The sequence below is a fragment of the Pseudomonas sp. TWP3-1 genome (assembly GCF_049896625.1).
GTDB lineage: Bacteria > Pseudomonadota > Gammaproteobacteria > Pseudomonadales > Pseudomonadaceae > Aquipseudomonas.
The window spans coordinates 1-57671 of the sequence record NZ_JAFCUQ010000023.1; the positions used below are offsets into that span (position 1 = coordinate 1).

The 57671-nt window shown below is 61.5% G+C and carries 42 protein-coding genes (1 of these 42 running past the window's edge); 12 read left to right on the forward strand and 30 right to left on the reverse strand.

Going from position 1 to position 57671, the window contains the following annotated elements; translation table 11 throughout:
• Window positions 1–309: 309 nt before the first annotated feature.
• Window positions 310–543, reverse strand: a complete 234-nt coding sequence (locus ACP7BN_RS24455; protein WP_420649180.1) for a hypothetical protein — start codon at window positions 541–543, stop codon at window positions 310–312.
• Between the two features lie 206 nt (window positions 544–749).
• Here ACP7BN_RS24455 and ACP7BN_RS24460 point away from each other — a divergent pair, with 206 nt between their 5' ends.
• Window positions 750–1271: a DUF4142 domain-containing protein gene (locus ACP7BN_RS24460; RefSeq protein ID WP_426206423.1), complete on the forward strand. Its 522-nt coding sequence runs from the start codon at window positions 750–752 to the stop codon at window positions 1269–1271.
• A gap of 257 nt (window positions 1272–1528) precedes the next feature.
• On the opposite strand, the gene ACP7BN_RS24465 is transcribed toward ACP7BN_RS24460, so the two are convergent.
• Window positions 1529–1714 (reverse strand): hypothetical protein, encoded by a 186-nt coding sequence (locus tag ACP7BN_RS24465; RefSeq protein ID WP_420649182.1) that lies wholly within the window; start codon window positions 1712–1714, stop codon window positions 1529–1531.
• 252 nt (window positions 1715–1966) lie between these two features.
• Here ACP7BN_RS24465 and ACP7BN_RS24470 point away from each other — a divergent pair, with 252 nt between their 5' ends.
• The 6 genes from ACP7BN_RS24470 to ACP7BN_RS24495 are packed head-to-tail and all read left to right on the forward strand — an operon-like array spanning window position 1967 to window position 7378.
• A complete protein-coding gene (locus ACP7BN_RS24470) occupies window positions 1967–2818 on the forward strand; it encodes an STAS domain-containing protein (RefSeq protein WP_420651244.1) in 852 nt (283 codons plus the stop codon).
• A gap of 3 nt (window positions 2819–2821) precedes the next feature.
• Window positions 2822–3184 carry an STAS domain-containing protein gene (locus ACP7BN_RS24475; RefSeq protein ID WP_420649184.1) on the forward strand — a complete coding sequence of 121 codons (363 nt, stop codon included), beginning with the start codon at window positions 2822–2824 and terminating at the stop codon, window positions 3182–3184.
• The gene (locus ACP7BN_RS24480; protein ID WP_426206424.1) at window positions 3181–3591 is read left to right on the forward strand and encodes an anti-sigma regulatory factor; all 411 of its coding nucleotides are present in this window, start codon (window positions 3181–3183) and stop codon (window positions 3589–3591) included. Before ACP7BN_RS24475 ends, ACP7BN_RS24480 begins: the two co-directional genes overlap by 4 nt.
• Window positions 3588–4598 carry an ATP-binding protein gene (locus ACP7BN_RS24485; RefSeq protein ID WP_426206476.1) on the forward strand — a complete coding sequence of 337 codons (1011 nt, stop codon included), beginning with the start codon at window positions 3588–3590 and terminating at the stop codon, window positions 4596–4598. The genes ACP7BN_RS24480 and ACP7BN_RS24485 overlap by 4 nt, the downstream gene beginning before the upstream one ends.
• Complete coding sequence (locus ACP7BN_RS24490; protein ID WP_420649186.1) at window positions 4591–5466, forward strand: sensor histidine kinase; 876 nt, start codon at window positions 4591–4593, stop codon at window positions 5464–5466. The genes ACP7BN_RS24485 and ACP7BN_RS24490 overlap by 8 nt, the downstream gene beginning before the upstream one ends.
• A complete protein-coding gene (locus ACP7BN_RS24495) occupies window positions 5456–7378 on the forward strand; it encodes a response regulator (protein ID WP_426206425.1) in 1923 nt (640 codons plus the stop codon). Before ACP7BN_RS24490 ends, ACP7BN_RS24495 begins: the two co-directional genes overlap by 11 nt.
• 138 nt (window positions 7379–7516) lie before the next feature.
• On the opposite strand, the gene uvrA is transcribed toward ACP7BN_RS24495, so the two are convergent.
• From uvrA to ACP7BN_RS24545, 10 genes are all read right to left on the reverse strand, one after another.
• Complete coding sequence (gene uvrA, locus ACP7BN_RS24500) at window positions 7517–10147, reverse strand: excinuclease ABC subunit UvrA (RefSeq protein ID WP_426206426.1); 2631 nt, start codon at window positions 10145–10147, stop codon at window positions 7517–7519.
• 106 nt (window positions 10148–10253) lie between these two features.
• Complete coding sequence (locus ACP7BN_RS24505) at window positions 10254–12365, reverse strand: ATP-binding protein (RefSeq protein ID WP_426206427.1); 2112 nt, start codon at window positions 12363–12365, stop codon at window positions 10254–10256.
• Window positions 12366–12658: 293 nt separating this feature from the next.
• Window positions 12659–13318 carry a DUF799 domain-containing protein gene (locus tag ACP7BN_RS24510; RefSeq protein WP_420649190.1) on the reverse strand — a complete coding sequence of 220 codons (660 nt, stop codon included), beginning with the start codon at window positions 13316–13318 and terminating at the stop codon, window positions 12659–12661.
• Window positions 13315–13683: a DUF4810 domain-containing protein gene (locus ACP7BN_RS24515; protein ID WP_420649191.1), complete on the reverse strand. Its 369-nt coding sequence runs from the start codon at window positions 13681–13683 to the stop codon at window positions 13315–13317. The genes ACP7BN_RS24510 and ACP7BN_RS24515 overlap by 4 nt, the downstream gene beginning before the upstream one ends.
• A 29-nt stretch (window positions 13684–13712) precedes the next feature.
• On the reverse strand, window positions 13713–14399 hold the full coding sequence (locus ACP7BN_RS24520) for a CsgG/HfaB family protein (protein WP_420649217.1): 687 nt from the start codon (window positions 14397–14399) through the stop codon (window positions 13713–13715).
• A 632-nt stretch (window positions 14400–15031) separates the two neighbouring features.
• A complete protein-coding gene (locus tag ACP7BN_RS24525; protein ID WP_426206428.1) occupies window positions 15032–18109 on the reverse strand; it encodes an error-prone DNA polymerase in 3078 nt (1025 codons plus the stop codon).
• Window positions 18106–19521: a Y-family DNA polymerase gene (locus tag ACP7BN_RS24530; protein ID WP_426206429.1), complete on the reverse strand. Its 1416-nt coding sequence runs from the start codon at window positions 19519–19521 to the stop codon at window positions 18106–18108. Before ACP7BN_RS24530 ends, ACP7BN_RS24525 begins: the two co-directional genes overlap by 4 nt.
• Before the next feature lie 7 nt (window positions 19522–19528).
• Complete coding sequence (imuA, locus tag ACP7BN_RS24535) at window positions 19529–20146, reverse strand: translesion DNA synthesis-associated protein ImuA (protein WP_426206430.1); 618 nt, start codon at window positions 20144–20146, stop codon at window positions 19529–19531.
• Complete coding sequence (gene lexA / locus ACP7BN_RS24540; RefSeq protein WP_426206431.1) at window positions 20146–20763, reverse strand: transcriptional repressor LexA; 618 nt, start codon at window positions 20761–20763, stop codon at window positions 20146–20148. The genes imuA and lexA overlap by 1 nt, the downstream gene beginning before the upstream one ends.
• Before the next feature lie 140 nt (window positions 20764–20903).
• Window positions 20904–21827, reverse strand: a complete 924-nt coding sequence (locus ACP7BN_RS24545) for a LysR substrate-binding domain-containing protein (RefSeq protein ID WP_426206432.1) — start codon at window positions 21825–21827, stop codon at window positions 20904–20906.
• Window positions 21828–21930: 103 nt separating this feature from the next.
• On the opposite strand from ACP7BN_RS24545, the gene ACP7BN_RS24550 reads away from it, so the two are divergent.
• Together ACP7BN_RS24550 and ACP7BN_RS24555 are read left to right on the forward strand one after the other, a co-directional pair.
• On the forward strand, window positions 21931–23673 hold the full coding sequence (locus ACP7BN_RS24550) for an amidohydrolase (RefSeq protein ID WP_426206433.1): 1743 nt from the start codon (window positions 21931–21933) through the stop codon (window positions 23671–23673).
• An 85-nt stretch (window positions 23674–23758) separates the two neighbouring features.
• A complete protein-coding gene (locus ACP7BN_RS24555) occupies window positions 23759–24496 on the forward strand; it encodes a TorF family putative porin (protein ID WP_426206434.1) in 738 nt (245 codons plus the stop codon).
• Window positions 24497–24524: 28 nt separating this feature from the next.
• Here the strand turns inward: ACP7BN_RS24555 and ACP7BN_RS24560 are convergent, their stop codons facing one another.
• The 11 genes from ACP7BN_RS24560 to ACP7BN_RS24610 all read right to left on the reverse strand — a co-directional run bounded on the left by ACP7BN_RS24560 (window position 24525) and on the right by ACP7BN_RS24610 (window position 35304).
• Window positions 24525–24803 (reverse strand): DUF971 domain-containing protein, encoded by a 279-nt coding sequence (locus ACP7BN_RS24560; protein ID WP_426206435.1) that lies wholly within the window; start codon window positions 24801–24803, stop codon window positions 24525–24527.
• Window positions 24800–25771, reverse strand: coding sequence for a HEAT repeat domain-containing protein (locus tag ACP7BN_RS24565; protein ID WP_426206436.1), 972 nt, complete (start codon window positions 25769–25771; stop codon window positions 24800–24802). The genes ACP7BN_RS24560 and ACP7BN_RS24565 overlap by 4 nt, the downstream gene beginning before the upstream one ends.
• Window positions 25768–26616, reverse strand: a complete 849-nt coding sequence (locus tag ACP7BN_RS24570; RefSeq protein ID WP_426206437.1) for an ABC transporter ATP-binding protein — start codon at window positions 26614–26616, stop codon at window positions 25768–25770. Before ACP7BN_RS24570 ends, ACP7BN_RS24565 begins: the two co-directional genes overlap by 4 nt.
• Complete coding sequence (locus ACP7BN_RS24575) at window positions 26616–27398, reverse strand: ABC transporter permease (protein WP_426206438.1); 783 nt, start codon at window positions 27396–27398, stop codon at window positions 26616–26618. The genes ACP7BN_RS24570 and ACP7BN_RS24575 overlap by 1 nt, the downstream gene beginning before the upstream one ends.
• Before the next feature lie 224 nt (window positions 27399–27622).
• Window positions 27623–29026, reverse strand: a complete 1404-nt coding sequence (locus ACP7BN_RS24580; RefSeq protein WP_426206439.1) for an ABC transporter substrate-binding protein — start codon at window positions 29024–29026, stop codon at window positions 27623–27625.
• 256 nt (window positions 29027–29282) lie between these two features.
• Window positions 29283–29528: a 4Fe-4S dicluster domain-containing protein gene (locus tag ACP7BN_RS24585; RefSeq protein ID WP_007959413.1), complete on the reverse strand. Its 246-nt coding sequence runs from the start codon at window positions 29526–29528 to the stop codon at window positions 29283–29285.
• A 26-nt stretch (window positions 29529–29554) separates the two neighbouring features.
• Window positions 29555–31285 carry a fumarate reductase/succinate dehydrogenase flavoprotein subunit gene (locus ACP7BN_RS24590; protein ID WP_426206440.1) on the reverse strand — a complete coding sequence of 577 codons (1731 nt, stop codon included), beginning with the start codon at window positions 31283–31285 and terminating at the stop codon, window positions 29555–29557.
• Window positions 31282–32034 (reverse strand): GntR family transcriptional regulator, encoded by a 753-nt coding sequence (locus ACP7BN_RS24595; protein ID WP_426206441.1) that lies wholly within the window; start codon window positions 32032–32034, stop codon window positions 31282–31284. Before ACP7BN_RS24595 ends, ACP7BN_RS24590 begins: the two co-directional genes overlap by 4 nt.
• 83 nt (window positions 32035–32117) lie before the next feature.
• Window positions 32118–33116: a Gfo/Idh/MocA family protein gene (locus ACP7BN_RS24600; RefSeq protein WP_426206442.1), complete on the reverse strand. Its 999-nt coding sequence runs from the start codon at window positions 33114–33116 to the stop codon at window positions 32118–32120.
• Window positions 33117–33125: 9 nt separating this feature from the next.
• Window positions 33126–34013, reverse strand: coding sequence for a Dyp-type peroxidase (locus ACP7BN_RS24605; protein ID WP_426206443.1), 888 nt, complete (start codon window positions 34011–34013; stop codon window positions 33126–33128).
• Window positions 34014–34212: 199 nt separating this feature from the next.
• Entirely contained in the window at window positions 34213–35304 is a 1092-nt protein-coding gene (locus ACP7BN_RS24610) for an AraC family transcriptional regulator (protein ID WP_426206444.1), read from the reverse strand.
• Between the two features lie 211 nt (window positions 35305–35515).
• Here ACP7BN_RS24610 and ACP7BN_RS24615 point away from each other — a divergent pair, with 211 nt between their 5' ends.
• The 3 genes from ACP7BN_RS24615 (at window position 35516) to ACP7BN_RS24625 (ending at window position 37186) form a co-directional block, all read left to right on the forward strand.
• On the forward strand, window positions 35516–36463 hold the full coding sequence (locus tag ACP7BN_RS24615) for a SphA family protein (RefSeq protein ID WP_426206445.1): 948 nt from the start codon (window positions 35516–35518) through the stop codon (window positions 36461–36463).
• 254 nt (window positions 36464–36717) lie between these two features.
• Entirely contained in the window at window positions 36718–36912 is a 195-nt protein-coding gene (locus tag ACP7BN_RS24620; protein WP_426206446.1) for a stability determinant, read from the forward strand.
• Window positions 36913–36958: 46 nt separating this feature from the next.
• Window positions 36959–37186, forward strand: coding sequence for a type II toxin-antitoxin system RelE/ParE family toxin (locus tag ACP7BN_RS24625; protein WP_426206477.1), 228 nt, complete (start codon window positions 36959–36961; stop codon window positions 37184–37186).
• Between the two features lie 47 nt (window positions 37187–37233).
• Here the strand turns inward: ACP7BN_RS24625 and ACP7BN_RS24630 are convergent, their stop codons facing one another.
• The 7 genes from ACP7BN_RS24630 to gspL form a co-directional block, all read right to left on the reverse strand.
• Window positions 37234–49701 (reverse strand): filamentous haemagglutinin family protein, encoded by a 12468-nt coding sequence (locus ACP7BN_RS24630; RefSeq protein WP_426206447.1) that lies wholly within the window; start codon window positions 49699–49701, stop codon window positions 37234–37236.
• A gap of 189 nt (window positions 49702–49890) precedes the next feature.
• Entirely contained in the window at window positions 49891–51003 is a 1113-nt protein-coding gene (locus ACP7BN_RS24635) for a substrate-binding domain-containing protein (protein WP_426206448.1), read from the reverse strand.
• Window positions 51004–51444: 441 nt separating this feature from the next.
• Window positions 51445–52656 carry a type II secretion system inner membrane protein GspF gene (gspF, locus tag ACP7BN_RS24640; RefSeq protein WP_426206449.1) on the reverse strand — a complete coding sequence of 404 codons (1212 nt, stop codon included), beginning with the start codon at window positions 52654–52656 and terminating at the stop codon, window positions 51445–51447.
• Entirely contained in the window at window positions 52656–54062 is a 1407-nt protein-coding gene (gspE, locus tag ACP7BN_RS24645) for a type II secretion system ATPase GspE (RefSeq protein ID WP_426206450.1), read from the reverse strand. The genes gspF and gspE overlap by 1 nt, the downstream gene beginning before the upstream one ends.
• Before the next feature lie 184 nt (window positions 54063–54246).
• Window positions 54247–56598, reverse strand: coding sequence for a type II secretion system secretin GspD (gene gspD / locus ACP7BN_RS24650; RefSeq protein ID WP_426206451.1), 2352 nt, complete (start codon window positions 56596–56598; stop codon window positions 54247–54249).
• On the reverse strand, window positions 56595–57143 hold the full coding sequence (gene gspM, locus ACP7BN_RS24655) for a type II secretion system protein GspM (protein ID WP_426206452.1): 549 nt from the start codon (window positions 57141–57143) through the stop codon (window positions 56595–56597). The genes gspD and gspM overlap by 4 nt, the downstream gene beginning before the upstream one ends.
• On the reverse strand, window positions 57136–57671 hold the 3' end of the coding sequence (gene gspL / locus ACP7BN_RS24660) for a type II secretion system protein GspL (RefSeq protein ID WP_426206453.1). The gene runs 616 nt beyond the window's last position; only the last 536 of its 1152 coding nucleotides appear in the window; its start codon lies off the right edge, out of view; it ends in the stop codon at window positions 57136–57138. Before gspL ends, gspM begins: the two co-directional genes overlap by 8 nt.

Genomic DNA, 57671 nt, shown 5'->3' on the forward strand with positions numbered 1-57671 from the left:
ATGCTTTTGGCCATGTGTGAGACGTTGGAGCAACACACCCCAGAGGAGCTGGCGGCTTTTGCTAAAGAAGCCATCGGCTGGATGGCCAGCCGAAGAACTTAGATGTGTAGATACCAATGGTCATCGCGGGCAAGCCCGCTCCCACAGGTTCTTGTGGTGGATACAAAACTTGAGTTGTACCTCCACCACTGTGGAAGCATGAGGCACCTCGCAAGGAGTCGAGAATTTCGGACTCTGAACATTCGAGGTGCCGTTATTGCGGGCCGTTCCAATCAATTCGCCACCGATGGTCGGCGGATCAATCAGCGGTCAGGCCTGAGCCTGCAATCGCTCGACGATTTCGTTCTTCACCGTCAGGCGTTTCTCTTTGAGCTTTTTCAGCGCGTCATCATCGGATTTGGCGTTCTCGGCGTCGACGACGTTCTTGTCGGCCTCGGAATACTTGTTGAGCAATGAATCCAGTCGTGGATCCTGGGTGCGTTTTTGCTGGATCTCTTCCTTCGTGCAACTCAAGTCCTGAAACAGGTCATGGGGAACCGGCATGTGACACCTCCGTCAGTTGATCGGGCGGCCAACGCGCTCGATTGCGCCAGCCACCTATGAGAATGGCCTCGGTTGACCGGTTCTGTCGACCTCCTGTCAGACCGACGGTGGCCGTTCGTCGCCCTGTCGTAAATGCGATAAAACCTTTGTCGGTGGCGATCCCTCCATTGAATAACGCTCACAAAAACCTGTGTGGAGAAATACTAATGGACGGATTCAACCTGCGTCATCTCGCCCTTGCAGTAGCCATGAGCTGCAGCATGGGCAGTGCCTTCGCCGCCACCGACAATGACTTTGTCGACAACGCTGCCGCTGGTGGTATCGCTGAGATCGAAACCAGCAAACTGGCACTGGAAAAGAGTGCCTCGGCGGACATCAAAGCGTTCGCCAATCAGATGATCACCGACCACAAAAAGGCCAACGCTGAACTGGCAGCTATTGCCAAGGCGCACGACATTGAAGTGCCGGACGAAACGACTCTGGTAAAGCAGGCCAAGGAAAAGATCCTGGATATGCGCGACGAGTCCTTCGATGCGGCCTATGCCAACAACCAGGTCATGGCGCACGAAGAAACCATCAAGCTGTTCAAGGAACAAGCCAATACCGTGACGGATGACAAGGTCAAGGGCGCTCCCGAGTTGAAGGCGTTTGCGCAGAAAATGCTTCCGGCTCTGGAGAAGCATCTGGCGCATGCGAAAGAGTTGCAGGCAAAACATCCAAGCAAGTAATGAGACCTTTTGCCCTCACCCTAACCCTCTCCCAAAGGTAGAGGGGACTGACCGTGTTGTTCAGGCGAAATTCATCGACCTGCAATTGCGAGGCGAGCTTAGGCTTTGACAAACACACGAATCGGCTCCCTTTCTCCCTCTCCCATTGGGAGAGGTCTGGGGTGAGGGGCTGGATTTCAGGAACGCCAAAAAATCCCGAACCCTTCACCCACAAAAAAGCCGCCCCCAAACGAGCGGCCCTGCCCGATCAACCCGACTTAACCCCCATCCGTATCAATATCCGCATCCGTCTCCTCCCCAGGCTTGGCCCGATCAGGCTTCGGCTCGAATCCCGGACTGAACTCATTGTCATTGTCCGTATGCTTGTTTTTCTGGTCCACTGCCGGATCCGCGATTTGCGGCTCTTCAGTGTCAATCGGCTGTTGCGGCGTTTGTTCGTTCATGGCCACCTCAATTCGAAAAAACAGGCGCGACTGAAAGCTGCCGCACCGTTAAGATTCGAAGCCTGATACCGCTGAAACGTTCAAAAGATCATCACCGGCAGCCACGCCGACTAAAGTTACCGGGCGTTGCTTGCGGCAGATCGAAAATATCCTCGCGAGAACGAACAACTATTTCGAGCGGCAAATGTCATTCACTTCGCGCCGGTGATTTTTTACCGAACCGGCCCCCATTCGCTACGGAGCAACAGGCACATGGCAGCACTGCAGAACAGCACACTCGATGCGTTGAAAAACAAACAGACCCAACTCCTCAGCGAATGGACCAAAGGCCTTGGCGACAGCGGCGCCACGCGCAATCTGAAAGAACATGACATCCAGCTGCAAACCAGCGAATTCCTGCAGCTGGTGATCAGCGGACTGGAAAACGACAACGGCACCAACATCCATTCCCAAGGCTGGGAAGTGACGCGTCAGTTCCTCGAAAAACTGTCCCACAGCCGCGCCCTGCTCGGCCAGGATGCCAACCAGACCGCGAGCTTCATTTTTTCGTTGAAAGGCCCGCTGTTTGCGCTGCTGCAAGATCACTACAAAGATCAACCGGCCCTGCTCGGTGAACAATTGTGGGAGATGTCCGAGCTGCTCGACGCATTCGGCCTGCACACCATCCGCACTTTCCAGAAATCCCGTGAAGCGGTGATCAAGCGTCAGCAGGAAGAACTGCTGGAGCTGTCGACCCCGGTGGTCAAACTGTGGGACGGCGTGCTCGCGCTGCCAATGATCGGCACACTCGATTCGCAACGCACCCAAGTGGTCATGGAATCGTTGCTGCAACGCATCGTCGACACCGGTTCGGAAATCGCCATCATCGATATTACCGGCGTGCCGACCGTCGACACCCTGGTCGCACAGCACCTGCTGAAAACCGTGACCGCGATTCGTCTGATGGGTGCCGATTGCATCATCAGCGGCGTGCGTCCACAGATCGCGCAGACCATCGTGCACCTGGGTCTCGACCTGCAAGGCGTAGTAACCAAAGCCAACCTGGCTGACGCATTGAAACTGGCCCTGACCCGATTGGGTATCAGCGTCACCAAATCGGTTTAAACCATGGAACGTATCCCGATTCTTCAGATGGGCGAGTTCCTGCTGGTGACCATTCAGGTCGACATGCATGACCAACTCGCCCTCACGTTGCAGGACGATCTGTCCGAGCGCATCAGCCGCACATCGGCGCGCGGAGTGTTGATCGACATTTCGGCGCTGGACATGGTCGATTCATTCATCGGGCGGATGATCAGCACTATTTCTGGCCTGTCGCGCATCATGGACGCGCAAACCATGCTGGTCGGCATGCAGCCGGCGGTGGCGATCACGCTGGTCGAACTCGGCTTGACGTTACCAGGCGTGAGCACGGCGTTGAACGTCGAGCGTGGGATGAAGCTGCTGCGGGAACGAGTGAACCAGCAATGACCCTGCGCAGCAGCGGTACTCAGCCAATCAGCATTGAGCAAGACGTAGTACTGGCCCGCCAGACCGCACGCAAACTGGCGACCGAGTGCGGCATGCGTTTGATCGATCTGACCAAAATGGTCACCGCCGTCAGCGAGCTGGCGCGTAACACCATGGTCTACGGTGGCGGCGGCGATATGGATTGGGAGATTCATGATCGCGAGGAAGATCACAAGGTCGGCCTGCGTCTGACCTTTCGCGACGAAGGTCCGGGCATCGCCGACATCAAACTGGCAATGACCGACGGCTGGACCTCCGGCAGCGGCATGGGCCTCGGGTTGACCGGCGCCAAGCGGCTGGTCGATGAATTCGAACTGGAGACCGAGCCAGGCAAAGGCACACGGATAACGATTACCCGATGGACATGAATATCAGCGGCAGCCTGACGCAAGTCTTGCGCATAGAAGACAGCAGCCAGATTGGCTACGCCCGGCGCACCGCGCAGCAGCTTGCAGAGTTGCATGGCTTCGACGAACGCGATGCCGGCCGCGTGGCGCTGGTAGCAACGGAACTGGCGAGCAATCTGATCAAACACGCCGGCCATGGCGAAATTCACCTGCGGGCTTTAAAGCGCCTGGATGGATTCGGCATCGAAATGCTCGCCGTCGATCGCGCCCAGGGGTTCGATCTCGACGCGTGCCTTGCGGATGGTTTTTCCACGGGCGGCACGCAAGGAATCGGCCTTGGCGCCGTGTCGCGTCAGGCTGAAGTGTTTGACGTCTACGCCGACCAGCGTGGCGCGGTACTGCTGGCGCGTCTGTATCCGCGCAGCGATCGCCAACCGGATATGCCGTATGGTGTCAGTCAGCATTCGCTGCATGACGATCCGGCATGCGGTGATGTCTGGCATTTGGCGTATAACAACGGGAGCATCAGTGCTCTGGTGGTCGACGGTCTCGGTCATGGCGAAGACGCTGAACGCGCCGCGCGTGCCGGCGAGCGTGCCTTTGCCCTGACACCGTTCGCCGAACCGACGGTGCTGATGGAAGACATGCACCGCGAGATGATCGGCAGTCGCGGCGGCGCGGTGGCATTTGCCCAGTTCGATGGCGCGCGTGATCAGCTGATTTTCGCCGGTGTCGGCAACATTGGTGCAAGCCTGATCGCCGCTGACAAGTCCCGAGGATTAGCCTCGCACCCGGGGATCGTCGGCGGGCAATACCGCAAAGCGCGGCCTTTTGATTATGCTCACGTGAACGGACACTTATTGATCATGTACAGCGACGGTTTGCAGTCCCGCTGGAATCTTCAAGACTACCCCGGCCTGGTGCATCGCCACCCCGCCGTGATAGCCAGCGTTTTGCATCGCGACTTTTGTCGCGGGCGAGACGATGTGACGGTACTGGTGGTTGCTCTGGAGGCCGCCCATGGCTGAATCGCCGACTTTGAGCAATGCCGAGCAAACGGCACTGATCGCGCAGTTGCAGGCCGAGACGGCATCATTGCGCGAGGAACTCGATGAAACCAATCAGGGCGTACTGGCCTTGTATGCCGAACTCGATGCACAGGCTGATGAACTGCGTGAAGCCTCGGATCTGAAAAGCCGTTTCCTGTCGTACATGAGCCACGAATTCCGCACGCCGCTGGGCTCGATTCTGAGCATCAACAGCCTGCTCGCAGATGAAATAGACGGGCCGCTGAGTCCCGAGCAACACAAGCAGGTAGCGTTCGTCAGCACCGCTGCGCGCGAACTCAGCGACATGGTTGATGACTTGCTCGATCTGGCGAAAATCGAGGCGGGTCGCATCAGTATTTCCCCGGCATGGTTCGACATGTTCGACCTGTTCGCCGCATTGCGCGGGATGTTTCGCCCGATTGTCGACGCGACCGCTGTAGATCTGATTTTCGAAGAGCCGGTCGGCCTGCCGCGCCTCTATACCGATGACAAGAAGCTCGCGCAGATCCTGCGTAACTTCATTTCCAACTCGCTGAAATTCACCACGCGCGGCGAAGTGCGGGTTTCGGCGCGTCTGGAATGCGAGGGCAAGATTCGCTTTGCCGTCAGTGATACCGGCATCGGCATCGCTCCCGAGTTGCACGGTGCGTTGTTCGAGGACTTTTCCCAGGTCGACTCACCGTTGCAAAAACGCCTGCGCGGCACCGGCCTCGGTCTGTCGCTGTGCAAACGCTTTGCCGAGCTGCTCGGTGGCGAAGTCGGGCTGAACAGCCAGCCCGGCGTCGGCTCGACTTTCTTTGTGATCATTCCATTGGCCATCGCCAAGGAGTCCGACGATGAAACGTGACATTCGTCTGTTGATCGTCGACGACAACGTCGCCACCCGCTACGCCTTGCGCCGGCGCCTGGAAGGGCACAGCTATGTCGTGCTGGAAGCCGGCACCGGTGGCGAAGGCCTGGCTCAGATTGAAAGTGAACAGATCGACGCGCTGATCCTCGACGTCAATCTGCCGGACATGAGCGGTTTCGACATCGTGCGCAAGTTGCGCGCCGAACCGCGCACCGCCCTGCTCCCGGTGATTCATGTTTCTGCGGCGTCGATTCAGACCGGCGACATCATCACCGGCCTGGACGCGGGGGCCGATGCTTATCTGATTCATCCAATAGATCCTGAAGTGCTGTTGGCAACCCTGCGCACGCTGCTGCGGGTGCGTGACACCGAAAATGCCCTGCGCGAGAGTGAGGCACGGTTTCGCGAGATTTTCGCCAACATCTCCGCGCCGATTGCGGTGCTCGACGCCAGCCTCAAGGTGCACGAGTGCAACCATGCCTTCGCGCAACTTATTCAGGACAACCGTGATTCGCAAACCCTCAGCGAATGCTTTGCCGAGGATCAAGGGGCAATCCTCGACGAATTACGCTTGCGGCTGGTCGAAGGCGAGCGCTGGAAAGGCACGCTGAACATGCGCGTGCAGGGCGAGATCCGCGAAACCGAGTGGCAGATTTCACCTTACCGGACCCCGGAGCTGAGCCTGGTATTCGTCGAGGATGTCACCGAGCACCGCCATCGCGAACGTTCGCACCTGGCGCGGCTCGACGACACCACGTCACAACTGGCGCGCGCCGAATCACAGTTGCTGCAAGTGCAGAAAATGGACGCACTGGGCAAGCTCACCGGCGGCATCGCCCACGACTTCAACAACATGCTGACCGGGATCATCACCAGTCTGGAGCTGATCCAGAAGCGTGCAGCCGACGGGCGCACCGAGAAGATCGGGTTTTATGCCAAGGCTGCCCTGAGTTCAGCGACCAGCGCCGCTTCTCTGACTCACCGTTTGCTAGCGTTCGCCCGGCAACAACCGCTCGACACCCGCCCGGTGGACATCAACCAGCACGTCCGGTCGCTGGAAGAGTTGCTGGAACGCACGATTGGCGAACGCATCGCGCTGAAACTGGAGCTGACCAGTAAATCGGCGATTGCCCTCGTCGACCCGGTGCAACTGGAAAGTGCCGTGCTGAATCTGGTGATCAACGCCCGCGATGCATTGCCCCAGGGCGGCAATATCTGGCTCAGCACCTACGCCGCCTACTCCCACGGCGACCCGAATCTGGCAGATGGCGCTTATGTGGCGGTGTCTGTACGCGATGACGGCACCGGCATCGAACACAACGTGATCGACAAGGTATTCGACCCGTTTTTCACCACCAAACCGCTGGGCCAGGGCACTGGCCTGGGCTTGTCGACGATCTACGGTTTCGCCCGCCAGTCCGGCGGCGATGCGCATATCCGCAGCGTGGCCCGGCGTGGTACTGAAGTGACAATCATGTTGCCGGCGACCTCAGACCCGACTGCTGCAGACGTCACGCCAGCATCTGTCGATCCGCAAGGTGCGGGTGAACATGTTCTGATTGTCGAGGACATGCCGTCGGTGCGGCTGTTTGTAACGGAAGTGCTGGAGGATGCCGGTTATCGCTGCACTCAGGCGGGCGACATTGAAACTGCGCTGGAGCGCTTGCAGAACGATCCGTCGATCAACCTGCTACTGACTGACGTCGGCCTGCCGCGCATGAGCGGCCGCGAGCTGGCAGACGTGGCGCGTGGCTGGCGCGAGGCGTTGCCGATCCTGTTCATGACCGGGTATGCCGAGACGGCGATCAATCGTCAGGTGTTTCTTGGCAGCGGGATGGACATGCTGGTCAAACCGTTTCAGATCAGCGAACTGCTGGACAAGGTACGCCGCACCCTCGACGGCGCCTGATAGACCGCTATCGCTGGCAAGTCGAATCGTCGCACCGCAGCTCCCACAGGTTCTGTGTTGTGCGCCCAATATGGGGACGACGCAAATCCTGTGGGAGCTGGCTTGCCAGCGATGGCGTCAGACCAGACTCCGCAACAATCAATTCAAGGCACGAGTCAGGAACGGCGCAGTCCGGCTGTTCTTGCTCGCCGCCACTTTCTGCGGCGTCCCCGCCGCCACAATCCTGCCGCCCTGATCCCCCGCCCCCGGGCCGATATCGATGACCCAGTCACTCTGCGCAACCACACGCATTTCATGCTCGACCACCACCACCGTGTGCCCGGCCGTGACCAGCGTATCCAGTTGCTCCAATAGGCGATCAACATCGCGCGGATGCAATCCGGTGGTCGGTTCATCCAGCACATACAAAGTCGCGCCGCGCTGATTGCGTTGCAGCTCGGTGGCCAGTTTGATCCGCTGCGCCTCGCCGCCGGACAGCTCGGTGGCCGGTTGCCCCAGGCGCAAATAGCCGAGGCCGATATCGCGCAGTACTTCCAGTGAACGGCGAATTCCCGGTTGCTCGGCGAACACTTCCACCGCTTGATCCACGGTCAATTGCAGCACCTGAGCGATGCTCAGACCCTGCCACTGGATAGCAAGCGTCTGCGGGTTGTAACGCGCTCCATGACAGGTCGGACACGGCGCGTACACGCTGGGCATAAACAGCAACTCGACGCTGACAAAACCCTCGCCCTCACAGGTCGGGCAACGGCCCTTGGCGACGTTGAAGGAAAACTGTCCGGCGTCATATCCGGCTGCGCGTGCTTCGGGCGTGGCGGCGAACAGTTTGCGCACGTTATCGAACAGCCCGGTGTAGGTCGCCAGATTGGAACGCGGTGTGCGGCCAATCGGTTTCTGATCGACTTGCACCAGCCGTTTGATCGACTCCAGCCCTGCCGCGACCTGTCCGGTGCTGGCCTGTGGGGTGTCGTCTTCCAGATTGAGTTCTTCCGGCTCTGGCTCATTGGCGCCCCGGCCAAGGTGCGCACCCACCAATTCCAGCAGCGCCTGGCTGACCAGACTTGACTTGCCCGAACCCGACACGCCGGTCACCGAGGTGAAGCAGCCCAGCGGGAATTCGGCACTGAGGTTGTTGAGGTTATTGCGCGTCACACCTTCGAGTTTCAGCCAACCCGAAGCCTTGCGCGCGGTGCGTGGCTGGCGCTGTGCTTCTGCGAACAGGTAGGCGCGAGTCTGCGATGACTCGATCTCGGCCAACCCGGCGGGCGGGCCGCTGTAAAGAATTTGCCCGCCGTGTTCGCCGGCCGCCGGGCCAACATCGATCAACCAGTCGGCTCGGCGCATGGTTTCCACATCGTGCTCGACCACGAACACGCTGTTACCCTCGGACTTCAACCGTTGCAGAGCCTCGAACAACGCTTCGCCATCGGCCGGATGCAGGCCGGCGGAAGGTTCATCCAGCACATAGATAACGCCAAACAACTGCGAACCCAATTGCGTGGCCAGACGCAGCCGTTGCAACTCGCCGGACGATAGAGTTGGCGTGCTGCGTTCCAGCGCCAGGTAACCGAGACCGAGATCCGTCAGCGTGCTCACGCGCTCCAGCAGATCCTGCGCGATACGCTGCGCGGCAATGCGTTTTTCCAGCGACAGGTTTGGCGTGTGGCGCACGTCCGGCGCATTCGCGTGAGCGCTGGCGCCATGGGCCACGCGTTGCTGACGGGCCGCGCGGGTTTGCTGATGGCTGAGGGTTTCGCCGGTTTCTTCGGCGTGATCTAAGTAATGCTCATCGGCCACCGGCTGCAACACCTGCGCCACTTGCAGCAACGGCATCTGCGACAGTTCGCCGATGTCGTAGCCGGCGAAGGTCACCGACAGCGCCTCGCGTTTCAGGCGCTTGCCGTTACACAGCGGGCACGGACTGCCGAGCATGAACTGCGAGACGCGCTTCTTCATCAGCGCGCTTTGCGAATGGGTAAACGTATGCAGGATGTAGCGCCGTGCGCCGGTGAAAGTGCCTTGGTAACTCGGCTCCATTTTGCGCTTGAGGGCGACGCGGGTTTCTTCCGGGGTCAGCCCGGCGTACACCGGCACAGTCGGGGTTTCTTCGGTGAACAGGATCCAGTCGCGCTGCTTTTTCGGCAGTTTGCGCCACGGGATATCGACGTCGATGCCCATGGTCACAAGGATGTCGCGCAGGTTCTGGCCCTGCCACGCCAATGGCCAGGACGCCACGGCGCGTTGGCGGATGGTCAGTTCGGGATCGGGCACCATCAGTGCTTCGGTAACCTCATACACCCGGCCCAACCCATGACAATCCGGGCACGCGCCTTGTGGGGTATTCGGCGAAAAATCCTCGGCGTAGAGCATCGGCTGGCCCGGCGGATAACTGCCGGCGCGCGAGTAGAGCATGCGGATCAGGCTCGACAGCGTGGTCACGCTGCCCACCGACGAGCGCGTGCTCGGCGTACCGCGTTGCTGTTGCAACGCTACCGCTGGCGGCAGACCATCGATGGAATCGACATCCGGCACACCGACCTGATCAATCAGTCGCCGCGCGTACGGCGCCACCGATTCGAAATAGCGGCGCTGCGCCTCGGCATACACCGTCGAAAACGCTAGCGACGACTTGCCCGACCCCGAGACCCCGGTGAACACCACCAGTGCATCGCGGGGGATATCGACATCGACGTTCTTCAGATTATGTTCACGGGCACCGCGCACCCGAACCATGCCGGCGGCGGAATTGGAGCTGCGCTTGGAAGTCATCGGCCCTGCCTTGTTCAAGAGGATGAAAGCAATTTGCAGAGATGCACATCACTGTGGCGAGGGAGCTTGCTCCCTCGCCACAAAAGCCCCCCACTGACGGTGTAAATTAATTACTCAACACCGTGCGGATCATTTGCAGCAGGCCCTCCGGGCCATAGGGTTTACCGAGCAAATGCGTGTCAGGACTGAGCTGGTGGTTGCGCGAGATGATGTCGCGGGTGTGGCCGGAGGTGAACAGCACCGGTACCGGCGGCTTTTGCACTTTGGCCCATGCGGCCAGGTCGGAGCTTTTGATCAGGCCGGGCATGACTACATCGGTGAAAATCAAATCGACTGCGGTGCCCTCAAGCAACATCTGCATCGCCGCATCGCCATGGCCGGCGGTCAGCACTTGATAGCCTTCTTCGCGCAACAACTCCACGGCTGACGCGCGCACCGCGTCGTTGTCCTCGACCACCAGGATGGTTTCATTGCCGCCACCCAGCGCAGACTCAACGTTGCTGGCATCATCGAGCACCGCGCGCAAACTGCGCGGAAAATACAGCTGCACCCGCGTGCCTTGACCGAGCTGACTGTCGATCTCGACGTGCCCGCCGCTCTGCTTGACGAAACCAAAGACCATGCTCAAACCGAGGCCCGTACCCTGGCCGTCCGCCTTGGTGGTGAAGAACGGCTCGAACACTTGCTCAAGCAAATGCGCGGCAATGCCGACTCCGGAATCGCTGACTGAAACCCGCACGAAATCCCCCGGTACCAGGCCTTTGCCGGCACAAAAAGTTTGATCCAGTGTGGTGTTCGCAGCGCCGAGGACAATCGTGCCCTCGCCTTGCATCGCGTCGCGGGCGTTGATCGCCAGATTGAGAATGGCGTTTTCCAATTGATTGCGATCAACGTTGATGTGCCACGGCTCGTGCGGCAATTGCACGTCGATCTGAATGGTCTCGCCCAGCGCCCGTTGCAGCAGTTCGCCGACGCCGTCGAAGATCTGTCTGGGATTGCACACCGCCGGCGACAGCGGCTGACGCCGGGCAAACGCCAGCAGTTGCGAAGACAGTTTGGCGCCGCGTTCGACCGCCGCCAGCGACGCGCTGACCCGGCGTTGCACGTTGACGTTCTCCGGCTCATGCCGCGCCAGCAGGTGCAGGTTGCCGGCGATCACTTGCAGCAGATTGTTGAAGTCATGCGCGACGCCGCCAGTCAGGCCGCCGATGGCTTCGAGTTTCTGCGACTGACGCAAGCGCTCTTCGGCGGCCAGTCGCGCCGTCACTTCGTCGGTGACGCGTTGTTCGAGGTTGCGGGTGAATTTGAGCAGCGATTCTTCGGCGCTTTTCCGTTCGTGAATGTCGATCAACACCCCGGGAAACCGGAACGCCCGCCCCTGCTCATCGAACTCGCAGGCACCACTGGCAAGCACCCACCGACAACTGCCATCCGGGCGCAGCACGCGGTATTCGGCGTTATAGGGCTCTGCGGTGCGCAGCGACCGCGCGACGCATTCCTGCACCCAATTTCGGTCGTCCGCATGAATCCGCGATTCGGCGATGTGTTGCGGCAGGTTCGCTAGGTCCTGCTCCGGAGGATAGGAGAACGTGCGCGCAAAGCGTTCATCGGCCGACAGCACATTGTTTCTGATGTCCCAGACGAAAGAACCGATCAAGGCCCCGGCGTTCAGCGCCAGCCGCACTCGCTCATTGTCCGCTCGATAGGCGTCCTCGGCAGCCTGGCGCAGGCGCTCGGACAACACCAGCTCGGTGGTCTCCACCACCATCGCCATGACCCCGGCCGGTTGCCCGAGATCATTGGCCACCGGGCTGTAATACAGATCCATCCACACGTCTTCGGGAACACCGTTGCGCAGCAACACCAACTCTTTGCTGCGGAAAGACAGCGTGCCGCCGGCCAGACACGTATCCACCACATGCCGGTTGAACTCGGCGACTTCCGGCCAGCCCAATTCCACCGGCACACCGAGCAGGTACGGGTGACGGCCACCGGCGAATTCCGAATAGGCGTCGTTGTAAATCATGTAGCCGGCGCGGCCCCAGAGCATGACCATCGGCAGCGGCGAGGCGAGCATCAACTGCACCGTGCTGAACAAGCTCGCCGGCCAGTTATCGAGCGGCCCCAGATCCGTGCCGCTCCAGTCGAACGCACGGATGCGCCCGGCCATCTCGCCTTTCCAGCCATCACACCCATGGCTTTCGGATAAAAACTGCATCGACTGATTCAACGCCTTGTGGTTTGCCCGATCAATTGCTACGCCCAGCGACGCCGCGCCTGTGTGTTTCGAGCTTCAAGCGCGCTAATGGTTTCATCGCAGACATAGTCGAATTCGCACCGGCCAACGCGCAGGCGTCGATCAGATGCTTGAGTGGATGGTAGCTGGTCTGGAGTTTGGCGGCGATGTCGAGAATCGCCCGTCAGAGATGCGGCGCTTGATTGGAGGCTTTGCTCATTGCGAGCGTGGGCACACAGTGAAAAAGGGGGGAGTCTGTCCCCCCTCGATAGCAGTCAGTCGGTGCCGTACTTCGGCGAGCGTGGCCCGTACAGCAGGCCCGCTGGATGCCCGGCCGACAGCAGGCGATTGCTCGCCACACCGGCAATCGGGTAACCGGCATCGGTGGAGCTGTTGATGATCTGCTTCACCGCTGCGGTGATCAGCATGCCGATCAGGCCGCCACCACCGTTGTTGCCGCCCTCTTCGCTCGAAGCGCGGGCCGCACCGGTCCACAGCGTGGTGCCGGTTTTCAGGTCGACCAGTTTGGCCGTGGCGGTCACAGCCGTTTCGCTGCTGATCACCATATAGCGCGTGCCGTATTCACTCACGGTGATGTACAGCGCGGCGTCGGCACCAAAGATTTCCTGCAACTTGTTGGCCGGTGCCTGATGAATATCGTCAGGTGTGGTCAGACCGTTCTGGCGGAATGTCTCGTCAACCAGCGTGATAGGCAGCACGTAGTAACCAGCCTCGGCCAGCGGATACGTCACTTGCGACAGCAGGCTGTAAGACGCCTTGACGTCCGGCGAGGTGTTCAGCGGTGGCAGCACCAGAATGCTCTTCGGCCGCACTTGCTTGTACGCCGAATAGTCCACGGTCTTGGGTTTGACACAGCCACCCAGAACCGCCAGCGCCAAAACGCCGACCAGCAGTTTCACTGCACGCGGGATCATTTGGCTTCTCCGGTCTTGGCGTTTTTAAGCAGGAAATCCATGTACGTGCCGGACTCCGGGAACAAGGTCTTTTCGGTGCGCAACTGCTGCACCATCTGATCGTCCTTGCCCATGCTCAGGTACAGCAGACCGAGGTGCGCGTGGTAACCCGGCGGCACCGCTTTGCCACTGGCGCGGATCTTTTGCAGATCGGCTTCGAGTGCTTCGGCCTGGGCCTCTTTCGGCGTTTCGCTTTTGAAGTATTCGTAGACTTGCGGCTGGTAGCCTTCCCACTGATACAGGGTTTGCGGGCTGCTGCAACCGGCCAGCAAGGCGCTGGCGGCCAGCGTCAGGGCCATCAGCGGCCGCGACAGAGAAAAATTCATGGGTAGTTGCTCCTTGCGATGGGCGTCGATCAGTTGCCCGGTTTCCAGGCACCGGCGTTCATGCCATCAACCAGACGATTGATCGCCTCGCGCATGGCCAGATCCAGTACTTTGCCGTTGAGGGTAGAGTCGTATGCAGCGGTGCCGCCGAAGCCGATGACTTCGCGGTTGGACAAGGCGTATTCGCCGGCGCCCTGCGTCGAATACACCACTTCGGAAGTGCTGATGTTGACGATGTTCAGGTTGACCTTGGCGTAAGCGATCTGGGTCTTGCCACGGCCGAGAATGCCGAACAACTGATGATCGCCGATCTCTTTGCGGCCGAACTCGGTGACGTCACCGGTCACCACATAGTCGGCGCCCTTCAGACGCTGGGCCTGGCCCTTGATCGCGGCCTCCTGCTGGATCTCGCCCATGTTGTCGCGATCCAGCACCGAAAAGCGGTTGGTCTGCTGCAAGTGCGTGATCAGGATGGTCTTGGCCTGGCCGCCGAGACGGTCCACGCCATCAGAGAAGATCCCGCGCATGTAGCTCGAACGGTTATCAAACTTGCCCACAGCCATCGGCACGCGAACACCGGTCCAGACCTGAGAGGCGCTTTCCACTTTGGCTACCGGCAGTGCGCGGGAGCTTTCGGTGGCGCAACCGGCGAGCGTACCGGCCAGAGTGCCGAGGACGGCAATCGCAACGCCCGAGACCAACATCCGGGAGATCATTCTCACTGTGCATTCCTTTTGAAAATTCTGTGCATCCGGGCGCGGCAATGCGCTGGGAGGACGCGAAACGGCCGGCATTATGCCAAAGTGCCAGCATTGATGACAGATTTTTTTGACGCCATTGGATTGGCATCGCAGATACCTCTGTTGAGATACATCCGCAAGAAACTGCTGCTCCCACAGGGGGAACTGGGTACATCTGGCAGAGACTGGTCGGCTATAAGGCCGCCATCGCTGGCAAGTCGAATCGTCGCACCGCAGCTCCCACAGGTTCTTGCATGTACGACCCATGCGGCAAAGCCGCCCCACTCAACGATGAGCGTTAGCTCGAGTACCGCTCTTGATCTCGAGCGCCCGGCAGGCTGAGTGGAGGGATTGATCCGGGGGTGGGAGCGCAGCGACCGTTTGGCGCAGCCAAACACATCGAGAGGAGGTGCAGCGCAGCAAACCGGAGGCGATGCCCCCCGGAACAATCCCGGAGCGAAGGAACCCGAGCCACAGCGAGGGCCGAACGTCAGGGTAAAGCCTTTTGGGTTACCTTTTCGGCGTTTGAAAAAGGTGACCCGCCGTCAGGGCGGAACCCCAAGAAGCCATAACCGCAGCAACGGATATGCACTCAGGAAGTGACGAAATCAGTGGAAATCGCGACTACGCACATGAACGCCATCCAGCATCGAACTCAAATCACTCATGCGTCCAGCAATCAAGTGCCGAACTTCACCCTGCCGTTCCCAGCGCCCATCGACCTTGAGCAATTGCGACCCCACCAGCACCTGCCGCTGGCGCTCGGCCAGATCACGCCAGACCACTACGTTGACGTTGCCGAACTCGTCTTCCAGCGTCACGAAAGTCACGCCACTCGCAGTCCCGGGCCGTTGGCGTCCGGTGACCAGCCCAGCGATGCTCACCGGCCGCCCATGCTCGACTTCCATCAACTCGCGCGAACTGCGACAGCGCAGTTTGCGTAACTGCTCGCGCAATAGCGCCAGTGGATGCGGCCCCAGCGTCGTACCGATGGTCGCGTAATCGGCATACAGATCTTCGCCGACACTCGGCTTGGGCAGCGCCACGTCCGGTTCTTCCTGACTCGGCAAGCCTTCGAACAGACCGAGCTGTTTCTGCACCCCGGCCACTTCCCAGCGCGCCCGATGGCGATGCCCGGCCAACCCGCGCAAAGCACCCGAGTCTGCCAGCAACGCCTGCGCCCGACTGTCCAGCGCGGCCCGCATGCCCAGATCGGCGACATCGGCAAACGCCCCGCGCGCCCGTGCGGCTTCAATGCGCAAGGCATCGTCCTCGCGAAAGCCTTTGATCATGCGCAGGCCCATGCGGATCGCCGGTTGTGCGCCAGGCACCGGTTCCAGGCTGCAATCCCAGTCACTGGCGCACACGTCCACCGCGCGAATCTGCAAATGATGCCGACGCGCATCCTGCAGAATCTGATCCGGGCTGTAGAAACCCATCGGCCAGCTGTTGATCAGCGCACAGGCGAAAGCCGCCGGTTCGTGGCACTTGAGCCAGCAACTGGCATAAGTCAGCAAGGCAAAACTGGCGGCATGGGACTCGGGAAAACCGTAACTGCCAAAGCCTTTGATCTGCTCAAAGATCTGCGCGGCGAACTCTGCCGTATAACCGTTTTTCTGCATGCCCGCGGCCAGTCGCGCTTTGTGCGGTTCCAGCCCGCCGTGGCGCTTCCACGCGGCCATCGAGCGACGCAACTGATCGGCCTCGCCGGGGCTGTAGTCCGCTGCGACGATGGCGATCTGCATCACCTGCTCCTGAAACAGCGGCACGCCGAGGGTGCGCTTCAACACTACTTCAAGTGCTGGAGAGGGATAGATTTCAGGCTCGATTTTGTCGCGTCGGCGCAGATACGGATGCACCATCCCGCCCTGAATCGGCCCCGGCCGGACGATGGCCACCTGAATCACCAGGTCGTAGAACTTTTGCGGGCGCAAGCGCGGCAGCATCGACATCTGCGCCCGCGACTCGATCTGGAACACGCCGACCGTGTCGGCGCGGCTGATCATCTCGTAGGTCGGGCGGTCTTCGGGCGGGATAGTCGCCAGAGTCCAGTTCTGATTGCGATGCCGGCGCAGCAAATCGAAACAGCGGCGGATCGCACTGAGCATGCCGAGGGCGAGGATGTCGACTTTGAGCAGGCCGACCGCATCGAGGTCGTCCTTGTCCCATTGAATGATGGTGCGTTCGGCCATCGCGGCATTTTCCACCGGCACCAGCGTGTCCAGCGGCTGCTCGGAAATCACGAAACCGCCAGGATGCTGCGACAGGTGCCGAGGGAAGCCGATCAGTTGCCCGGTCAGGCTCAGCACCCGCCGTAGAATCGGGCTGTCCGGGTCGAAGCCGCCCTCGATCAAGCGATCGACGGGCGGCGTTTCATCGCTCCAGTGCCCGCAGCAATCGGCCAGCGCGTTGATCTGATCCGGAGGCAGGCCCAGCGCCTTGGCCACGTCGCGCACCGCACCGGCGGCGTGATAGGTGCTGACCACCGCCGTCAGCGCCGCACGCCCCCGGCCATAACGGCGGAACACGTATTGCAGGACTTCTTCGCGGCGTTCGTGTTCGAAGTCGACGTCGATGTCTGGCGGTTCATTGCGTTCTTTAGACATGAAACGCTCGAACAGCAGCGTGGTGCGATCCGGGTCGATCTCGGTGATGCCCAAGGCAAAACACACCGCCGAGTTGGCTGCCGAACCGCGGCCCTGACAGAGGATGTTCTGGTCACGTGCAAACTTCACCACATCGTGCACGGTGAGGAAGTAGCTTTCGTAGCCAAGCTCGGCGATCAGCGTCAGTTCGTTGTCGATTTGCGTCAGCACCTCGGCTTTGACGCCTTTCTCCCAGCGCCAGGCGATGCCTTCTTGCGTCAGATGCCGCAACCACGAACTGGCGCTGTGCCCCGCGGGCACCAGCTCTTTGGGATATTGATAACGCAACTGACTCAGATCGAAAGTGCAGCGCCGCGCCAGCGTCACCGACTCTGCGAGCAACGCTGGCGGATACAGCTCTTGCAATACTTCAAGGCTGCGCAGATGCCGCTCGCCATTCGGGTGCAGGCGCAATCCGGCCTCGGCCACCGGCAAGTGATGGCGGATCGCGGTCATGGTGTCCTGCAAGGCGCGCCGTCCTCGCGCATGCATGTGCACGTCACCGCTGGCCACCGGAGGAATGCCCAACTCGCTGGCCAGATTCAACAGTGCAGCCAGCCGTCGCTGGTCGTCCTGCCCGCGATGCATCTGCACCGCCAGCCACAGGCGTTCGCCGAAGGTCTGTTGCAGCCAGCGGCCTTCTTCAATGTCATCGACCGTGTCCGGCACCCACAACACCAGCAACCCCGGCAACGGCTGACTGAAATCTTCGCGCAGCACCTGATACTGGCCCTTCTGCGTGCGCCGCCGGGCGCGGGTGATCAAGCCGCACAGCGCCTGATAGCCCGCAAGGTTTTCCACCAATAGCAGCAGTTTAGGGCCGTTCTCGATGCGGATTTCACTGCCGATGATCAGCGGCAACTCCACCGATTTCGCCGCCTGCCAAGCCCGAACGATGCCGGCCAAGGTGCATTCATCGGTGATCGCCAAGGCTTGATAGCCATGCTTTTTCGCCCGTTGAAACAGCTCCAGCGCACTGGACGCGCCGCGCTGGAAACTGAAGTTCGACAGGCAATGCAGTTCGGCATAACCCTCATTCATGCGAACCAGCCCTGCAGCCACAACGGGCCGCCCTCACCCACCGCGCGGTAGGCCCAGCCTTGCTGGCCGGCGCGGTTCTGGATCAGGTAATAATCGCGGCGCACATCGTCACCGTCCCACCAGCCGGACTCGATACGCTCCGGCCCCATGAGAATCCGCGCCGAACCGTCGGGTACGGTTTTCGGCTCGCCGAGCAGCCAGCCCGGACGATAAACACCCGGCAACGGATTGCAGCGCTGTTTGTCGTCGGCGCTCTGCCACGCACATTCGGGGCGATGATCCGCCTGAAAACGCAAGCCCTGCACCGCTTCATCTCCGAGCCGCGCACGCAAGCGTTCGCGCAGTTGCTCCCAAGGCAAGGTCTGTTGCGGGCGGTCATCGAACAGTTCCTGAAACTGCGGCACGAAACTCGGCAGATCCTCCGCACGCAAGCGAAACCCGCGTACCGGCGCCTCGACCTGCACTTGCTCCAGGCGTCCGCGCGCCAGTTCGAAGAGCATCGCCGGATCACGCTCGGCGCTGAGCAGCCCGACCTTGATCAGCGTGTCCGGCAGCCCGGCGTGTTCCAGATGCAGGTCGAAGCGCTGCACCCCGCTGTCGCGCCCGCAGAGGAACGTCGACAGATCGGAAGTCAAGCGACGCAGCGGGAACAGCAGCGCCTGATGCGATTGCACATCGAAATTCAGTTCGATGCGCACGTCAAAACGATCCGGTGGCAGATAGAACGCCAAGGCCTGCGGACGCGCGCCGAACAAGGTGTCGAGGTGCTTGAGCACCTGCGCCTCGAAACGCCGGGCCAGCGCTTGACGCGGCAGGTTCTGTATCTGACTGAGATTGCGCAGGCCCATGCGCGACAGCGCGGTAGCCACGTTCGGCTCCAGCCCCACGCGGTCAATCGGCAACTGCCCGAGGTGATGCTGCAACGCCTCGCCGTCGGGCACTACTAGCCCGTCATAGGCGTTGGCCAGCACCCGCGCCGCTACCGGATTGGGCGCGGCAACAATGCGATGACGGAAACCCAGGTCAGTCAGTTCACTGCGCAGCCGCGCTTCAAGTTGCGCCCACGAGCCAAACAGCCCAAGACTGGATTCGATTTCAAACACCACCGCACGCGGGTAATGCACGCTGACCTGCGCGCTGAAACCGTAGGCCCAGGCCGCAAGAAACTGCTGCCAGTGGCCGACCTCGGCCACGTCGTAATCGGCGGTGACAAAACCTTTGCTCATGGCTTGCGCGGCGGTCATCGACTGGCCGGGACGCAGCCCGAGCTTGCGCGCTGATGCATTCACCGCTTGCAGCACTCGACGCTGCGCCGGTCCGCTGAGCAGTACCAACGGCTCATCGGGATCGGAACGCTGACGCAATACCGCGTCGAGCGCCAATTGCGGGAACACAATACATACCCAGCGCATGACGACCTCAATGACCTACGGCGTAAACAATCGGCGCCGTACGCGCCAGTCCGCCACGGCACTTGAGTACGCGTAACTGGGCCGGTTTGGCATCAATGGCAATCCTTAATGCAGCAGGCGACGGATTCACCGCTTCACTCAACGGTCGCCACGCAAACGCGAGGGTCTGGCCGGTTTCCGCCGCTACCTGCAAACGCCGCAACGCGCGGTCATCGGCCCTGTGCGGCCAGCACAGCACCGCGCCGCAACTGCCCGAGCGCAGGCATTGTTCCGCTGCCCACAAGGCATCGCGCTCATTGGCCTGAATCACCGACAACTGCCGCAGGTCGACCCCGGCATTCGCCCAGGCTTGCGGATACGGCACGAACGGCGGCGCCACCAGCACGATGCGCTCGCCCGCCGCCGACAGCCGCGCCAGCGTCGGCCACACCAGTTGCAGCTCGCCGACACCCGGCCCGGCCAAGAGGATTTCGCTCAGCGCCGCTTCCGGCCAGCCGCCACTGGGCAATGCCGCGTCCAGCGCTGCATGCCCGGTCGGTTGCGGGCTGGCGGCCGGTGGCGCAGGCCGGCCTCTCCAGACCTGGCCGCCATTGAACAGCGTATCCAACGCAACGACGGCGCCCATCAGCCTTGCCTCACCAGACCACAGAACACGCCTTCGATTGCCAGATCCTGATCGGCGCGCACCACAATCGGCTCATACGCCGGGTTGCGCGGCAGCAGACGCACCTGATCGCCGACCCGCTCGAAACGCTTGATGGTGACTTCGCCGTCGAGCCGCGCCACCACAATCTGGCCGTTGAGCGCCTCGGGATTGCGCCGTACGCCGACCAGATCACCGTCGAGGATGCCGTCGCCGATCATCGAATCGCCCTGCACCCGCAGCATGTAGTCCGGCACTCTGGAAAACAGCGCCGGGTCGAGCATCAGCCGATTGTGGATGTCGGCATCGGCACCGATCGGTGCACCGGCGGCCACGCGACCCAGCACCGGGATCTCCAGCAACTCCGCACGCGGCGGCTGATTGAGCAAGCGAATACCGCGCGCCTGATGCGGGTTGACCTCGATAAACCCGGCTTCAGTCAGCGCCAGCACATGCTTGCGCGCCACGCTGCGCGAGGCAAAACCAAAAGCCTCGCTGATTTCAGCGAGGCTTGGGGATTGACCGTGTTCGGCGATGCGTTCGCGGATAAAGGTCAGGATGGCGGTACGGCGGGGAGTGAGAGTCGTCATGGAGTACATTTGTACTCCTGTGGGATTTTCCTGACAAGCACCGCAGGTCGGCCTAAGCCGACGTAGGAGCTGCCGAAGGCTGCGATCTTTTGATCTTGCTTCTAAAAAACGAGATCAAAAGATCGCAGCCTCGTTGCACTCGTCAGCTCCTACAGAGACGGAGGATGGGGCGTCTTTAGAAACGCTGCAATGTAGTCGATGAAGGCCACGACTTTGGCCGTCGCCCGCCGATGGCTCGGGTACACCGCAAGGATGTGCGGGCCAAAGCTGTCCGGGTCGATCTCGTAGTCCGCCATCACCCGCACCAGCCGCCCATCGGCGATGTATGGCGCGGCGCTCCACAGCGGCGTGTGCAGCAAACCGCGCCCGGCCAGCGCACTGGCCAGCAGCAAGTCGTAATTGTCACTGCGCAGGCGCGGGGTCGCCGGTTGCGGCAGGCTCAGGCGCTGACCGTCACGTTCAGCCCACCAGAATTCGCGGCTGAGCAGCGGATGGCGATACAGCAGCCATTCATGCTGATCGAGGGTTTGCGGGGTTACCGCCAGCCCCTTGCGCGCCAGGTATTCGGGGCTGGCACACAAGGCCAGGCGATTGCTGCCGACCACCCGCGCAATCAGCCCCGGCAAGTCGTCATGGCCTTCACGCAGCGCCAGGTCGTAGCCGCTTTCCAGCAGATTGACGAACTCATCGCACAGGTCCACTTGCAGGCTGATCTGCGGGTATTGCTGCAAAAATCCATCACACACCTGATCGAGAAACGCCCGCCCATAGGCCAGCGGCGCGGTGATTTTCAGGCTGCCGCGCAAGCCATGCTGCAACTGCTCGATTTCCTCACCGGCCTCGTCGAGGCGCTGCAACACCTGCCGCGCGGTTTCCAGATACAGCCGACCGATTTCAGTCAGCAGAATCCGCCGCGTGCTGCGCTCGAACAACCGTGCGCCCAACTCCGACTCCAAATGATTCACCGCTTTGGTCAGCGCCGACGGAGTCTTGCCCAATTGCTCGGCGGCACGGCTGAAACTGCCAAGTTGCGCAGTGACCACAAACATTTTCAAAGCACCCAGCTTGTCCATGCTTTTTCCATTCAGGCAAAAACGTTTTTCGTGAGTGATGCGTTCTGTTGGCCGTTGCCAGCCACTAATCTGGCCATCAGACGCAATAACAAGGAAATCTTCAATGAAAAGATTCATCCCGAGCCTATTGGCCGCCGCCGTGAGTTTTGCCTCGATGGAAGCCATGGCCGCCGCCGATCTGGTGCTGCTCAACGGCAAGATTTTCACCGCCGACCGTGCTCAGCCGAAGGTGCAGGCGCTGGCAGTGGAAAACGGCAAAGTGCTGAAAGTCGGCTCCGACGCACAGATCAAAGCCCTGATCGAACCTGGCACCCAAGTCATCGACCTCGGCGGCAAAGCGCTGATTCCCGGCCTGATCGACAGCCATTCCCACGCGATTTTCGGCGGACTGGAAATGGTCGCGGCCAACATGCAAGACGAAGTGGTCAGCCTCGATGAACTGGCAAACCGGCTGCGCGGCTGGCGCGATGACGGCAAGGCAAGGCATGGGGACGTGCTGAGCGTCGCCGGCATGAGTTCCATGTACTGGGCGCAGGCCGAAGCCTTGGGCAAAACCTTCAACAGCGGCGAGTGGGCCGAGGTGCCCGTGGTGTTCACCGGCAGCGATCACCACACCGCATGGGCCAATAACGTGATGCTCAAGCGCGCGGGCATTGACGCCGCGCTGCTGAAAAACCTGCCCGACGCGGAAAAAGACACCATCGGCAAATTCGCCAGCGGTGAGCCGAACGGCTTTGTGGTCGATGCCGGCTGGGACCGGGTGGCCTCGAAAATGCCGGTGCCGAGCGCCGAAGACATGCTCAAAGCCGCGCAATCGGCGATGCGTTACAACAACAGCCTCGGGATTACCGCGTGGATGGACCCCGCCGCCAACGCCGCGCCGGGCGAGCCGGTATTCGCCCTCAAACCCACCGAGAAAACCGTTGGCGTGCTGCCCGCCTATAAAGCTCTTTCAGAAAGCGGCGGGATGAGCGCCCACGTCGCCGCGCTGCTGGTGGCCAATTCGAAAAGCGTACCGGCCGATCTCGATACGCTGGACAAAGTACGCCAGCAATTTCAGGGCATCCCCAATTTGACATTGCCGGGAATCAAGATCTTCGCCGACGGCGTGATCGAATACCCGGCGCAGAGCGCAGCGATGATCGATCCCTACAACAACTCGCAAAAACAGGGCGAGCTGCTGATCGATCCCAAGCACTTCGGCGAACTGGTCAGCGCCATCGACCAGCGCGGCTGGCTGGTGCACATCCATGCCATCGGCGACCGCGCGGTGCGCGAAGCGTTGAACGGCATCGCCCAGGCGCGCAAGGATCGCCAGAGCGGCATCAGCCATTCGATCACTCACTTGCAGATGGTCAACCCGACCGAGTTCGCCCGCTTCAAACCGCTCGACGTGATTGCCTCGATGCAACTGCTCTGGGCCAGTGCCGACGACTACACCACCGAGATGATCAAGCCTTACGTCAGCGCCCTCGCCTTTCGCTATCAATACCCGGCGCATTCGCTGCTCAAACAGGGTGCAACGATTGCCGGTGCCAGCGACTGGCCGGTGTCCTCGCCAAATCCGTGGAACGCCATGGCTCAGGCCATTACCCGCGTCGGGCCGCTGGGCGTGCTCAACGCCGACGAACGTCTGGACCGCGAAACCATGTTCTACGCCTACACCGCCAACGCCGCGCGCACCATTGGCCTGGAGAAAACCATTGGCTCGCTGAGTCCGGGCAAACAAGCCGACTTCATCGTGCTCGATCGCGACGTGTTCAGCGTCGACGACAAAGCCCTGCATGACACTCAAGTGCTGCAAACCTGGTTCGCCGGACGTCAGGTCTACACCTCGCCCCTCTAGCAACACGATTTCTCTGCGGGAGCCAGCCTGCTGGCCCCCACAGTTTTCCTTGTGCCCCATAACAATCACAACATCGGGACTTCACATGAAAGCCTTGTCTTTGCTCGCCCTCGGTTCCTTGAGCTTGCTGCCCTTGAGCAGCCACGCCGTACCGCTGAATGACGACTTCAACCTGCTGGTGGACCTGACGCTGGCCAGCGACTACCGCACGCGCGGCATCTCGCAAACCCAGAACGACCCGGCTGCGCAGGCCGGTCTGACCCTTGCGCACAACAGCGGCCTCTATGCAGGCGGCTGGAGTTCCAATGTCGATTTCGGCGGCGGGCTGAAAACCCGTTATGAAGTCGATTACTACGCCGGTTGGCTGTGGCAGGCCAGCGAGGCCATCAGTCTGGATCTGGGTTACATCAAGTACGCCTATCCCAAGGAAAGCCAGTTCAATCAAGGTGAGGTGTACGCAATTCTCGGCGCTTACGGAGTGAAGCTCGCGGCCTACTATTCCAGCGATGCGCCGGGGATCGACAGCCAGCAGAGTTCGCTTTACAGCTATGTCAGTTACGAGACCGAATTGCCGTTCGATTCCGGCCTGAAATTGCGTTACGGCACTATGGATTTCAAGGATCCACATCTGTATTCGGCGTCCGGTCATGGCGACGAATCCTACCGCGAGTGGGAAGTCAAACTGACCCACGATCTGGCCGGCGTGGTGCTGGGGTTGAGCTACCTGGACACCGACCTGTCGCAAACCCAGTGCTTGAGCAACTGGGGATTCAAGGATGTGTGCAGCGCGACCGTCGTCGCCAGCCTCAGCAAATCTTTCTGACCTGACGACAATCCCTCTGCAGGAGCTTTCAAGAAGGTAATTGCGCCAGGTACGGCCACGGATAGATTCCGCGCTGATGGCCGTCGCTGAACACCAGTTGCAGGCCGTAGCCCTGGGCGTTTATTTCGATGACGCGTACGCGCGGGTCGACCATCGGCGGTGTGCCTTGCAAACGAAACGCCCGGCATTGCGAGCACGGGCACTGGCGACGCAATTCGGCATGACTGAGCAGCGATTCGCGGCCATCCGGCCAGTTCAGGCGCAGCGTCTGCGCAGTTTGCGAGTTACCGATGGCGACCGGATTCATTGCAGTTGACTCAGCGCGATGCGCACGGCTTTGCGTACTTCCGGATCACCATCGTCCTGCGCAGCCTGCAACGCGGCGACGGCACCGCGATCATGCAGTTCGCCGAGGGCCAGCGCGGCTTCCTTGCGCAGGTTGCTGATGCGGTGGCCGAGGGTTTCGATCAGCGCGTCAAGTGCAGCGGCGTACTTGAGTCGACCGAGGCTGCGGGTGGCGCGCAGGCGGACCTGCCAATAGTCGTCGCTCAGGGCTTCGATCAGCGCCGGGCCGGCGTCAGGCTGGCCGACTTTACCCAGTGTGGTGGCGGCTTCTTCGCGTACCTGCCAAGCGGAGTCCTGCAAGGCCTGGCGCAGCGCCGGCAGCACTTCGGCGCCGGATGCCAGGCCGAGGGCGCCGGTCGCGGCGCGGCGTACTTCGGTGTCGGGATCAGCACTGGCCAGGCTTGCCAGCGCCGGTAAAGCATCGAGCTGCTTGAGCCAGCCGAGCACGCCCACGGCTTCGCGGCGCACGTTGGCGTCGGTATCGTTCAGCGCTTGAATGGCAGCCGGCGCAGCATCGGCAAAACGCAATTCGCGCAAGGCGCGTAATGCGGCGATTCGCACACTGGTTTCGGCATGCCCGGCCCACGGCAAGATCACCCGCCCAGCCGCTTCGGTTTTCAGCAGGCTCAGACTTTGTGCTGCTGCTGCCTGTACTGCCAAAGCAGGATCGGTCAGCGCCTGACACAACGCCTCAACCACCGCTTCATCCTCCCAGGCTTCGAGCAGACGAGCAGCTTCGGCGCGGACTTCTTCGGCTGGATCGTCCGCCAGTCGCTCGATCAGCCAAAGCAAACCCTCCGGCTCTTCAAGATCAGCCAGATCAATCAGCGCAATCAGCGCAATCCGCCGCACGCCGGCATCCTCGGCGGTCAAACGTGGTTGCAGGGCAAGAATTTCGTCGTTATCGGTCACAGCAAAAAATGAGTTCATAGGGCAAACCGTGGCAAAGGGTTTTCAGGAGGCAAGCCGAGCGGGTTGAGGCGCGGCAGCGGTCGATTATCGTCATGGCGCAGCAGCTCAAGACAGTGACGCTTGAGCCGGGAAAATTCAGGGCTGGTGACCAGCTCGGTGGTGCGTGGACGCGGGAATTCCAGATGCAGGTCTTCGATGATCCGCCCCGGGCGCGCGCTCATCACCAGCAAACGGTCGGCGAGGAACAGCGCTTCGTCGATGTCATGGGTGACGAACACCACGGTGGTACGAATGCGCGTCCAGATGTCGAGCAGCAGTTCCTGCATGTTCAGCCGGGTCAGCGCATCCAGCGCGCCGAACGGCTCGTCCATCAACAACAGCCGTGGACGATTGACCAGCACGCGGGCGATTTCCACCCGCTGCTGCATGCCGCCGGAGAGTTGATCCGGCCAGCGTTCGGCAAAGCCGTCGAGACCGACCAGCGCAAGAATTTCATCTGCCGCACGATGCCGTTCCGCCTTGCCGATGCCACGCATCTTCAGGCCGAACGCAACGTTGTCGCGCACCGTGCGCCACGGGAACAGCGTGTGATGCTGGAACACCATGCCGCGCTGTGGCGACGGCCCGGAGACTTCGGCGCCATCGACTTTCAGTTGCCCGCCACGCGGCTGCAAGTGCCCAGCGAGCGCGCCAAGCAAGGTCGATTTGCCGCAACCGGACGGCCCAAGAATGCACACGAACTGGCCGGATTCGATCTGGCAATCCAGCCCTTGCACCGCTTCGAATGCCTCGTGGCCTTCGCCGAGGACGATGGATAACTGGCGGATATCGATCCGCCCTTCCGGGGTTTGCATGGCACTCATCAGGCTTTTCCTCGTGGTCGGTGCCACGGCGTGAACAGCCCGCCGAGGCGTTTGATCAGCAGGCTGCTGCCCATGCCCAATACGCCGATCAGCAACATGCCAACCACGATGTCGGCGTAGTTCTGAATGGTGTAGGACTCCCAGGTGTAGTAACCGATGCCGAACTGGCCGGAGATCATTTCAGCGGTGACCAGGCAGAACCACGAAGTACCCATGCCGATGGCGAGGCCAGTGATGATGCTCGGCGCAGCACCCGGCAGAATCACTTCCAGCAAGATCGCGCGGCGTCCGGCGCCGAGGCTTTTGGCGGACGCGATCAGGCGCGGATCGACGCCTTCGACGCCGTGCACGGTGTTGAGCAAAATCGGAAACAACGCGCCGGTGAAAGTGATGAAGACCATCGACAGTTCTGAGGACGGGAACATCAAGATCGCCAGTGGAATCCATGCGACAGCGGGGATCGGGCGCAGGACTTCGAGTGGCGGCAAGAGTAAATCTTCGGCCCATTTCAAGCGGCCGATGGCCAGGCCCAGTGCGATGCCGATGACCAGCGCGGCGAGGTAGCCGGCGAACACGCGGCTGAGGCTGCTGGTCAGGTGTTGCATGAGTTTGCCGGAGTCGCCCAGGCCCAGTGCGGCTTCGATGACGGCCATGGGGGTGGGGACGTTGGCGAAGGTGACGAGGCCGAGGTTCCAGTGGTGGCTGGCGGCTAGATGCCAGAACAGCAGGCAGATTAGTAGTGAAGTGGCTCTGGCGGTCCAGCGGGGTTTTGGGGTTTTCATGGATCGGATTTCCGTGTGATGGCTTAGATCGAACCCCCTCACCCCAGCCCTCCCGAATCGTCGGACCGCCCCCAAGGGGGCGAGGGGGAAAGGGGGCCGATCTCGATTGTTTTCGAAAGCATGTTCGCCTCGGAATTTTCAGGTCGATGTATCAAGCCCAAACACCTCGGTCAGTCCCCTCTCCCTCCGGGAGAGGGCTAGGGTGAGGGGCTTTTGATCTGCCGTCAGCGGCTAGCCACGGCCTGAGTGGTGGCGTCGGTGAAGTCGAAGACCTTGCCGCCCTGCGTCGCGGCGTATTGCTGCGCTTGGCCCTTGAGCAGAAACGCACTCAACCGCCCCTTCCCATCACTGGCAAACCACGCTTGCTCCGCCAGCAATTTGATCCCGCTGTCACTCGCCTGCGCATACACCGCACGAACGCTCTTACCTTCCTGCTTCAACCCGGCCAGCGCGGTAAACGCCGACTCAGCCGAAGCATACCGACGAACCTTGTCTTCGCCACGTACCCAAATCTCCGCAACATGGCGCAAATCAGTAATCGCTTTACCTGTCGCCGCATCTACAGACTGCAAAGGCGTCTGCGCGTAGTTAGCCAGTTGCGCGCTGTAGTCGAGATTCGAAGCGTTGAACGCCGCACGGATGTACTGGTCGTCGATGAAGTTGTTCAGATCCAGCCCACGATCAGCCTTCTTCAACAGCTTCAGCGTATCGATTGCCGTACCGACTGCCTGGCGATATTCCGGCTTCCAGCTCAGGTCGCGGGTCTGCACGCCGAGTGGGCCGTGGAACAGATAATTGACATCGGCGTCGACCCCGGTGACCTTGGCGATCAGATCGCTGTACTTCTCAGGTTCAGCGGCGAGCAGTTGATTGGCTTCGATACTCGCGCGCAGGTAGGCGACGACGATTTCCGGGTACTTTTTCGCATAGGCCTGATCGACCAGCGCGCCGTGGAAAGTTGGCGCATTGGCTTGGGCGCCATCGTAGATCTTGCGCGCGAATCCACGGCTCGGGAACAGTTCGGCGAACGGCACGAAATCGGCGTGAGCGTCGATCTTGCCGGCCTGCAACGCTGAGCCGGCAACTTCCGGCGGCTGGGCGATGATGTTCACGTCTTTAAGCGGATCCCAGCCCTGCTCGGCCACGGCGCGCAGCAACATGCCGTGAGCGGTCGAGGCGAACGGCACGGAAATGGTCTTGCCCTTGAGTTCGCTCAGCGACTGCACGCCAGACGCGCTCGGCACCACGATGCCGTTGCCGCTACCCTTGGTGCTCCCCGACAAAACGCTGATAAACAGGCTGTGCTTGCCGGCGGTTTCAAATGCCACGCCGTTGAACGCGCCGGGGAAATCGGCCATTGCGCCGAAATCCAGCTTGCCGGCGACCATCTCGTTGGTCAGCGGTGCGCCGCTGGTGAAGTTCTTCCACTGCACCTCGTACTTGGCGTCCTTGTAAGCCCCGTCGTGCGGGAGGTATTTGTCGAGCAGGCCCAGCTCGCGGATCAACAGACCGCCGGCCGCGCAGTTGATGGTGGTGTCCTGGGTGCCGATGGCGATGCGGATGGTTTCGGCCGAGGCTGACAAGGTGAACGAAGCCAGTACCAGACCGGCGATTGCTGCACGCAACATGGTTGAATCCCCTCGAATCATTTATTGGATGTTCGTCTCCGCCGCGATCAGGGCGCGGTGGGAAACGAGGGGTGGTTTTTGTGAATTCCGCGTCCGGTGTTTCCGGATGGCGTTATGCGTTGTTTGTGCGGGCCTCATCGCTGGCAAGTCGAATCGTCGCACCGCAGCTCCCACAGGTTTCTCTGTTGTTTGCGACATCTGTGTCCCATTGCAAATCCCTGTGGGAGCTGGCTTGCCAGCGATGGCGTCCGTTCAGTCACCGCAATAAATAGGGAATTTCAACTTTCACCGCACCCGTCGGGCAGTCCTTTTCGCACGGCATGCAGTACCAGCATTCATCGAACGCCATGTAGGCCTTTTGCGTCGCCGGGTTGATCGCCAGCAGGTCCATCGGGCAAACGTCGACGCACACGGTGCAGCCTTTTTCGGCGATGCATTTGTCCTCATCGACGGTGACCGGGGCATTGGAGCGAAAGAAGATTTCCTGGGCTTGATAGGCCATGGTTCGGACTCTCTGTCAGTGGTTTTTCAAGCCGCGAAGGCGCCGACACGCAAGCGGTCGTAGGCCTGCATTTCTTCGGCATCGAGCGGGATGATGTACGGCTCGACTTCCTTCTTGAAACTGGTCATGCGGCCGTCCTCGCCCTTCTTCAGATGGCAATGGCAGAACCATTCACGGTCGTCGCGTTGCGGGTGATCAACGCGGTAGTGATACAAGCCCCAGCGGCTTTCGGCACGGAACAGCGAGGCGCGCGCGGCCATTTCGGCGCAGTCGCGGATCATGCTGACTTCCATGGCGCGCATCAGCTCGTGCGGGTTGTTGGCCTTCATCTCATCCAGATCGCGCTCGATATCGCTGAAGCGTTGCAGACCGATTTCCATCTTCTTGGTCACTTTCGGCGGTTGCAGGTAGTCATTGACGAAGCGCCGCAGCTTGTACTCGACCTGGGCTGGAGGCAGGCCGTGCTCGCGATCCAGCGGTGCGTAGACTCGCGCCTTCTCTTTCTCGATCTGCTCGGCATCCAGCGCGGAGAACTCGCGGCCGGCGACGAAATCTGCCGCGTTGTGCCCGGCAAACCAGCCGTAGGTGAAGGCGCCGAGCATGTAGTTGTGCGGCACAGCGGCCATGTCACCCGCCGAGTACAAACCCTTCACCGACGTCTCCGCACGCTCGTTGACCCACACTCCGGACGCCGAATGGCCGCTGCAAAAACCAATCTCCGAGATGTGCATTTCGACCATTTGCGTGCGGTAATCCGTACCGCGATTGGCGTGAAACTGGCCACGGCTCGGGCGCTCGTTGCTGTGCAGGATTTCCTCGATGTTCTGGATGGTTTCCTCGGCCAAATGATCGAGCTTGAGGAACACCGGGCCGTTGCCGCTTTCCAGTTCCTGGTGAAACTCCCACATCATCTGCCCGCTCCAGTAGTCGCACTCGATGAAGCGTTCGCCCTTGTTATTGGCGGTGTAACCACCCAGCGGGCCGGTGACGTAGGCGCAGGCCGGGCCGTTGTAATCCTTGATCAGCGGGTTGATCTGAAAGCATTCGAGGTTCGCCAGCTCGGCCCCGGCGTGATAGGCCATGGCGTAACCGTCGCCGGCATTGGTCGGGTTTTCGTAGGTGCCCATCAGGTAACCCGAGGACGGCAGACCGAGTCGTCCGGCAGCGCCGCACGCCAGAATCACCGCCTTGGCCTTGATCACATGGAAGTCGGCAGTACGGCAATCGAAGCCCATCACGCCGTTGACCGCGCCCTCCTCGTCAGTCAGCAACCGCGTGCACACCAGCCGATTGGTGATGCTCACTCGCGCGCGTTTCAATTGGCGATACAGGACTTTTTTGATGTCGTGCCCTTCGGGCATCGGCAGCACATAGGCGCCCATGTGGTGGACTTTTTTCACCGCGTAATCGCCGGTTTCATCCTTCTCGAACTTCACGCCCCAGCGGTCGAGCTGTTCGATGGTTTCGAAACTGTGGGTCGCGTAGGCGTACACCGCCGCCTGATTGACGATGCCGTCGTTGGCGATGGTGATCTCCTTGGTGTATTGCTCCGGCGTCGAGTGGCCGGGGATGATCGCGTTATTCAGGCCGTCCATGCCCATGCTGATCGCACCGCTGCGCTTGACGTTGGCCTTGTCGATCAGCAACACGCGCAGATCCCTGTTTTTTTCCTTGGCCTTGATCGCGGCCATCGGCCCGGCAGTGCCGCCGCCGATCACGACGATGTCGTATTCCTGCTCCAACGTGCTGCGCGTCATGCCTGCTCCCCTTTTTGCCGGTCGATCCGCAGGCGGTACTGGAACGCATCGCCACGGTAGTAAAGGTGTTCGAAATCCAGCGGCTGACCGTTGGCGTCGTGGGTCAAGCGCTCGATGCGCATGATCGGCGAGCCGGCCTCGACGTTCAGCGCCTGGGTCAGATCGCTGTCAGCCAGCACCGCGTCGATGGCCAGATCGGCATGGCCGAGGGCGATGCCGCAGTCGTTTTCGAGGATCAGGAAGATGTCGCGAGTGACCAGATCAGCCTTCTCCAGCCGCTCGCCGACGGCTTTGGGCAGGTAGGTGATTTCCAGCGAAATCGGCTCACGATTGATCAGCCGCACGCGTTTGATCTGGGTGACGATCTCGCCTTCCGCGACTTGCAAACGCTCGGCGACCCGTTTGTCGGCGGCGATGAATTTGAAGCTGCGCAGGCGGTTGATCACCTCGTAGCCACGCCCGGTCATCGACTCGGCGAGGCCTTGCAGGGAGCTGACGTTTTGAAAGGTCTTGGGCTTGGCGACGAAGGTGCCTTTGCCGTGAATCTTGAAGATCAACCCTTCTTTTTGCAGATCACCCAAAGCCTGGCGCACGGTGATGCGGCTGACTTTGAACAGCGTGCCGAGCTCGCTTTCGGACGGCATCTGACTGTCTTGCGGGTATTCGCCGTCGAGAATGCGCGCACGCAGCACGTCGCGCAGTTGAGTGTGCAGGGGAACGCTACTGAGGGAGAGAACGTTATCGGTCATCACTGGATCACTTGTCATAACGAGTTATGACGTGATCTTAGAGACGTTATGACAAGCTTGAGAAATACCGAATGCGCATAACCTTATATGTTTGATGCAACGCATACCCTGTGGGAGCGGCGGTTGAGGATCTGGTCCATGACCCAATCAGTCTTGAGCGCTTCGGCGCCCGTGGCCGGGTGCTGCGACTCGCCGCGGATGTGCGCGTTCATGCCCAGCACGTGGTGCCACTGAATATGCTCGTGATGATCGATGGTCAGGCTCAGCTGTTCATCCCCGCGCAGCTCAACCGGATGCTCATCGAACACTGAGAAACTGATGCGCCCCAGGCTGCCGATTATCTCGACCCGATCCTCACGCCGATCCGCGACAAAGCTCCAGCAGCCCATGCCCAGCGCCCCTGAAGCAAAACGCCAACTGGCGCTCACCGCGTCTTCAGCTGCATACAACCCGGCCTGACGCGCAGTGAAGCCGGCGACTTCGGTGATGTCGCCAAGCAGGTACTGGAACAGATCAAAGCCATGGCTGGCCAGATCGGCAAAGTAACCACCACCCGCGACCGCAGGGTCGGTGCGCCAATTGTCGCCACCGTCCAGATCCTTGGGCGACGGCGCCTTGGTCAGCGTCCAGCTAAGGTGCCGCACCTCACCGATGCGCCCCTGCTCCAGCCACTGCCGCACTTGCTGAAAGCGCGGCAACGAGCGGCGGTAGTAGGAAACGAACAGGTGCAGACCGGCAGCGGCAAACACTTGCTGCATCTCGCGGCTTTGCCCGGCGTTGAGCGCCATGGGTTTTTCCACGCAGCAATGCTTGCCGGCGGCGGCGACTTTGAGGCTGTATTCGTGGTGACTGTCGGGTGGCGTGGCGATGTACACCGCGTCCACCTCGGGATCGTTGATCAGCGCATCGACATCGGTATAAATCCGCGCGATGCCGTGGCGTGCAGCGTAATCGGTGACCGCCTCAAGGCGTCGGCCCATCACAGCCACCAGCGCCGAACCGGGCGCCTTGTAGAAGGCCGGCCCGCTCTTGCGCTCAGCGACGCTGCCGCAACCGATCATGCCCCAACGCACCAGGTTCATCGTCAGTCCTTAGCCGATGCGCAACGCGCGCAAGTCGAGGTGGCCGTCTTTCAGCGGCGGGCACCAGTAATAGCCGCCAGTGATCGGACGGCTGATGCGATACAGACCATCGACGATGCCGTCTTCCAGTCCACTCATACGGCGCAATTGCGCTTCGAAGGCATCGAGCGAGAAGCCGAAGGCGAGGAACATCAGCCCGGCGCGCTCGCCTTCGATCCACGGCATCGAACGCCGCACTACGAAGGCTTCCGGCGCGAAGCTTTCCTGGGCGGTACGTTTGACGTGGGCCGATACCGGGGCGTCGTCGATTTCTTCGTTGTCGCTCAGACGGCGACCCATGATGTTGTCTTTGTCTTCAGCCGACAGCGCGTGGAAACCCTTTAGGTTGTGCTGCCACTGCTGGATCGCCGCGAAACTGCCACCGACCAGACCTTCGGCGCCCTCGCCCAACAAGGCTGCGGCAACGGCAGCTTCATCGTGCGGGTTTTCGGTACCGTCTTCGTAGCCGGTGAGGTCGTGGCCGTCCTTGTGGCGGAAGGCTTCCTGCATCTGCACCAGGCGCAGGGCCGGTGCCAGTGCAGCTTGCAATTCGCTGCTGCGGTTGAGCAACTCACCACGGTCAACGCCATGCAACCAAACCCACAACGCGTGCTGGGTCGACGGGTTTTCCACGCCGACACCGGTCATGGCCGGGAAGCTGCGCAGGCTGGCGATTTCCACGTTCAGGGCCTTGGTCAGGGATTCACCGAAACCGATCACCGCCGACTTGCCGTCCACCAGATTCATCAGGTTGTCGATCGCCTGCGGCAGCGCTTCAACCGATTGCAGGGCGAAAAAAAGATGACGTGCTTGCGATGGAACAGGGGTGGCGAGAATGCCCGGCTGGTAGTAACTCATGTCGACTCCTTGGAAAGAGCGCGGAGTTTAACTGTAGGCGGAGGGTTTGTGGGGTTTTGGATGGCGGCAGAAGCGTCCCCTCACCCTTACCCTCCCGAAACGTCGGACCGCCCGGAGGTAGAGGGGACCGATCCGGGGATATTGGAGATTTACGCCGACGTGAACCTGCTTTGGTGAGTCCATAATCGACACAAAGCTTTCAGGTCGATGTATCACGCAAGACACCTCGGTCGGCCCCCTCTCCCTCTGGGAGAGGGTTGGGGTGAGGGCAATCGCGCCACGCACTCGGACTCTTCCCCGTCCAGCGCTTGAACGCCCGGCGAAAACTGCGCACATCGCTGTAGCCGACCTCTTCGGTGATGCGCTCGATGGCCATTTCCGGATTGCCCAGCAAACTCATGGTCCGTGCCTGACGCACCTGCTCGAGCAACGCCTCGAACGTCAGCGCATGCTCAGTCAAACGCCGGCGCAGCGTGCGGCTGCTCATGTTCAGATCGCCGGCAATCTTCTCGATATGACTGCCGTGACTCAGATCCCGCGCAATCGCCCGTTCCACCGCTTGAATCAGATCGAGCTTCTGATGCACCTGCGCCGCTTCCAGCTCGAGCAATTTGAGCGCCTGACGCAACGCCAGCGAATGATGATTGGGCAGCTTCACGTCCAGCCACTGCACATCGATGAGCATGCGATTGTGCAGACAGCCGAAACGCACATCCGGCCCGAGCAATCGTGCGTACTCATCAAGGTAATCCGGAGCGGCGTGCACAAATTCCACGGCAATCGGCTTGAACCCGTCCCCCACCAGCGCCCGGCCATACACCAGCAGGCTTGCGAAAAACTCTTCGACCGCGAACACCTGCACCTCGGCAAACGGCAGCCGGCATTCGGCGTCGAGATAAACCTGATCACCGACCACATCGACGCTCGAGACGACGATCCCGCCGGAGGTGTGCTGATGACGAATGCCCAAGGCAAACGCATCGCGCAGGTTCTTGCACAGTGACAGCACATGCCCGAGCAAGCCCAACGTCCCGAGCACGTTCTGCGCCCCCACCCACAACCCCAGGCCCTGATTGGGCAAGACCTTGAGCGCGCGCTGGATCATCGCCACCGCCTGACGATAGGAAATCCGTTGCGCGGGATCCTGCAGATCTTCGAGGGTGAAACCCAGGCCACGGCACAGCGTCTCAGGCTGGATGCCCTTGTGCTCGGCGACTTCGGCCAGGGTTTGCAGGAGAAATGGCGACACCAGCGCCAGTTCATAGGTCGGATCGACGGCTTTCATATTCATGGGGATGGACATTCCGGATCATGCTGAATTGTTATTTTTGTTACCGGTTATGTCCAAGGAAGTTAGCACAGGGTTTATCAGCTGTCCGCAGAAGTGCCCTCAAGTGTCCGCCAATACCCTGCCCTGTCGGGCGCCGAAGGCTTATTTGTATAGTGGCCGGGCGTCCTGAGCGCCGGCGGTGCGCCCAAACACAATAATAATGAGGACGGACATGAACCCGAACCGCGCGACATTCCCTTTGCGTCTTGGATTGATGCTGGTTGCCAGCGCCGCGACGTTGCCGGCGCTGGCGACCGAAGCCGGCGTCGACAACATCGGCACCGGCACCGACGGGTTCTTCATGCTGCCGCTGGAAGTCGACAGCCTTCCGCCGAACATGGTCGCGTTCAACCTCTACTACAACCATTACAAGGCACGGAAACTCAACATCAGCTCGTTGGGCGGCAAGGTGCCGAATGTCGAAATCGAATCCACAGCAGTCATCCCGCGTCTCGATTACCTGAGTCCGGTGCGGATTTTCGGCGGGCGTCTCGCTGGCTATATCGCCCAGCCGTGGCTGAAACAGGAAGTCTCGGTGTTCGGCCTTAGCGACACCCGCGAAGGCATGGGCGACACCACCATCGCGCCGATCATCCTGTGGGACATGGGCAAGAACCTGACCCTCGGCGCCGCCGTGGAAATCACCGTGCCCACTGGCGAATACAGCGTCGATCGGCTGGCCAATACCAGCAACAATTTCTACACCTACAAGCCGTTGTTCTCCTTCACCTGGCTGCCGACCGAACGCAGCGAGGTGTCGATGAAAACCACTTACAGCTTCAACGAAAAGAACAAAGACACCGACTACAAGTCCGGGCAGATTTTCCACTTCGATTATTCGGCCAGCTACAAGATCACCGACGACCTGATGCTCGGCATCAACGGCTACTACCTCAAGCAGACCACCGACGACAAACAGTTCGGCCACACCGTGCAATTTGCTGGCGAGGATGTGAACGATGGCGTACGCGGGCAAGTGTTTGCGATTGGCCCGGCGTTGCATTTCACCTTTCTAAAGTACGCCAGTGCGGAGATTCGCTGGGCGAAGGAATTTGATGTGGAGAATCGGCCGGAGGGGGAAATGTTGTGGGCGAAGGTGAGTATTCCGTATGCTTTTTGAGCGCATTCGTAGGAAAGCGCACCCGAATTTGTAGGCTGAAAACCTGAAAAACGCATTCGTGGAATACGCCTACAACGGCGGTCGAGATTGCCGGACAACTGAGGGAAACGTCCGGCAGATTTAACGGGGGCGCTTGCAGACAATGGGCTCCGTTACTCCATGGTTCTTCAACGGCTCATGGGGTGCATCGTCTGCCAGTGACGACAATGGGCCATTCCCCCCTTAGACTGCTGAGATTGCTCACGGAGATCACTATGAGCATATTACTTTCCCCGTTTTACTCTGATTTCGAATCCGAAGAAGAGGCAGAGAGCTACGATCGCTGGTTTCGTGCCAAGGTGCAGGAGGCACTGGATGATCCTAGTCCTGGCATTCCCCATGATGAAGCTATGTTAATGCTCGACCAGATGCTGGAAGAGATGCGCAGGAAGCGCCGCGCTGCTGCTTGAATGGAGCAGCAAGTCCTCACGTCAACTGGCCGACATCTTCAAATACATCGAGCAACGCAACACCAACGCTTCAATTTCGCTAAGACACAAGGTTGGTACAGCAGCACAGCGACTTTCATCAATACCATATGCTTACCGACCTGGCCGAGTACCTGGCACTCGTGAAATGGTGATTCATCCGAACTATCTGCTGGTCTATCGAGTGAATGGACGCATCAGAATACTGGCGGTACTTCACGCCCGACAAAAATACCCTCCAACTTCATCAACATAAAAAAAGGGCGACCAAAAGGTCGCCCAAAAGTACTACACGAGAGTCCTTTACAACGTCAGTTGCCCGCGCTCCTCCTCGGTCAACTGCTGTTTCGCCTGTTCATCCAGCGCCCCTGCCCCCAGCACTTGCACCGGGCTGTTCGGGTTGTAACCCGGCGTCGGCGCGCGGCTGGCGCCGTCACGCGATGGTGCCAGTTGCTCATTGCCAAAACTCAAGACCTGCACGCTGAACACCGAAGCCTGATTCTGCCGCGCCGCCGCTTGCTGCTGACGCGCGACGTCTTCTGCCGCTTGCGTTGCCGACGATGCAGCAGAACTGGCCGAGGTGATCGCACCGGTATTCACCGCCGATACCACGGGTACGCCGGTCGCTTTGCCCTGCACCGAAATGTTCGCCGCGTTGACCACCGTCAGTGCCGCAATGTTGACGTTGCCCGAGACGCGAATCCCCGCCTCCCCCGCGTCGATGGTGCCGAGCGGCGCGATCAGGTCGATGTCGCCCGGCGCGACTTCGGCAATCGGGTTTAGCGTGGCGATACCGGCGCCGGTGCTCGGCACCGACGGCGACAGCGTGACGTTGCCCCATGTGTCGTATACGCGTTTCGGCGGGGTGTAGACCACGGTGGTTTTCGAGCCGCGACCGGCGTTGATGTCGCCCTCGGCCGACCAACCCAAAATCGAGCCGCCGAACGTCGTCATGATCCGGCTCTGGCCGAGCAAAATGCTGCCCTGCGAATACAGCTGAATGTTGCCCGAACCTTGAGTGATGATCCCCGCGGTGGACGGTGGTGCCGCGCCTTCGATGCCAAACACCTGACCGCCGCCCGGTGTAAGCATCTGAATGTCGCCGCCAAACAGCGTCTTGACCCCGGCGCCACCGTATAGGGTGATGTCGCCGTCGTAGCGAATCGGATTGCCCGCCACATCGGTACTCGGGAACAGCGCCGCAATGGCGTTACGACCGCGCAGATAACTGCCGCTGCGCGGGCCGTCGGCGTCGTTGTATTCGAGGCCGCCGGCACGCAATTCGGCGAAGTACACCTGACGGGCGAAGATCGCTTGCGCACTGCTCGGCAGCGCGGCGAAGAAAGCCTGCGCCTGTTCTTGATTACCGCTGAAGCCGTAGCCGAGGGTCAGCCAGCTCTGCAGTTCGGCGAGGTAGTTTTTCACCACTTTGCCCGGTTGCCCGATCAGCGAAGCGTCCGCACGCGCCACGTTGTCCGGACCCAAATAGCGCTCGATAAACCGAGAATAATCCGGCCCCTTCGCGCCCACCCCAGCCTGCAATACCACGCTCGCACCGGGACGGCTGTCGCCCGACAACACCGGCCCGAGACTGGTGATACCGGCGCGATCCTCCATCAGGATGTTGCGTCCGGCGTTGATGTCCAGAACGCCCGGACCGGCGATATCGAAGCTGCTGTAGAGAATGTCGCGGCCGGCCGAAACCCGCGACACATCGGTCGGCCGGTCGTGGATGAACAAGTTGCCGGTGGAACTGATCGTTTGATTACCTTGGCCCATCCCGTCATTCGGTACAGCCGTTGGTTTGCCCAGATCGGTGCCCGAGGCGACGATATCGCGACCAGCGACCATCCACACCGGGCCGGCCGCTTCATACCAGTTGCGCTGTGGTACGCCGAGCAGACTGAACGTCAACGTTTCGCCACTGCGCACCCCGACCAGATCCCCGGTCAAGGCATAGAACCGCGCAGGCCCTTGCACGCCACTCGAACCCGAGTAGCTGTTGGCGCCAAAAGCAAACAACGGGTAACGCACGTTGCGGTCCGTAGTCACGCCGTCAGCACTGTTATTGCTGATGATCGGTTGGCTGGCAGTGTGACTGGCGAATCCGTTGAAGGACGGCGCAAACGGCGTGGCCAGCGCCGCAGGACTGGCCCCGGACTGATTGATCGCATAACCGCCGGCGTAAATCGAATGGCCTGCCAGCAGTTCCAACTGACCCGAGTTGGACGGCGCCAGCAATAACGAGTAGTCCACCAACGGCGGCGCATTGCCCGGACTATAAACGGCCGATGGCCCCGCATAAATCGAGCCTTGCGCCGCCACCGCACGCAGGATCGACGGATAAACGAAGCGACCGTCAGTGGGCGATGTATTGAATCGCGAAGTCAGTTGTTCGGCCAATTGCGTGCTTGGAGTCAGGTTGCCCCCGGCCGAAAACAGATCGATCGCGGTGTGATCGGTCCACAGCGAGAAACCGCTCAGGCCACCACCCGCATGGGCCACCCCGCTGGCGTCGGTAAATGGCGTGGAGTTCTGCAAGCGCACTCGCCCAGGGTCTGCGGCACCGCCCACTACCAGATCGCCACGGGTGCTCAGGCGCATACCCGAATCACCCGGAATCAGCACCAGACCGCCGGAGGCACTGCTCAGGGTGGAGTTGAACGGGTCGTAGGCGCGAGCCTCGCGCGGATCCTGATCCTTGGCAAACGCGCCGTAGTGCAGATTGACTCCGCCCAAGGCACTGGCGCTGATTTGCGCCGCACCACGCAGGTTGATAACGGCGCCTTGCAGATCGTGGCGCGGTACTTCCGTTCCGGTTTCCCCCGCACGGGCCTGCAGCGACGGATTAAGCGACCCTCCCAGGCGCATGTCGATATCGCCGCCGCCGGTCAATTGCAGGCTGCCATCGCTGCCCACTCGTCCAGTGCTGCCGACTGCAACGACCAGGCCCTGGCCACGCGGATAGCGATTGGTACGACCATCACCCACCGCATTGAGCATGCCGCCGTCCGCACCGGCACGCAGGCTGATGTTACCGCCGCCAAGGGTGCCGAAACCGGTGAACCCCAGCAGATACGGCTCGGCACTCCTGCCCGACTCCGGCAGGGGCTGACTTGCATAGCTGCCGAAGTTGATCCACCAGGCAGTCGGTAGATCATCGTTACCACTGCCCTGGCGCCACAGCCAGTTGCCCACCGCAACGCTCGGAACCTGCTCACGGGTATCCATGGTGATGCCGGCCTGGCGTTGCCCGACGACATCGCCCGAAACCGAACCACCGGCGCCGATCGTGAGATTGCCGCCCTGGTGTGGATACCAGGCTTGATACAAGCTGTCGCTGCCGCCGTTGACCCACTTCTCGTTGTCACTGCCAGCGCTGCCCAGTACCGAGCCATCGTCCGACAGACGACCGCGAGGCTGGTTGTAACGCTCATCAACGTCGCTGGACTGCGTACCGGCGGTATATACGCCGAACGGCGAAGCCATGCTCAGATTGCCAGCGGCCAACACGTCCAGATCAGCGGCGCCTGTGCGCAACACACTGAACATTTGCGTATGGCTGGCGACCGTGGTGCCGCCTACGTTGGCAGCGCAATACGCCGGGTCAATATCACACCAGTACAGATCGTCGTCGCTGACTGGCGAGCCGGCCGGCGCGCCCATCGGATTGCCATCCGTCCACAGGAACTTGGCGGGCGCTATGCAGGCACCGGGGTTTTGATCGCACTTGTACAGATCTTCGTCTTTGACGACCTCGCCGGGCGTCTGTCCCAACCCATTATTTTCGGCCCAGACGGTATCGAGTTTTTTGGTAGAGATCAGCATCCCGTAGTGAGTGTCCGCCAGACGCAAGTGACCCTCGCTGGTCAACGGCTTCACGCTGCGGCTGTCGGCAGCGTCAAGGTCTGCCCCCGCCACCACACGCATCGACCACGACGTGCTGCCGGCGGGCAGCATGCTCGCCACCGCCCAGTTGCGCCCCTGTTGCGTGCCGTTCAACGGGCGCAGGTCGATGAATACCGTGCCGTCGGCCAGCACCACGTCAGTCATCGACGGAATCAGCGAGCCGCGCAGCAGCTCCAGTGATCCGCTGAGCTTCACGCCAACGACACTGTTATCGGCGAAGGCGCCTGGCAGTGGCACGCCTTTGGGCCAGAGCATGGCTTGCATTTCGGTCGCCGCGTTCAGGCGGATGCCGGCACCCAGGCGGCTGCCCGCCGGCAGCGTCACGCTGTCGCCGAGCAAGGTCCCGGCGGCGTACAGCAGATTGCCCGATGCGTCGTGCACCGCACCTGCCAAGACTGTTCCGGCGTTCAACGTGTAAGGCCCGGCCAGAGTACCCTCGGTCGGCAACAGTGTGCCGCTGACCAGAGTCGTCGCTTGAATCGGCAAGTCGTAATTGAGCGTCGTGCCGTGCGGGAAGAGCGTGCCTTCTGCGAGCGTCACGCCCACGCCAGGCACGATCAGGTCGCCGCCAAACGGCTGCACGCCCGGCACCAGTTTCCAGCCGGCGTCGTCGACGGTTTCCGGCGGCGGTGCGAAACCGTCGTTGATGCTGCCGTAGATATCGAGATTGCCGCCAGCGCGGATCACCAGGCTGCCGGACTCGCCGGAACCGTACACCGCGGTTTTCTGCGTATGCGGATTGAGGCTGGCGTAGCGGTAGCCGGACAGGTCCACATCGCCCTGCACGACGAGGTCGCCGTCAGCGCTGTGACTGGCGATTTCCACGCCGGGCCGCAGATGGAACGCATCGGCGTATGCCGCATTGTTCAGTCCGGCCAGTTTGCGTTGCAGCAAATCGCTGTTAGCCAGCGCGGCATCCATGAATGCGCTGCTGTCGCCGTGAATGCGCTCCAGATAAGCCTGATCGATCACTTGATACGGCCGACCGCTGGCCACCGGATCAACACCATCGGCGGCATCGGTGTAGCGTCGGGTGGCGTTGAGGCCAATAGAGCGTGCGCCTTGAATGTCCAGCGCACCGCTGGCGTCGATGGCGATATCAGCGCTGCCGATGCGTGGTGCATTCAGCTCCAGCGTGCCACGCGGCAAGCCATCGTTTTGTCCGGCCAGAGTGCCCAGCGGCGCGTCGGTGCCGTGGCGCAAATCGAAGCGTGCGCCGGAAGTCAGCGTCAGCAGGCCATCGCCGGAATTGAGCTCAACCATCGCCCGGTTCGGCGCGTCGATGATCTTGCCGTAGCTGTCGACCCGCAACACGCGACCATGTGCGTCGAGCACGGCATTACCGGCCAGGCTCAGGCCATTTTTGCCGGACAGACGAATGCTGCCGACCCGTTCGCCACTGGCGTCGATCAAGCCGTTCACGCTCAGGCGGCCGTTGTCCAGCGAGACGTTCACCTCGCCAGCCTTGAGCCCGTCACCGATCAGCAGATCGCCCTGTTTGAGCTGGAAGCTGCGGCTGCCAAACACCTGGCCGGCGTTCAGACGCTGATTGAGCGCGGCAAACGCCTCGTTCAACTCGCCGCCCAAGCGCTGCGCACGAATGTCCACGCCCGCAGATTTGTACGGCACCAGCGTGCCACCGGCATCGTAATAACCACTGCTGGCGCCAAGGATCTCGCCTTGCAGATCGACCATGCCCGCATCCGCCGCCAGCGCCACGGCGCTCAGATTGCCGGCCTGGTTGTTGCGCGCCGACAGGTCTATGCGCGAGCCACTGGCCTGACGAATGTTGCCACCGCTGCTGTACAGCGCCACGTCGCCGCCCCAGCTGTACTTGCTGATGTCGTTGAACGGCAAGGTGCGCCCGGCCATGTCCAACTGCGCGGATGCGGTCAAGGTCAGATCGTCCTCGGACTTGACTACCAGTTTGCCGCTGGCCAGTGCAATGCGGCCGTCGAGCAACACGTTGCGCGCTTCAAGCGTCAGCTCCGCGCCGAGGGCGTCGGCCAATGCCGAATTCGCCGCGCCGCTCAACGTCAGGTTGCCGCCCGCCTTGAGCAGATTGACCGAGGCCGCTTCACCGGTGAGCAACGGCGTGCGCAGGTTGAGGTTGCCGCCGCTGTAGGCGTAGCCGGTCAGCGGATCGTAAACGCCTTGCGTCTGATACACCGCCAGACTGCCCTTGTGATTGGCGGTGATACGCTCGCTGGCGATGAGATTGACGTTGCTGAAACCCAGTGCCAGACGATTGTTCTGATCCAGCCCGTTGGGTTGCGGGTTCGGGCCATAGCCGAACTCGATGCGTTGCGCCTCGACATTCAGCGTGCCGCGGCCTGTACCGGCACCACCGCTGGCTACTGCCCCCGGCGCCTGAGTCGCGCCGTTCCAGATCAGGTTGGCAGTACGAATGGTCGCCACATCGCTGGCTTCGCCCAAGCCATAAATGGCCGGAGTGGCAAGTACCAGGTTTTGCAGACGACTGACGCCGGTCTGTGGGTCGAGCGTATCGAGGGTGACATTACCGAAGAAGTTGAACGAGTCGCGAGTGGTCAGGCTCAGGGTTTCCAAAGCCGGGGCACCGAATTGCGTGTCGCCGCGCAACAGACGGTCCAGCACGTTCTGGTTCAGTGTCAGGCCGCTCGGCACGCGACCGGCCGCCGCCAGCGCGTCTGCGCTGCCCGCATTGACTGCGCCCACCGCGAGGGACAGGTGACGAGTACCGAAGCGCACGGATTCGTTCAGTTCGAACTGTTTGTCGGTGGCGGCGGTAATGCTGCCATTGGAATAGAGCTGTGTTGACGAGGTGCACGCCTGTGCTGCGCAAGTGCCGATGCGGATGCTGCCGGCCCCGTCGATATCGTTCCCGACCGCGGGTGCGAGCATGTTGGTCCAGCCATTGGACACCATCAACAGACTGGCGGCGCCCGGCTCATAAATGAAGCCATCCGTGGAGTCGTAAGGCGCGTCACCGCGGCCGAGCGTGTTGATGCCCGCTCCCGCTTCAAGGGTGATACCGCCGCTGGTGCTGGTAGTGCGCAATATCACTTCCGGTGCGGACAACATTGCCCCGTTGCGCAGGATGATGTTGGAAGCATCGCCAACAAACCGGATGAAATTCCCCGTCGAGCCGTATTCCACCGTCGGCGTCGCGCCGAGGCTCAGACGACCGGCATTCAGCCGATTGAGGCTGTCGGCATACAGTGAAATGCCGTCAAAGCCTGGCGTGCGCGACTGGCCTTGAGCGAGTACTTCAAATTCCCCTCCGGTCACAACAGCGGTCCCGGCCACGCCGCCTGCGCTTGGGGCAAACAGTGCCTGGCCCTGGAAATTCAGGCCAATGGCGTGCTGATCGCCGGCAACCAGTTGCAGCTTGAGCATCTTCGCATCCATCGGTGCCAAGGCACGCGGCACGCCACGCCGGGCGGCGTCGCTCTGCACGAACTGGGTGAAACTGGTTTCGTTGTACTGCGAATAGCGGCGCAACACATCGGCCGGCGTCAGGATCACCTGACTGGCCAGACTGTCGCGCAGACCACTGTTGGCGATCGACATCAACCCCGAACCGGACCACGAGCCATTGCGCATTTTCAGCGCAGCGCCAGTCGCGCCCGGTGTCGCCTGAGCGTTGACTTCGACACGGAACGCTCCCGGCAACAAGGCAAAGGTCGAGGGCAGCAAGGTGTAGGTGCCTGCCGCGAGGCCCGGAACGCCGGCACCGATGGTGATCTGTTGGCCGAGCCGCGGATCGCTGGCACCGGCCTCTGCGAGCACCGGTGCAAAAGCACTCTGATTGCCCGGCACAATGGCGTACACCGGATTGCTGCTCAGCCCCGGCAAGCTGAAAGTGCCGTCGCTGGCATTGCGTACCAACGGACTGAAGCGGGCATCGGTAGAGCCGCCACGCCCGGACACAAAACCGCTGCCGCGCAGATCGCCGCCACCGGACAAATCAATCAACGCGCCACTTTGCACATCGACGTACTGGCCGGTAAGAACCACGCCATTCAAGTCTCCGACCACCCCGTTGAGCGCCACCGACTTGCCGTTATAGCGATAGTCGATGCCATCGGTGGTGCCGCCATACGGCATCACCAGGCCAGCGCCGCTGACGGAGGTGACGCTGCCAGGCAAAAGATGCAGTTCGTGGGTGTTCATCAGCAGGTTTTCACCGAGCGTGATCAAACCCAGCGGGGCACGAATGACGCCGCCCTGCTCGATTGTCCCGGCCGCCAGCAGCAGACTGCCAAACGCCGAATAAGGCAGCGCTTGCGGCGCCGGGCCGTGACCGCTGATGCGCAAAGTGCGCTCGAAACCGGCAACCTGGATCGGCCCTTGATAACCGGCGCGGATGTCGGCGGAAACACCGGTCGCAGGGTAAATCTGCGTGGCGCGCAGATTCAGATCGCCAGCGGTCCACAAGCGCGAGCTGCGTTCGTTGTCCGTCGGCGCGAGGAAGCGCATGTCGCCACGGCTGTCGAGTGTGACCTGGTCAAACCCCCGCCGGCTGACCAGACTGGCCGGCGCGCCGAGCTGGGCAAACGAGCCTGCGGTGCCGAACGACAGGGTGTTGCTCAAATCGAGCAGATCGGCCGTGGCGCTGAACTGGGCTTTTGCCACCTGCGTGGTCGGGTTGGCCATGACCCTTGGGCGGATGGCGACATCCGAAGCCAGGTAGAAACCCAATCCCGAAAGGCGCATGTAAGGCGCCGCCAGATTGACACGGGCCGTGTCGCTGGATGCCTCAGCGAGGGAGATAGAGCCAGCGTACAGATTCAGGCTTTGATTCATGCGCAGATCGACATCGCCGGCAAACGTCAGCAAACCGTTGCTCAACAGGCTCAGGTGATCGAAACCACCTGTCATCAAGTCATCCGCGCTCAAGCGAGTCTGGCCATAGCGCAGCAACGCAGCACTTTCGCCGGGCTGCAAATCCGCTGGCAACAACGCGCCGCCCGGCCCTTGGCCAATGATGATTTCACGCGGAGCACGCACCTCGTTACTCGCCAGGTTGCGGTTGTACAACGGCGCTTCCAGAGCGATATCGAGGCGCCCACCCGACTTGCCTGCGCCTCCCGCCGCCGCTTTCAACTGGCCGTCAATGTACAAGCCATTGTAAGAACTCAAAGCGATGCGGCCGCCATCGGTGGCGACAACGGTCGGCCCGACGCCGGCGATATCCAGCGTCGCTTGCGTCCCGGAGGCATCCAGACGCGCACCGTCACGCACGATCACGTAGGCATCGGCAGAGGTCGCGGTGATCTTCTTCGAGTCGATCTCGCCGCCGACAATGATGCTGCCGCCCTTGCCCACCTGACCATAAACCCGGCCCAGCGTATCGGTGGCAGTGAACGCGCGTCCGGCGACGTCCAGCACCGCGTGTTCACCGATCCAGATCGAACGGTTGTGGGCGATCGGGTCGGCGTTCTGCAGGACGCTGGCCACGTCCATCGAACCAAATTGTTGCTGGCGGATATCAATCGTGCCGCCCCACGCGTTCAATTCACCGTCAACGGTGATCTGTCCGGCACCGCGCAACGTGATGCGTTGACCGGGATCGACACTGATCCGCGCGCGCTGGCCGACCGACAGCGCGCTACGGGCAGGATCAATCAGGCTGGCTACGCTCGGCCCGGCTTGCAGCGACAGACTGGCACCGCCGCGCTGGGTCAGAACGCCTTTGATCGGGTTTTCCTGAACCAGGCTTGGCGTCCACAACTCGAGCGCGGTGTGTGGATCGACGCCACTAGCCTGACTCGCCGCCGCATCGCCGAAACGATAGACCGGCATCACTACATCGACTTGCGTACCGTCAGCCACTTGCAGACCATTCAGACCGGTGACGCTGTACGCGGAAAAACCCTTGCTGAACAGACTTGGCTCCAGTTGCAGAGTGCGCTCGGCCAGTGCATCGCCGGATTCACCGATGCGTACGCTGTTGGCCTGCAGCGTCAGACTGCCACCGCCCGTCACGCCGTAACCACGCACCTCACCATCAAGGCTTAATTGCGCCTGCCCCGGCGCTGTGAGTGCGCTGGATTCGAGGGTTACATCGCCGCCCTTGCCACCACGGGTCTTGCCATTGGCCAACACCGCGCCGCCCGAGGACACGTCCACCAGACTCCTCGCGGCCAGGCTGACGTCACCGCTGCTGCGCACAGACACCAGCCCGCCGTTGAGATAGGCGAGGCTGTTCACGTCATTCGGGTCGCTGCGCAGATTGCTCCACAGACCACGAGTATCCAGTTGCACGCCTTCGGCAACTGCCACGCTGGCGCGGGTTCCGGTCGGCACAGTGATCCCGACATTACCTGCCAAGACATCGCCCAGATGCAGACTGCCGCCCCGTGCGATCAGGTCAGCATTGACCTGGACTTGCGGCCCGAACAGGGTGATGTCGCCGCCCGCATCAACCGTCACGGCCTGGTTGACGTCGATGGATTGTCTGGCCGAAACCTTCAGCGCGCCAAGGCGAAAGCCGTTGACCAGATCGCTGTCGAGAAACAGTTTGCCGAGACGCGCCTGGGCCACGGCATCGCTCAGGCCGGGAACCGTGAGTGCGGCAGCAGGCGCGCCACCGATCTGCACCTGATCAAGTACCGGATTGAGTTCGTACAGCAGACCGCCAGCCGTCGCCGACCAGGCCGGATCGGACTGACCGACGATCAACTGCGCGCGGCGCGCCAGTGCGGTCTGACTCTGCTCGTAACCGTCGAGCACGGCGCGCGGGGTTTGCGTCTGGCGTTCGCCCTGGAACACTTCGCCGACGACTTGGCCATCCACCAGCGCGTTGCGCGTGCCAATCACCAGTTGCCCGGCATCGCGGCCGACGGTATAGCCCGATTCCCGACGCGATCGCGGGGCGATCAGCGGGTTGTAAAACACCTGCGTCTGACCCCAGCGCTCGCTGCTGTCTTCATAACCTTTGTACAGCCCGGTGTAGAGCAGATCCCCCGGTGCTCGCGACACTTCATATAAATGTCCATCGGCGCCACGCAACCAGCTCTGGCGAATCTCGCCGCTCTGCACATCGAGGGTGCCGCCGGACAGGTTGATCAGCGAACCTTTCTCGCTCACCACGTCGTTGCCGGTGAAATTCACGCTGCCGCCCTGCGCCATCCATTCACCGATGCGGTGGCTTTGGGTGCCGAGATAACCACCGACTTCGAGCAATCCGCCGGCGGTGTACCAACGGTCTGTCGCGTAGCCATTGGTGCCGGCCGGCACGTACACCAGCTCACGCACATCGACCCAGATATCGTTGCTGTTGAGCGCACCACCCTCACGGTTGACCGGCGCATCGCGTTGCTCGTTGCCCTGCACATTGATCTTGATGTTGTTGGCTTCCATCGCGACTTTCACGCCAACCGCGCCCGACACATCGATCACTGCGCCGTCGCGCACCAGACTGCGGCGCCCCGCCGCCACCGCCACCTGGCCACCGGTGGCCAGCGTGATCGAGCCGTTCTGAAACTCGACGCTGCCACCGCTGCCGATCTCCACACGCGACTGGTCACTGCGAATCCGGTTGTTCGCGCTGACGGCGCTCAGCGCGGCGTCGCGCTGGCTGTCGAGGGCGGTCAGATCGCTGCTGTCGAGCAGGATTGCGGTAACGCTGGCCTGGCCGAGCGTCACGCTGCCATCGGCGTCGGATGCAGGGTTGAGCAAGTGCACGGTGCCCCGGGTAGCAACCGAAGTGCTGGCCAGCAACACGCCGTTCTGCAGCACTTCATGACCGGTCAGGGTGATATCACCGGTCGCGGCCTGAATCAGGCCGCTGTTGCTGACCTTGCCGGCTACCGCCCCGGTCTTGAAACCAGGTCTGACTTCGTTGCCGAAGGTGGTGGACAGCGGATTGCCTTCGGTGCCCGAACCTTTGCGGATGTAGAAGCGATCACCGGCGCCAAGCACGGTCTGGCCCTTGGGTGTGCTGATACTGCCGTCGTTGTGCACTTCGTTGCCCAACAGCAAGGCATATCCACCCGCGTCAGTGGACAGCGCCGGTTTGTGGGTCTGGATGGAAGCACCACGCTCCACCAGCACCTTGCCGGCGGCGTCGGTGAAGGTCGGCTGGCTGGCGCTGCTGTCGAAGTACAGGCCACGATCGCGGAACTGGATATCGGTGATATTGGCCGCAGCGGCCACCAGATTGCGCACGTTGACCTGGCTGCTGCCGCTGAACACGATGCCGTTGCGGTTGATCAGCATCACCGTGCCGTCGCCCTTGATCTGGCCCTGGATCTGACTGGCGCGCGCGCCCGGATCGTTGACCCGGTTGAGCACCGCCCAGTTTGCTTGTTGAGCGAATTCGACCGTGGTGTTACGCCCGACGTTGAAGGTTTCCCAGTTGAGAATCGCTTTGTCGGCGGTCTGCTCGATCTTCACCGTGGTCTTGCCGTCAGCCTGGGTTTGCTGCGGGCCTTTGGCGTTCTGCCAACCCTGCGCCAGGCTGTTATCGACCTGCAAACCACCCGCGCCCAGACCATCCGGCACGAACTGGACTGAACCCAAGGCTGCCGCACGTCCGGCGGCTTGTGCGGCCTGCTGCGCCGCAATCGCCGCCACGGTGTTGTTGAGGGTCTGCAATGAGCGCTGCAATTGCTGATTGGCTCGCTGCTGCTGGGCCAGCGGTGGCGTCATCCCCGGCAATCCGCCAACACTTGGCCGCGCGGCCGCTGCCTGTTGTGAGGCACCTTTGGCGGCAAACCATCCCGAATTGAACGCCGTTTGCGCCTGCGCACTGCCCGCCACCAGACACAACGCCACCGCGTGCGCCAGTGGCTTGAGCAGCCACAGCGCCGGATCGGCGAGCTCACGCTTGAGCATCTGGGCACGGGTACTGCGACGGGATGGGCGAGCGAGCATCACTACGAGATCCTTTTTGATTGCCACACGAAGCTGCAGGCCAAGCAAAAACCTGCTGTTACGACATAGGCAGTTGGCGAGGCGCGCGACCGAACGGATGTCACACAATCTTCATGATCGGGGTGTAAATCGGCGAAAAAAAACAGCAGCCCGAGGGCTGCTGTCTTTGGGTCCAGCTTGAAACAATCCTTACAAAGGACGACCAACAGCGTTGCACACGCTGGTGTTGTTGATGTCCAGGTTGTAGCCGGTGGAGTTGGTGACGAAGTTGGCGGTCACTGCAGTTTTCCAGCCAGTTGGAACCGGGATGAAACCGTGAGCGGCGGTGGCCGCAGCATTACCCGGAGTGCTGTAGTGCTGGGCCAGGAAGGCCTTCACGGCAGAGGCGACGGCTGCGTCCTTGTAGCACTGGCCGAAGATGAAGTTGGTGTAGGCAGCCATTGCATAACCGCTGGACGGATTGGCAACTACTGGAGACCACTTGGCCGGGTCGGCAGCGTTGACTGCGGTGGCCGGTACCGGGACCGATGCCAATGCAGCGTTGACGTTGGCGCTGGTTGGCTGAACACCATTGATGCGCGCAACAACAGCGTTGCTTGAAGCGTTGACACCGTCCGGACCGACATAACCGATGGAGCCGTCAACTGCGTTCACCGCAGTGGCAACGTCAGAGGTGTTGACCACGCCTACCCAGTTGGACGGCACAGCGGAACCCGCTGGCAGACGTGCGTTGGTGAACGTGGTGTTGACCGCGAATTTGGTCGGGCAGATCGAGTTCAGGTGACGGCTGAGGATTTCGGTGGTGCCGCTCGAAGCGGTGCGATAAACAACGCGGATCGCGGTAGTGTCGGAGGTACCCAACAGCGCGCCCCAGGTAGTCTTGGTGCCCGACAAGGCGTCACACAGCTGAGCACTGGTCAGGTTGAGGGTGGTGTTGCCGGCTTTTTTGTAAGGGATGGCCACCGAAGTCGCTACCGATGGCAGCTGGATCAGCGGACCGAACGACGCACCAAAGTTAGTGGCGTAGGTGCTCAGTTCGTTAGCGCTGAGAATCGAATCGCTGGCGGCGAAGTGCACAGTACCGGTGGTGCCGAACTGCGAAGCGGTGTTGGTCAGGAAAGCACTTTTGCCGATGCCGCTACCGGTCACGGCGTAGCTGAAGTTGGCAGGCAGAATGCTGTTGGCAGAGCCTTTGTACAGAGCGGCAGGCAGTGAAGCGCCACCACCGGTTACGGCCATGGCCTGGGCGGATGCCAGAGCGGCGACAGTCAGTGAGGCTGCGATCAGAGTGCGCTTGAACATGAAGAATCTCCTTTTCAACTCGGTTTTTTGGAACACAGGGATGGTTGCGTCGCACTGAGAAATTCGCAGTTTCCGGTGACAGATAAAGGAAAAAACCTCGGGAGCTGCGAGGTGATTTTCGAGGGGTTTTCTCGGGTGTTTGTGGGGATCTTCGCGGGGTGTGGCACAAGGTTTTCACGCAGATCAGCCACAGGCCGTGAAGGGCCGTTGCAGATGACACAAAGGTGAACCCGAGGATGGCCGGATCGGCGCTCGGGTGATGCTCGGGCTGGTGAAATAAACCTGAATTTTTATTGCTCAAACTGACGCTATCGCTGGCAAGCCAGCTCCCACAGTGGTCGGTGTTGTTAATGCAATCTCCTACACAACACAAAAACCTGTGGGAGCTGGCTTGCCAGCGATGGCGTCAGCCCAGGCAACATCAAGTAAACAGACACACCACTATTGGACGAGTTGATTGATCTCGATGATCGGCAACAGCACCGCCATCACAATCACCAGCACCACCGCGCCCATCACCACAATCATCAGCGGTTCAAGCAGCGCGGTCATGCCCATCGCCCGCCGTTCGATATCGCGCGACAAGGTCTGCGCCGCGCGCTCAAGCATCGGTGGAAGCGCACCGGTTTTCTCGCCGCTTGCAATCAGGTGTATCAGCACCGGCGGAAACACGTTCTCCACGCGCAGCGCCGCCGCCAGATTCACGCCCTCGCGCACTTTGGCTGTGGCCTCACTCACGCTCAGACTCAGGCGGTCGTTGGACAGCGTCTGCCGTGCAGCTTCCAGCGCGCGCAACAACGGCACACCCGCGCCGCCAAGAATCGCCAGGGTCGAGGCAAAACGCGCAGTGTTCAGGCCCAATATGAAACGCCCGATCAAAGGTAACTTGAGCACCCGATGATGCCAGGCCAAGCGCGCCGCCGGGTTGCGCAGATACAAGCGCCAACTCCAGAAAGCCCCCGCCATGACAGCCGCACATAACCAGCCCCAGCCGCGAATGAAATCACTCGCGGTGAGCATCGCCAGCGTCAGCCCCGGCAGATCCTGGCGCGCCTGGGAAAACGCGCTGACCACCTGCGGCACCACGTAGCTGAGCAGGAAGATCACGATGCCAATCGACACCAGTCCGACCACGCCGGGATAGATAAACGCAGTGAGGATCTTGCCGCGCAAGTTGTTGCGTTCTTCGATGTAATCGGCCAGCCGTTCCATCACCTGAGCCAGATCACCGGACTCCTCACCCGCCGCAATCAACGCGCGGTAGATCTCGGGAAAATCCCGTGGCCGCGCCGCCAGCGCCTCAGCCAGCCGCATACCGCTGCGCACATCCGCGCGCACGCCGCTAAGGGTATGCGCGATATGTTTTTTATCGGCCTGCTCTACCGTGGCGCTCAGCGCGGCTTCTAATGGAAGACTGGCGCCGAGCAGGCTCGACAGTTGCCGCGTGGCCCAGGCCAGATCGTTATCCGAGAGCTTGGCGCTGAACATTCCCCCGCTGCTCTGGTTGGACACATTGCTTTCTTTGGCCACCGACAACGCGGTCAGACCCCGACCACGCAACACGCCAAACGCGGCGCTTTGACTGTCGGCTTCCAGATGCCCGGATTCGATCTTGCCGTTGGCGTCGGCGGCTTCAAAACGATAGCGATTCATCAGGCGTCCCGTGTCACGCGCAGGATTTCTTCGGGAGCGGTAGCACCGCTGCGGATCCAGCGCTCACCGTCCTCGCGCAGGCTGAACATCCCGGCCTTGTTCGCTGCCGCACGCAACGCCTGCTCCCCTGCCCCTTGGTGAATCAGGGTGCGGATGTCGTCGTCGATGCAAAACAATTCGTGAATACCGGTGCGGCCGCTGTAGCCGGTCTGGTTGCACGCCGCACAGCCAACCGGGCGCCAGGTTCCGGGCGCGACAGGGTCTTCCTGTTTGCAGTGATTGCACAGGCGTCGCACCAGCCGCTGGGCCAAAACCCCGAGCATGGAAGACGCGAGCAAAAACGGCTCGACGCCCATGTCGATCAGGCGATTGACCGCCGACACCGCGTCGTTGGTGTGCAGCGTTGCCAACACCAAGTGCCCGGTAAGCGAGGCCTGCACCGCGATTTGTGCGGTTTCCAGATCGCGGATTTCGCCGATCATGATGATGTCCGGGTCTTGCCGCAGAATCGCCCGCAATGCGAGGGCAAAGGTCATGTCGATCTTGGCGTTGACCTGGATCTGGCTGATCCCCGGCAGATCGTATTCGACCGGATCTTCCACCGTAAGGATGTTGCTGGTGCTCGCATCCAGTCGCGCCAATGCGGCGTACAGGCTGGTGGTTTTGCCGCTGCCGGTCGGGCCGGTAACCAACACGATGCCGTGCGGCTGGCGGATCAGGTGGTCGAGTTTGGCCAGCACCTGCGCATCCATGCCGAGGGTTTCGAGGTGCAGGCGGCCGGCCTGTTTATCGAGCAAACGCATCACCACGCGTTCGCCGTGGCCGGTGGGCACGGTGGAGACACGAATATCGATTGGCCGCCCCGCCACCCGCAACGCGATGCGACCATCCTGCGGCAGACGTTTTTCGGCGATGTCGAGTTGCGCCATGATCTTGATCCGCGACACCAGGGCACCGTGCAGCGCCTTGCGCGGCGAGACCACATCGCGCAGCGTGCCATCGACGCGGTAGCGCACCACCGAATGGGTTTCGAACGGCTCGATGTGAATGTCGCTGGCCTCATCGCGCGCCGCTTGCGTGAGCAAAGCGTTGATCATGCGAATCACCGGCGCGCCGTCCTGGGTGTCGAGCAGGTCGGTGATTTCCGGCATGTCCTGCAGCATACGGTCGAGATCGACTTCGTTCTCCGCCGCGCCGACCACCGCTGCCGCACTGCCGGTATCTGCGTAAGCCGCCGCGAGCAGGCCGTCGAGTTCATCATCCCGCACCCGCTCGACCCGCGCCGGGCCGAACTGACGGCGCACTTCGCTGATCGACCAACCGGGCGTGGACGGACACACCGTCAACACCCCGTCCCGCAACAGAATGCGCTGCGCCTTGGCCCAGACATAAGGCAAAACACTCATCCTCCAACCTCCACACAATCCCCTGTGGCGAGGGAGCTTGCTCCCGCTCGGGGGCGAAGCACCCGTAAATCCAGCATGCTCGGTGTGCCTGCAAACATTCGGTTGCAGGGTTTGGGTCTGCTGCGCAGCCCAGCGGGAGCAAGCTCCCTCGCCACAGGTATCACTGGATTCAGAATCGGGGGGATCATTGGATCGGCACTGCTTTGATGGTTGCGCGCGGTCCCGAAGTCGGCATCGGCACGCCTTGCGCGGCGCTCGGTAATTGCGGCGCCTGCATGTCGGGCATGGCCCAGCTGCGTTCCGGTTGCAGCCCGCCCTGCGCGCGGCGCATGAAGTCGTAGCGGTTGAGGGTGATGCTGCGCCCCGCCGCGCTGTCGCGGATGATGTACGGGCGCAGGAACACCATCAGATTGGTCTTGGTGATCGCTCGGCGCTCGTTGCGAAACAGCGCGCCGATCCCCGGAATGGTCGACAGCCACGGCACCGCGTCATTGCTCTGGCTATAGCCGTCCTGCAGCAACCCACCAAGGACCATGATCTGCCCGTCGTCGAGCAAAATGCTGGTGTCGATCGCGCGTTTGTTGGTGACGATGCCCGCCGCCGTTGCGCTGTTGGAGGCGCGTTCGTCGATGCTGCTGACCTCCTGATAAATGTCGAGCTTGACCGTGCCGCCCTCTGAAATCTGCGGCCGCACGTTGAGCTTCAGCCCCACCTCTTCACGGGTGACAGTCTGGAACGGATTGTTGCTGGTGCCACCGCCACCAGTCACGTAGCTGCCGCTGACAAACGGAATGGTCTGGCCGACAAAAATGCTCGCCGCTTCGTTGTCCAGGGTCAGCAGGTTTGGCGTCGACAGCACGTTGGTGCCGCCCTTGCTCTTCAATGCGCGGGCCAGCACTTTCAGGTCGAGAATCTTGCCGATCCCCGGAATATCCACGGTGCCGTTGACGTAACCGAGGTTCAGCCCTTGCGGCAGCACGTCGAGGCTGGTCTTGCCATTCAGATTGATCCCCGAGCCACCGAGGTTGGCGCCGCCGATCACGCCGTTGCCACCGAGATTGCCGGTCTGCCATTGCACGCCAAACTCGCTGGCATCGTCCTCGCCGACTTCGACGATCAGGCTTTCGATCACCACTTGCGCGCGGCGCTGGTCGAGCAGGTCGATGACTTCGCGCAGGTTGCGATACACCGGTTCCGGGGCGGAAATCAGCAAGGTGTTGGTGGTGGCGTCGGCCTGAATGGTTACACCGCCAGCGCTGAAGGCAACGTTCTGTTCTGTGCTTTGGGTGGTGCTGCTGCCGCTGGTGCTGCCTTGTGCGTAGCTGCCGCCGGTGCTTCCCGCGTTTGTTGTGGCGGTTGTGCCAGAGGTTTGCGTGCCACTCTGGCCATTCTGCCCGCCGCCAGAATTGCTGGTGCTGCCCATCGCACTGAGCACCGAACGCGCACTGTCGCTGGTGCCGCTGTCGCTTTCGCCAGTCAGCAAGCCGCGCAGTGCCTGCGCCAGTTTTGCCGCTTGGGCGTTGCGCAGATAAACCACATGCAGATTGCTCGGATTGCTCTGCGCGTTGTCGAGTTTGTAGATCAGGTTGCGCGCCAGCTCGGTGCGCTCCGGACTGCCGGCGCGAATGATGATGGTGTTCGAGCGAGGGTCACCGATCACGGCGATTTTCTGCGTCGGATCGTTGCCCGGTGCATCAAGCAAGTCAGCAACCATCGGCGCGATGTCGGCGGCAATGCCGTTCTGGATCTGCACCACGTCAGTGTCGATGGCACTCGGCGTGTCGATGCCCTCGATCAACTGCGCAACCCGCGTGAGGTTCTCGGCGTAATCGGTGACAACGATGGTGTTGTTGCCGGGATAGGCGTTGATCGGATTGTTCGGCGAGACGATTGGACGCAGCACCGGAATCAGGTTCACCGCGTTCTCGTATTGCAAACGAAAAGTGCGCGTGAGCATGCCATTGCCGCCCGGTTTGTCGGCACTGTAAATCGGTCCGCCGAGCAGTTTCGCATCGGCCTCCGGCACCACCTGCGCCACACCGCCGACATCGACCACGCTGAAACCCTGCATGCGCAACGCCGCCAGCAGCATGTCGTACGCCTGCCGCGCCGGCACCTGACCTTCCGACACCAGCGTCAGAGTGCCCTTGACCCGTGGATCGACCAGAAACTGCTGGCCGGTGGAGCGCGACAACGCACGCACCACCGCTTGAATGTCCGCATCGACAAAATTCAGCGTCACCGGCTGATCGCCCAGTGGATTGCTCGGTAGCGCCGCGCCACGGCTCGATCCACCGGTGCGGCCGCGCTCACTGATGTTGTGCAACTGCTTCGGTGCAGGCCGGGCCTGAGCTTGCGCCCGCTCACGGTCGAGCACCGCATCGCCGCTGCGCTGGGTGTTGGCCAGCGGTCGGCCGAGCTCGCTGTCGACCAGCAGTGGCGGTTGATTCGATGGCGTGGTGTTGCTGCACGCGCTCAATGCCAGAAACAGCAGCGACAGCGACATACGTTTCGCGTTGGATCCTGACCCACTCATGAAGCTTCCTTAGCGCCCAGCGCCTGATCCATGCGAACGGTGCCCGACAAAGTGCCGGCGGTGTCATCGGTTTTGGCTTCGTCTGCACGTTGCAAACGGGCCTCGACCACTTGCAGTGAAAATTGCCGAGGGTTGGCCAACAGCCAATCGATTGCGGCGTCGGCAGGCGCGGCGTCGAACGTCAGCAGCCAGGTGCCGGATGGCCCGGCCTCTAACTGAAAATGCCCGCCGAGGCCGCTGGCTTGCAGGGTTTGCTCTAGCGATTGCTCAACGCTCTGCCCCTGCGGACGCACGCTGACCTCGCGCAGCAAGACTTCCAACGCTTCTGTCTGCGCGCGCAACTTCGGCGTTTCGGCTTGCCAGTAAGTGATTTTTTTCAGTGGCGGTTGGATCAATGCGACCCACACCAGCCAGCCGATCACCAGCACGGCCACGCCGCCAACCATGCGTTTTTCGCGCAATGCCAGAGGCTGCCAGCGTGCCTGTAATTGACTCGCGAAGCGTTGCCAGGTGGCGCGGTATTTGGTCAGCGTTGCGCTATTCATCTTCGGCTCCGCTGGTGTCGTCGGCTTCTGTCGCGGTGGCTTCACCGGCCGGGCGCAAAGTCCAACCGTCGTCATTCGCGCTGACGCTGATCCCGGCCTGGGCCAAGGTGTTTTGCCACTCCTTGTCACCGCGCCGCGCTTCGGCCAGCAGACTCAACTGCAAAGCGCCGTCGGCGAATGTCAGGCGCTGCACGCTGCCGGCCATGAACGGCATGCCAATGCCGGCCTGCAACACCAGCCGATTGAAATCCTGACCCGGCTCGTCCGCCGCGCCTTGCTTCTGTGCAGCGATCTGCTGACGGGCCTGTTGCAGCGGATTGAGGATCACCGGAATTTGCGGGAACGCCTGCTTCACCCGCTGACTCATCTGCGCCTTGAGCTGCTGGCCCTGCCCGGCCTCGCGCGCGGCGTACAGATTGAGGCCGATCACCCACACTGCCAGCGCCAGAGCGCAGCAACCGACCGCCCTGCCCCAGCCTCGGTGTTCGCGACGTTGTTGCTGGATGCCGCCGTGCAAACCCCAACTTG

What these genes read in the sequence shown, in the direction of transcription:
- ACP7BN_RS24455 (WP_420649180.1), bottom strand. Translation starts at nt 543, where the DNA reads ATGCCGGTTCCCCATGACCTGTTTCAGGACTTGAGTTGCACGAAGGAA.
- ACP7BN_RS24460 (WP_426206423.1), top strand. Translation starts at nt 750, where the DNA reads ATGGACGGATTCAACCTGCGTCATCTCGCCCTTGCAGTAGCCATGAGC.
- ACP7BN_RS24465 (WP_420649182.1), bottom strand. Translation starts at nt 1,714, where the DNA reads ATGAACGAACAAACGCCGCAACAGCCGATTGACACTGAAGAGCCGCAA.
- ACP7BN_RS24470 (WP_420651244.1), top strand. Translation starts at nt 1,967, where the DNA reads ATGGCAGCACTGCAGAACAGCACACTCGATGCGTTGAAAAACAAACAG.
- ACP7BN_RS24475 (WP_420649184.1), top strand. Translation starts at nt 2,822, where the DNA reads ATGGAACGTATCCCGATTCTTCAGATGGGCGAGTTCCTGCTGGTGACC.
- ACP7BN_RS24480 (WP_426206424.1), top strand. Translation starts at nt 3,181, where the DNA reads ATGACCCTGCGCAGCAGCGGTACTCAGCCAATCAGCATTGAGCAAGAC.
- ACP7BN_RS24485 (WP_426206476.1), top strand. Translation starts at nt 3,588, where the DNA reads ATGAATATCAGCGGCAGCCTGACGCAAGTCTTGCGCATAGAAGACAGC.
- ACP7BN_RS24490 (WP_420649186.1), top strand. Translation starts at nt 4,591, where the DNA reads ATGGCTGAATCGCCGACTTTGAGCAATGCCGAGCAAACGGCACTGATC.
- ACP7BN_RS24495 (WP_426206425.1), top strand. Translation starts at nt 5,456, where the DNA reads ATGAAACGTGACATTCGTCTGTTGATCGTCGACGACAACGTCGCCACC.
- uvrA (WP_426206426.1), bottom strand. Translation starts at nt 10,147, where the DNA reads ATGACTTCCAAGCGCAGCTCCAATTCCGCCGCCGGCATGGTTCGGGTG.
- ACP7BN_RS24505 (WP_426206427.1), bottom strand. Translation starts at nt 12,365, where the DNA reads ATGCAGTTTTTATCCGAAAGCCATGGGTGTGATGGCTGGAAAGGCGAG.
- ACP7BN_RS24510 (WP_420649190.1), bottom strand. Translation starts at nt 13,318, where the DNA reads ATGATCCCGCGTGCAGTGAAACTGCTGGTCGGCGTTTTGGCGCTGGCG.
- ACP7BN_RS24515 (WP_420649191.1), bottom strand. Translation starts at nt 13,683, where the DNA reads ATGAATTTTTCTCTGTCGCGGCCGCTGATGGCCCTGACGCTGGCCGCC.
- ACP7BN_RS24520 (WP_420649217.1), bottom strand. Translation starts at nt 14,399, where the DNA reads ATGATCTCCCGGATGTTGGTCTCGGGCGTTGCGATTGCCGTCCTCGGC.
- ACP7BN_RS24525 (WP_426206428.1), bottom strand. Translation starts at nt 18,109, where the DNA reads ATGAATGAGGGTTATGCCGAACTGCATTGCCTGTCGAACTTCAGTTTC.
- ACP7BN_RS24530 (WP_426206429.1), bottom strand. Translation starts at nt 19,521, where the DNA reads ATGCGCTGGGTATGTATTGTGTTCCCGCAATTGGCGCTCGACGCGGTA.
- imuA (WP_426206430.1), bottom strand. Translation starts at nt 20,146, where the DNA reads ATGGGCGCCGTCGTTGCGTTGGATACGCTGTTCAATGGCGGCCAGGTC.
- lexA (WP_426206431.1), bottom strand. Translation starts at nt 20,763, where the DNA reads ATGTACTCCATGACGACTCTCACTCCCCGCCGTACCGCCATCCTGACC.
- ACP7BN_RS24545 (WP_426206432.1), bottom strand. Translation starts at nt 21,827, where the DNA reads ATGGACAAGCTGGGTGCTTTGAAAATGTTTGTGGTCACTGCGCAACTT.
- ACP7BN_RS24550 (WP_426206433.1), top strand. Translation starts at nt 21,931, where the DNA reads ATGAAAAGATTCATCCCGAGCCTATTGGCCGCCGCCGTGAGTTTTGCC.
- ACP7BN_RS24555 (WP_426206434.1), top strand. Translation starts at nt 23,759, where the DNA reads ATGAAAGCCTTGTCTTTGCTCGCCCTCGGTTCCTTGAGCTTGCTGCCC.
- ACP7BN_RS24560 (WP_426206435.1), bottom strand. Translation starts at nt 24,803, where the DNA reads ATGAATCCGGTCGCCATCGGTAACTCGCAAACTGCGCAGACGCTGCGC.
- ACP7BN_RS24565 (WP_426206436.1), bottom strand. Translation starts at nt 25,771, where the DNA reads ATGAACTCATTTTTTGCTGTGACCGATAACGACGAAATTCTTGCCCTG.
- ACP7BN_RS24570 (WP_426206437.1), bottom strand. Translation starts at nt 26,616, where the DNA reads ATGAGTGCCATGCAAACCCCGGAAGGGCGGATCGATATCCGCCAGTTA.
- ACP7BN_RS24575 (WP_426206438.1), bottom strand. Translation starts at nt 27,398, where the DNA reads ATGAAAACCCCAAAACCCCGCTGGACCGCCAGAGCCACTTCACTACTA.
- ACP7BN_RS24580 (WP_426206439.1), bottom strand. Translation starts at nt 29,026, where the DNA reads ATGTTGCGTGCAGCAATCGCCGGTCTGGTACTGGCTTCGTTCACCTTG.
- ACP7BN_RS24585 (WP_007959413.1), bottom strand. Translation starts at nt 29,528, where the DNA reads ATGGCCTATCAAGCCCAGGAAATCTTCTTTCGCTCCAATGCCCCGGTC.
- ACP7BN_RS24590 (WP_426206440.1), bottom strand. Translation starts at nt 31,285, where the DNA reads ATGACGCGCAGCACGTTGGAGCAGGAATACGACATCGTCGTGATCGGC.
- ACP7BN_RS24595 (WP_426206441.1), bottom strand. Translation starts at nt 32,034, where the DNA reads ATGACCGATAACGTTCTCTCCCTCAGTAGCGTTCCCCTGCACACTCAA.
- ACP7BN_RS24600 (WP_426206442.1), bottom strand. Translation starts at nt 33,116, where the DNA reads ATGAACCTGGTGCGTTGGGGCATGATCGGTTGCGGCAGCGTCGCTGAG.
- ACP7BN_RS24605 (WP_426206443.1), bottom strand. Translation starts at nt 34,013, where the DNA reads ATGAGTTACTACCAGCCGGGCATTCTCGCCACCCCTGTTCCATCGCAA.
- ACP7BN_RS24610 (WP_426206444.1), bottom strand. Translation starts at nt 35,304, where the DNA reads ATGAATATGAAAGCCGTCGATCCGACCTATGAACTGGCGCTGGTGTCG.
- ACP7BN_RS24615 (WP_426206445.1), top strand. Translation starts at nt 35,516, where the DNA reads ATGAACCCGAACCGCGCGACATTCCCTTTGCGTCTTGGATTGATGCTG.
- ACP7BN_RS24620 (WP_426206446.1), top strand. Translation starts at nt 36,718, where the DNA reads ATGAGCATATTACTTTCCCCGTTTTACTCTGATTTCGAATCCGAAGAA.
- ACP7BN_RS24630 (WP_426206447.1), bottom strand. Translation starts at nt 49,701, where the DNA reads ATGCTCGCTCGCCCATCCCGTCGCAGTACCCGTGCCCAGATGCTCAAG.
- ACP7BN_RS24635 (WP_426206448.1), bottom strand. Translation starts at nt 51,003, where the DNA reads ATGTTCAAGCGCACTCTGATCGCAGCCTCACTGACTGTCGCCGCTCTG.
- gspF (WP_426206449.1), bottom strand. Translation starts at nt 52,656, where the DNA reads ATGAATCGCTATCGTTTTGAAGCCGCCGACGCCAACGGCAAGATCGAA.
- gspE (WP_426206450.1), bottom strand. Translation starts at nt 54,062, where the DNA reads ATGAGTGTTTTGCCTTATGTCTGGGCCAAGGCGCAGCGCATTCTGTTG.
- gspD (WP_426206451.1), bottom strand. Translation starts at nt 56,598, where the DNA reads ATGAGTGGGTCAGGATCCAACGCGAAACGTATGTCGCTGTCGCTGCTG.
- gspM (WP_426206452.1), bottom strand. Translation starts at nt 57,143, where the DNA reads ATGAATAGCGCAACGCTGACCAAATACCGCGCCACCTGGCAACGCTTC.